At 31.9% G+C, this 55,985-nt stretch carries 47 protein-coding genes and 2 pseudogenes; 6 read left to right on the forward strand and 43 right to left on the reverse strand.

What is annotated here, in order from left to right; genetic code table 11:
• On the reverse strand, nucleotides 1-748 hold a 748-nt coding region (locus EPK97_RS21095), incomplete at its 3' end, for a hypothetical protein (protein ID WP_162038588.1).
• Between the two features lie 323 nt (nucleotides 749-1,071).
• Here EPK97_RS21095 and EPK97_RS21100 point away from each other — a divergent pair.
• The 3 genes from EPK97_RS21100 to EPK97_RS21110 are packed head-to-tail and all read left to right on the forward strand — an operon-like array spanning nucleotide 1,072 to nucleotide 1,927.
• The gene (locus tag EPK97_RS21100; RefSeq protein ID WP_162038589.1) at nucleotides 1,072-1,419 is read left to right on the forward strand and encodes a YolD-like family protein; all 348 of its coding nucleotides are present in this window, start codon (nucleotides 1,072-1,074) and stop codon (nucleotides 1,417-1,419) included.
• A gap of 4 nt (nucleotides 1,420-1,423) precedes the next feature.
• Nucleotides 1,424-1,669: a DUF1871 family protein gene (locus EPK97_RS21105; protein ID WP_162038590.1), complete on the forward strand. Its 246-nt coding sequence runs from the start codon at nucleotides 1,424-1,426 to the stop codon at nucleotides 1,667-1,669.
• A 15-nt stretch (nucleotides 1,670-1,684) separates the two neighbouring features.
• Complete coding sequence (locus EPK97_RS21110) at nucleotides 1,685-1,927, forward strand: hypothetical protein (protein ID WP_162038591.1); 243 nt, start codon at nucleotides 1,685-1,687, stop codon at nucleotides 1,925-1,927.
• A gap of 221 nt (nucleotides 1,928-2,148) precedes the next feature.
• Here the strand turns inward: EPK97_RS21110 and EPK97_RS21115 are convergent, their stop codons facing one another.
• The 5 genes from EPK97_RS21115 to EPK97_RS21135 form a co-directional block, all read right to left on the reverse strand.
• On the reverse strand, nucleotides 2,149-3,066 hold the full coding sequence (locus tag EPK97_RS21115) for a thermonuclease family protein (protein WP_162038592.1): 918 nt from the start codon (nucleotides 3,064-3,066) through the stop codon (nucleotides 2,149-2,151).
• Between the two features lie 9 nt (nucleotides 3,067-3,075).
• The gene (locus EPK97_RS21120; RefSeq protein WP_162038593.1) at nucleotides 3,076-3,450 is read right to left on the reverse strand and encodes a hypothetical protein; all 375 of its coding nucleotides are present in this window, start codon (nucleotides 3,448-3,450) and stop codon (nucleotides 3,076-3,078) included.
• Nucleotides 3,443-4,195, reverse strand: a complete 753-nt coding sequence (locus EPK97_RS21125; RefSeq protein WP_162038594.1) for a restriction endonuclease — start codon at nucleotides 4,193-4,195, stop codon at nucleotides 3,443-3,445. The genes EPK97_RS21120 and EPK97_RS21125 overlap by 8 nt, the downstream gene beginning before the upstream one ends.
• A 142-nt stretch (nucleotides 4,196-4,337) precedes the next feature.
• Nucleotides 4,338-5,696: an MrcB family domain-containing protein gene (locus EPK97_RS21130; protein ID WP_240903910.1), complete on the reverse strand. Its 1,359-nt coding sequence runs from the start codon at nucleotides 5,694-5,696 to the stop codon at nucleotides 4,338-4,340.
• Between the two features lie 237 nt (nucleotides 5,697-5,933).
• The gene (locus EPK97_RS21135; protein ID WP_162038596.1) at nucleotides 5,934-6,938 is read right to left on the reverse strand and encodes a helix-turn-helix domain-containing protein; all 1,005 of its coding nucleotides are present in this window, start codon (nucleotides 6,936-6,938) and stop codon (nucleotides 5,934-5,936) included.
• Nucleotides 6,939-7,345: 407 nt separating this feature from the next.
• On the opposite strand from EPK97_RS21135, the gene EPK97_RS21140 reads away from it, so the two are divergent.
• Entirely contained in the window at nucleotides 7,346-8,518 is a 1,173-nt protein-coding gene (locus tag EPK97_RS21140; RefSeq protein ID WP_162038597.1) for a tyrosine-type recombinase/integrase, read from the forward strand.
• 277 nt (nucleotides 8,519-8,795) lie between these two features.
• On the opposite strand, the gene EPK97_RS21145 is transcribed toward EPK97_RS21140, so the two are convergent.
• From EPK97_RS21145 to EPK97_RS21225, 18 genes and pseudogenes are all read right to left on the reverse strand, one after another.
• Nucleotides 8,796-9,398, reverse strand: coding sequence for a hypothetical protein (locus EPK97_RS21145; RefSeq protein ID WP_162038598.1), 603 nt, complete (start codon nucleotides 9,396-9,398; stop codon nucleotides 8,796-8,798).
• A 10-nt stretch (nucleotides 9,399-9,408) separates the two neighbouring features.
• Nucleotides 9,409-14,202: an RHS repeat-associated core domain-containing protein gene (locus EPK97_RS21150; protein WP_162038599.1), complete on the reverse strand. Its 4,794-nt coding sequence runs from the start codon at nucleotides 14,200-14,202 to the stop codon at nucleotides 9,409-9,411.
• 12 nt (nucleotides 14,203-14,214) lie between these two features.
• Complete coding sequence (locus EPK97_RS21155) at nucleotides 14,215-19,059, reverse strand: S8 family serine peptidase (protein WP_162038600.1); 4,845 nt, start codon at nucleotides 19,057-19,059, stop codon at nucleotides 14,215-14,217.
• Nucleotides 19,060-19,260: 201 nt separating this feature from the next.
• Nucleotides 19,261-21,630 carry a Kelch repeat-containing protein gene (locus EPK97_RS21160; RefSeq protein ID WP_162038601.1) on the reverse strand — a complete coding sequence of 790 codons (2,370 nt, stop codon included), beginning with the start codon at nucleotides 21,628-21,630 and terminating at the stop codon, nucleotides 19,261-19,263.
• A 44-nt stretch (nucleotides 21,631-21,674) separates the two neighbouring features.
• On the reverse strand, nucleotides 21,675-24,029 hold the full coding sequence (locus EPK97_RS21165) for a Kelch repeat-containing protein (protein ID WP_162038602.1): 2,355 nt from the start codon (nucleotides 24,027-24,029) through the stop codon (nucleotides 21,675-21,677).
• A gap of 47 nt (nucleotides 24,030-24,076) precedes the next feature.
• Nucleotides 24,077-26,263, reverse strand: a complete 2,187-nt coding sequence (locus EPK97_RS22475; protein ID WP_338075741.1) for a hypothetical protein — start codon at nucleotides 26,261-26,263, stop codon at nucleotides 24,077-24,079.
• Nucleotides 26,264-26,807: 544 nt separating this feature from the next.
• Nucleotides 26,808-29,963 (reverse strand): type I restriction endonuclease subunit R, encoded by a 3,156-nt coding sequence (locus EPK97_RS21175; RefSeq protein WP_162038603.1) that lies wholly within the window; start codon nucleotides 29,961-29,963, stop codon nucleotides 26,808-26,810.
• A 24-nt stretch (nucleotides 29,964-29,987) separates the two neighbouring features.
• Entirely contained in the window at nucleotides 29,988-31,253 is a 1,266-nt protein-coding gene (locus EPK97_RS22480) for a restriction endonuclease subunit S (protein ID WP_162038604.1), read from the reverse strand.
• The gene (locus tag EPK97_RS21185; protein WP_162038605.1) at nucleotides 31,243-32,835 is read right to left on the reverse strand and encodes a type I restriction-modification system subunit M; all 1,593 of its coding nucleotides are present in this window, start codon (nucleotides 32,833-32,835) and stop codon (nucleotides 31,243-31,245) included. Before EPK97_RS21185 ends, EPK97_RS22480 begins: the two co-directional genes overlap by 11 nt.
• Nucleotides 32,836-32,854: 19 nt before the next feature.
• Nucleotides 32,855-33,178, reverse strand: a pseudogene (locus EPK97_RS22065) (restriction endonuclease subunit S); the annotation flags it as partial.
• A 509-nt stretch (nucleotides 33,179-33,687) separates the two neighbouring features.
• The gene (locus tag EPK97_RS21190; protein WP_162038606.1) at nucleotides 33,688-34,452 is read right to left on the reverse strand and encodes a hypothetical protein; all 765 of its coding nucleotides are present in this window, start codon (nucleotides 34,450-34,452) and stop codon (nucleotides 33,688-33,690) included.
• Nucleotides 34,453-35,076: 624 nt separating this feature from the next.
• Nucleotides 35,077-35,346 carry a hypothetical protein gene (locus EPK97_RS21195; protein WP_162038607.1) on the reverse strand — a complete coding sequence of 90 codons (270 nt, stop codon included), beginning with the start codon at nucleotides 35,344-35,346 and terminating at the stop codon, nucleotides 35,077-35,079.
• On the reverse strand, nucleotides 35,346-35,552 hold the full coding sequence (locus EPK97_RS21200) for a hypothetical protein (protein WP_162038608.1): 207 nt from the start codon (nucleotides 35,550-35,552) through the stop codon (nucleotides 35,346-35,348). Before EPK97_RS21200 ends, EPK97_RS21195 begins: the two co-directional genes overlap by 1 nt.
• Before the next feature lie 1,108 nt (nucleotides 35,553-36,660).
• Nucleotides 36,661-37,152 carry a hypothetical protein gene (locus EPK97_RS21210; protein ID WP_162038609.1) on the reverse strand — a complete coding sequence of 164 codons (492 nt, stop codon included), beginning with the start codon at nucleotides 37,150-37,152 and terminating at the stop codon, nucleotides 36,661-36,663.
• A gap of 91 nt (nucleotides 37,153-37,243) precedes the next feature.
• A pseudogene (locus EPK97_RS21215) lies at nucleotides 37,244-37,315 on the reverse strand (helix-turn-helix domain-containing protein); the annotation flags it as partial.
• A gap of 478 nt (nucleotides 37,316-37,793) precedes the next feature.
• Complete coding sequence (locus EPK97_RS22070; protein WP_240903911.1) at nucleotides 37,794-38,081, reverse strand: JAB domain-containing protein; 288 nt, start codon at nucleotides 38,079-38,081, stop codon at nucleotides 37,794-37,796.
• Nucleotides 38,078-38,491: a Mov34/MPN/PAD-1 family protein gene (locus EPK97_RS22075; protein ID WP_240903912.1), complete on the reverse strand. Its 414-nt coding sequence runs from the start codon at nucleotides 38,489-38,491 to the stop codon at nucleotides 38,078-38,080. The genes EPK97_RS22070 and EPK97_RS22075 overlap by 4 nt, the downstream gene beginning before the upstream one ends.
• Nucleotides 38,492-39,224: 733 nt before the next feature.
• Nucleotides 39,225-40,109, reverse strand: coding sequence for a PIN domain-containing protein (locus EPK97_RS21225; RefSeq protein WP_162038610.1), 885 nt, complete (start codon nucleotides 40,107-40,109; stop codon nucleotides 39,225-39,227).
• Nucleotides 40,110-40,247: 138 nt separating this feature from the next.
• Between EPK97_RS21225 and EPK97_RS21230 the strand changes: the two genes are divergently transcribed.
• Complete coding sequence (locus EPK97_RS21230; protein WP_162038611.1) at nucleotides 40,248-40,421, forward strand: hypothetical protein; 174 nt, start codon at nucleotides 40,248-40,250, stop codon at nucleotides 40,419-40,421.
• A gap of 59 nt (nucleotides 40,422-40,480) precedes the next feature.
• Here the strand turns inward: EPK97_RS21230 and EPK97_RS21235 are convergent, their stop codons facing one another.
• The 12 genes from EPK97_RS21235 to EPK97_RS21290 form a co-directional block, all read right to left on the reverse strand.
• On the reverse strand, nucleotides 40,481-41,080 hold the full coding sequence (locus tag EPK97_RS21235; RefSeq protein WP_162038612.1) for a hypothetical protein: 600 nt from the start codon (nucleotides 41,078-41,080) through the stop codon (nucleotides 40,481-40,483).
• Between the two features lie 89 nt (nucleotides 41,081-41,169).
• Entirely contained in the window at nucleotides 41,170-41,406 is a 237-nt protein-coding gene (locus tag EPK97_RS21240; RefSeq protein WP_162038613.1) for a hypothetical protein, read from the reverse strand.
• Nucleotides 41,407-41,497: 91 nt separating this feature from the next.
• A complete protein-coding gene (locus EPK97_RS21245) occupies nucleotides 41,498-42,331 on the reverse strand; it encodes a hypothetical protein (RefSeq protein ID WP_162038614.1) in 834 nt (277 codons plus the stop codon).
• 136 nt (nucleotides 42,332-42,467) lie between these two features.
• Nucleotides 42,468-42,896, reverse strand: a complete 429-nt coding sequence (gene ssb, locus EPK97_RS21250; RefSeq protein WP_162038615.1) for a single-stranded DNA-binding protein — start codon at nucleotides 42,894-42,896, stop codon at nucleotides 42,468-42,470.
• A gap of 30 nt (nucleotides 42,897-42,926) precedes the next feature.
• Complete coding sequence (locus EPK97_RS21255; protein WP_240903913.1) at nucleotides 42,927-43,541, reverse strand: CHC2 zinc finger domain-containing protein; 615 nt, start codon at nucleotides 43,539-43,541, stop codon at nucleotides 42,927-42,929.
• A gap of 20 nt (nucleotides 43,542-43,561) precedes the next feature.
• Entirely contained in the window at nucleotides 43,562-44,557 is a 996-nt protein-coding gene (locus EPK97_RS21260; RefSeq protein WP_162038617.1) for a RecT family recombinase, read from the reverse strand.
• A gap of 601 nt (nucleotides 44,558-45,158) precedes the next feature.
• Nucleotides 45,159-45,614, reverse strand: coding sequence for a hypothetical protein (locus EPK97_RS21265; protein WP_162038618.1), 456 nt, complete (start codon nucleotides 45,612-45,614; stop codon nucleotides 45,159-45,161).
• Nucleotides 45,615-45,902: 288 nt separating this feature from the next.
• Entirely contained in the window at nucleotides 45,903-46,421 is a 519-nt protein-coding gene (locus EPK97_RS21270; protein WP_162038619.1) for a hypothetical protein, read from the reverse strand.
• A 143-nt stretch (nucleotides 46,422-46,564) separates the two neighbouring features.
• Nucleotides 46,565-47,029 (reverse strand): GNAT family N-acetyltransferase, encoded by a 465-nt coding sequence (locus EPK97_RS21275; protein WP_162038620.1) that lies wholly within the window; start codon nucleotides 47,027-47,029, stop codon nucleotides 46,565-46,567.
• Nucleotides 47,030-47,433: 404 nt separating this feature from the next.
• Nucleotides 47,434-47,688 carry a hypothetical protein gene (locus tag EPK97_RS21280; protein WP_162038621.1) on the reverse strand — a complete coding sequence of 85 codons (255 nt, stop codon included), beginning with the start codon at nucleotides 47,686-47,688 and terminating at the stop codon, nucleotides 47,434-47,436.
• A gap of 180 nt (nucleotides 47,689-47,868) precedes the next feature.
• Nucleotides 47,869-48,348 carry a hypothetical protein gene (locus tag EPK97_RS21285; protein ID WP_205690294.1) on the reverse strand — a complete coding sequence of 160 codons (480 nt, stop codon included), beginning with the start codon at nucleotides 48,346-48,348 and terminating at the stop codon, nucleotides 47,869-47,871.
• Between the two features lie 25 nt (nucleotides 48,349-48,373).
• On the reverse strand, nucleotides 48,374-48,913 hold the full coding sequence (locus tag EPK97_RS21290; protein ID WP_162038622.1) for a hypothetical protein: 540 nt from the start codon (nucleotides 48,911-48,913) through the stop codon (nucleotides 48,374-48,376).
• 183 nt (nucleotides 48,914-49,096) lie between these two features.
• Between EPK97_RS21290 and EPK97_RS21295 the strand changes: the two genes are divergently transcribed.
• A complete protein-coding gene (locus tag EPK97_RS21295; RefSeq protein WP_162038623.1) occupies nucleotides 49,097-49,582 on the forward strand; it encodes a hypothetical protein in 486 nt (161 codons plus the stop codon).
• Between the two features lie 141 nt (nucleotides 49,583-49,723).
• Here EPK97_RS21295 and EPK97_RS21300 read toward each other — a convergent pair whose 3' ends face one another.
• The 7 genes from EPK97_RS21300 to EPK97_RS21330 all read right to left on the reverse strand — a co-directional run.
• Nucleotides 49,724-50,179, reverse strand: coding sequence for a hypothetical protein (locus EPK97_RS21300; protein WP_162038624.1), 456 nt, complete (start codon nucleotides 50,177-50,179; stop codon nucleotides 49,724-49,726).
• Between the two features lie 421 nt (nucleotides 50,180-50,600).
• Nucleotides 50,601-51,074, reverse strand: coding sequence for a hypothetical protein (locus EPK97_RS21305; RefSeq protein ID WP_162038625.1), 474 nt, complete (start codon nucleotides 51,072-51,074; stop codon nucleotides 50,601-50,603).
• A 235-nt stretch (nucleotides 51,075-51,309) separates the two neighbouring features.
• Nucleotides 51,310-51,822 carry a protein kinase gene (locus tag EPK97_RS21310; RefSeq protein WP_162038626.1) on the reverse strand — a complete coding sequence of 171 codons (513 nt, stop codon included), beginning with the start codon at nucleotides 51,820-51,822 and terminating at the stop codon, nucleotides 51,310-51,312.
• Between the two features lie 181 nt (nucleotides 51,823-52,003).
• Complete coding sequence (locus EPK97_RS21315; protein ID WP_162038627.1) at nucleotides 52,004-52,642, reverse strand: RNA ligase family protein; 639 nt, start codon at nucleotides 52,640-52,642, stop codon at nucleotides 52,004-52,006.
• Nucleotides 52,643-52,644: 2 nt separating this feature from the next.
• Nucleotides 52,645-53,619 (reverse strand): AAA family ATPase, encoded by a 975-nt coding sequence (locus EPK97_RS21320; protein WP_240903914.1) that lies wholly within the window; start codon nucleotides 53,617-53,619, stop codon nucleotides 52,645-52,647.
• Nucleotides 53,620-54,456: 837 nt separating this feature from the next.
• Nucleotides 54,457-55,329, reverse strand: a complete 873-nt coding sequence (locus tag EPK97_RS21325) for a GNAT family N-acetyltransferase (RefSeq protein ID WP_162038629.1) — start codon at nucleotides 55,327-55,329, stop codon at nucleotides 54,457-54,459.
• A 412-nt stretch (nucleotides 55,330-55,741) separates the two neighbouring features.
• Nucleotides 55,742-55,985: zinc ribbon domain-containing protein (locus EPK97_RS21330; RefSeq protein WP_162038630.1), on the reverse strand; the 244-nt coding region annotated here is incomplete at its 5' end.

Below are 55,985 nucleotides of genomic sequence, written 5' to 3' on the forward strand. Positions count from 1 at the left end.
TCTTATACCAGTTGTAAGTTTGATTCGCATCCAACTCTGTCTTATACCATGTATAGCGTGTTTCCGTTATTGTTCCTTCAAAACCATTACTTAAATCAATCGGGATCGCTGTCTGTTTTGTTATCCCTGCCTCGGCAGACTTTAAACTCCAACTTGCTCCACTTGATCCTTCAATTTTTAAATAATAAGTCCCTATGTTAATTGGCGTAAAATCAAATGACGTGTTACTAGAATAGTCAGATCTATATTCATACTCTGTACTATTATCTGGATAAAAAGATAAGTAGTTTCCACCTACTTTATGTAAACTATAGGTTTGATTTGTATCCAATTCTGTAATATACCAAGTATAGCCAGCATCCGTTATCGTTCCATCGAAACCTTCATTTATATCTATTAGAATTGCCTTCTCTTTACTTGTACCGTCTGGTTCTTCTTCAGTAACTGGTTCTTCTTCAATTACAGGTTCATCTTGGATCAGTTCTCCATCTACTGATGTTTCTTCAGTTGCAGATTCTTCTACAGTTGTAGGCTCCTCTTCTATAACTGAAGGGTCTGCTGGTGTTTCTTCAGTTACTGGAGTCTCCTCAAGTTGTGCTTCTTCAATCACTGGAGTTCCCTCAGAAACTTGTGGCACTTCACTTTGAAGTGGTAAAAATTCCTCACTAGCATAAGTTGGAATAATCGAACTACTTAAAAAAATGAAAATAAAAATGATTAGTAGACTGTTGTTAAAAATATTTTTCACCTGATTTACCCCTTTTCTACCATTTAAATTGTAGTGCATTTACGGACGTCAAAACCCTCGACCTACAAACTTGCCGAGGGAGTTAACTTATTTATTCTATACTTAAAATACTATTGGAATATACTGGGGTTGTCTAGAAGTCATTTAGTACTATTTGTAATCTGGAAAGGAAATTTTCCTTAGATCATTAGACTCATAGAAATACAAATAATGGGTTAATATGTTTTTATTTGAATTATTTCTTGGAATAATAAGATTGATCTTGTATATTAACCTGTGCTTCTTATATAATAGGAACAAACGTTCCGTTAGGGGTGAATGAAATGAAACAACATGAAAATAAATTAACACCTGGATCAAATATGATGTGGGAAGCAAGTCGTATAATCCTACCTGAACATAAAGAACTTATGAATCATTATCAAAAAGAACGAAATAGAAAGACTAAACCAGAACTTGCAGAGGAAGAGGTCAATATCATATCTCAGAAATTATCTGAATCAATGTTGAATGAGTCTGAAATCATAGTTGAATTGTTTCGTGACTTTGGTGAAAATGCATATAAAACTGGATTCATCACTAAATTTGATACCCGATTAAAACAAGTAAGATTAGAGGATGAGGATGATTACGAGTGGGTCAAGTTTAGTGACATTTTAAGTGTGAGGTGAATGTATGAATACAAAAACTAAGTTAACTAAAGTTATAAACGATTGGGATCCTGCTAATCTTTTTCCAGGTGCTCCTGATGACGAATATGAACGCGAAATCTTATCAATTATGGAAATTTTAGATAGCGTGAATACTCCTACAAATCTCGCAAAAGAGTTACAACATATATTTAACAAGGCTTTTTCATGGAATTCTAGTGAAGTTCATTTCACTATTATTGCTAATAAAATTTGGTCAGAAATTAAGTAGTGAGAAGGTGATTCCGTGCTTACCGACCTTGAACTAAAGGTATTACGTATTCTGTATAACTTCACGCATTCAAAACTTAGAATGCCAACAATACCAGAACTTGAAATTAAAACAGGTAAAGAAGAGAAAATAGTCCGCTCAGTTTTGAACGGACTTGTAAAGGGGCGTTATATTGAATGTCCTGATGGTGACACAAAGAATATAAAGATTATATCTACTAGGGACTATGACTCGCCCTTTAAAAAATACCTAGGTTAATTCTGATAAAATTCATCATTGATATATTAGTACGCCATAAGTTAAAATAACTATATACTACATTTCCATGATTTTTTAAACCAAACCATCCTATCGATGAACTGCACCATCGGGATGGTTTTTCATCTATGATCTGATTACTAATTACCTACCCTCTCTTTTTCTAATTGTACTTAATCAAGATGGGGTGAAAATTTTTAACCCCCCATATGTATATATATTTAATTTATTTTTCCTTCTATATCAACTATGACATTATCTGCATTAATCAATTGAGCTGGATCCCCGTTGTTATTCCAAATATTTTGCTCTGTCCAATATAGATCAACGGACCATATACCTCTAGAAAAGTCTCCTGACCAAATAGTGATAGCTTCTCCGGCTTTAATGGTATACGAGTCAGGGAAATCAAAACGTTGATCTCCTTGAACACTTAACACACTCCATCCAGTCATATCCATGTCTGTGATATCATTATTCATAATTGTTATATACTCTTCCTCTAAATTTAGTTCTGTAATTTGAATAGGTGAATTGTTTTCCGTTGTTACTGGATCTATGCTTTCGTTTTCTGTAACTTCATTAAAGGTTACATCACCATCTAGCCAAGCTACCTTTACATAATCCTCTATAGACCATATCCCTATGCCTTCTTGCCTCGCTTCCTCTTGAGTCTCTTGAAACTGATCCACATATTTTACGTTAGGTGGATAAATGTAAGCCACTCTAGCGAGTCCTTTTTCTAAGAGCATTTCATTAAACATTCTCCCATCTACCCATAGATATGCTAGTAATCTATCGTATTTATCACGTTTAGAAACATCAATTTCAACTTGAACCTTTTTACCTTTTGGGAACGTGTCTTTTGCAAATTGTGAAGCTTCAGGTCCAAAAGGTTGGATAGGTTTGTTTGGATGAACAGTTTCTGGAGTGTCTACAAGTAGTAATCGAATCGTTTCTTCTTTACCTTCAAGCTTTACTTTTATGGTATCACCGTCAACTACGTTAGTTATTGTTGCATTAATTAACTGCTGCTGAATTTCAATATCATTTGTGTTTTCATTCTGTTGATTTTCTAAAGTGTATGTATTAGAACAACCAACAAGAAATATAAGTAATAAAATATATAAAATTCTCATGATGTTTTTTTACTCCTCTATTATAGTAAAATCATACGGATATATTTCTATAGCTTTCTTGTTTTCAAACAACGAAAAGAAATCTTGTCGAACGAGTTGGTTTAATGTTGAAATATAGTACGCTGAAATAAGATCTTGATGTTCATCCAATAACAGATAACTAGGGTAATGTAGTCCACTTGGATGTGTGATTACTCCCTTAGAAATATTTAATTCTTCTGACACATAAATCTCAAAATCTTCATTTCTTTCGTGTTCTTGAATGTATTTCTTCGCATCTGAATTCATTTCAAATACTATGATTTTATTTTCCAATGATATACCAGCTTGTTTTAAATCATTCTTTTTTTTATATTCTAATAGTGAAGATATTTTTTTACCCATTTTGTATTAGCTCCCTTTTGTTATAAATGGATACTATATTTCTACACTTAGGAAAGGTGCTGCAACCATAAAATTCTCCTTTAGGACCCTTTCTAATAACCATATTATGACCACATTTATTACATCTCTTATCTCCACGTTGCACCTGTTCCAATATTTCGGCAGGCTTTGGAATTGCATCTGGATTCATCTTCAAAATCATATCGATTAACTCTTGTCGTGTGAATAGACGTACTTGATTAGCTTTAGCTAGATTCATTGCTGCTTTTGTATAGAATCGATTTGAAATTACCCAGGCTTCAGTTGCTTGGTAATAATTCATTGAACTATGAACTTGTTGAATTGCTTCAATACCAATGTTTTTTGAGTATCTCTTAGCTTGTACTACAATTTTCCTATTATCTTTTTTTAAAACAAGATCAGCTCCGTAATCTCCTGAAGCACTTGTTACCTGCACAGAATATCCTTGCGATTTAAATAGGTGAGATAAATAATGTTCAAATTGATGGCCATCCATTTTGTCTATATCACTAATTCCAGATCTTTTTAAACTATCAACCTTTTGTTTATGCTTAACTACTAATATGAATATAATAATGACTACTGCAATTAGTGCTATAATTATTGAAGCTATCATTGATTTAGTGAAGTAGAAGGTTCCAAAAAATGAACTTACTGCTACAAATCCAAACAATGATTGTATTAATTCCTCTTGTTGTTTTGCTTTACTTTTTCTTCTGGCCATTTTTTCTCCTCTCTATAATTAGCTCTGTATTATAGTAGTCTGCTTAACTTAATTTTCTGTCCAGTTTAAGTGTATCCTACTATCTTTTTTTCGCACTCAACTCAATCCCATGACTTTAATCATGTGGAGTTTCAAATTTAGATTAATAAGCTTTTATTAAATCACTAAAGGCTATCTCAATCCCGACTGACTTTAGTCTATCTCGCCTTTCATAATATAATTTTCTAAGCATTTGTTCCTTTACTTCATCTATGCTATGGTGTATAGCTCTATGGCATGTAGGACACAAACTTAGCAAGTTAACAATACGATCCAAGTCATATTCAAAATTAGTTTGTAAATTCATTTGAACCAGATGATGTAACTCCATGAATGGCCTATTCGTTTTTTTCGAGATAAATGTAGTATGATTTTCATCATAAGTACATTTGTAATTTGCTAGATGTAATGCTTCTGCTGCTATATTTGCTTTTCGTGGCCATCGTTCTTTTTTCCTTTTATCAATCGTTGGATTAGGTCGTTTTCTCGGACCTTTCTCTTCTTCAAACACTTTTTTTTCCTTAGAAAGCTCATTTACTCTCTCTTGATACTCCATTTCCTGCTTACTATCATCCAAATATTGTCCATCATCTTGTAGAAGCAAATAATCATTAAACTGACTAATTGAACGATTTCCTATTAAATTTTCAATTTCATTGTATGCCATTAATAGTGATGTTAAATCACTAATAATTTCTTCAGAACTAGAAAAAGATTCTAAATCATAGTATCGTCCATAAATATGTCCGTTTTCATATCCTCTCCCTAAGTCTCCTTTACTCTTCAAATCAATTTTAGTTTCCATTAGATGACTAGGCGTTGTATTTAATTGACTTCGGATTAAAGAAGCAGTTTTACGAATTTTCTCTCGACCTAGTCTGGAACCATACTTTTCTTTAAAATATGTATAACCTTGATTTAAGCTTACATAGAACCCACTCATATCAGATTTAAACAAATACACAATATAGTAACCTTTAGTTGCTGTTGTAGTGATTGACTTTAAGAATACTGAAATCCAAGGAACTTCAGCCCACTGACCTTGCCCTACAGACCCAACTACAAAATACTTTTTATGTAATCCAGCTTCATTAATTAACGTATTAGTGGTTATATTACGTATGTAATTTCCAATTAAATGACCCTTAAAGCTTTGAAGTTTAGCATCTAAATAATTATTAAGGATATATTTTAAATTTTCACCTATTTGTGTATCTACTAGCTGATTGCTTTCAGGTTCTTCTATACCCTCTCTATTTATTAATTGATTTAGATTTACTGTTATACCAAAATAATCTTTTATTTTGACCAAAAAATCCATGTCGATTTTCTGATCCCCACTCTCTATTCTAGATAAACCTGTAAAAGAAACATTTAATTCATGGGATAGTTGTTGCAGACTCAACCCTTTAGACTCTCTCAAAGACCTAATATTTTCACCAATAAACTTATTATAATTCAAAGTAACCCACCCCTTTATTTTACTTATATTGGTCCACAGTTTATTTTCCATTCCAAAAATAATGGTATGAAAATAGACATGAGAGAATACCGTTGAATATTAAATATAAAATGCTTATATATAATCGTTTCATTAATTAATAAATAACTTAAAACTACAGCTTGATGAATCCGAAGTTGATTCACACAATTAAATTGGAGTGTTGCCAGAAAACTATAAAACTCCTATTTTACTTACTCATTGACTTTTTGTTAATTTCTCTCTTCTTACTACTGCTTCTTCTAAGCTTTTAATTACAAACTCTTCTATAGTTAAATTTTCTTTTTTTGCAAATTTCTTCACAACTTCTTTTAACTTAACTGGTCCATAAGCAAGAAATGAGGTTAGTTTACTGTTTAATACTATTCCATTTGGTCTATTAACAACTTCTCCATCAAAGATATTACAATTTATTAATTCTATTTCTTCTACATTTTCTCTTTGAATTAGTGGTAAAAGAACTGGCTTCACTTCAATGTTAATTTCATGTTCAGTTGAGTCTAATTTGATATTATTGGTTCCTGATTCTTTAATTATAATATCAATAACATCATATATCTTAGATTGAATCCGATCTGGTTTTGGAAATTTGAGTAATATAAATCCTTTTTTATTGTTTTTAACCTTTTCTAACTTAATTTGGGGTTCGAAACCTTGATTTTTTAATTCAGTGATTGCTATAGATTTTTCAAAAGTAGTCAATGCAAAACCATCCGGACCATCCATTTTCAATATTCGAGCCTTTTCCCCAGTAGTTTTATTTATAAATGGCTGGAATAAATAATATCCTCGTTTCTTATTTATAAATCGTATTCCTTTTTTATGGTTCTTAAACACATTAACAATTGACTCTAAGTCATTCTCTTTGAAAAAGTAAATGTCTTTATTTCTATATTTAAGCATTTCAGCTGATATTTCATTAGATCTAATTTTTGTGTTTAGAGTCGCTTCAGATACAAAGATGTTTTTTTGCTTAAGATATTCAAGTATATCTGTTGTTGTTAGGCCTGGTTTTTCAATCTCTTTTTTGAATTTTTCCACTTCAGTCCTGTTAAATAAATAGGTTCCATCAATCTTCCAAGTATTGTAATTCCATGGAACAAGTCTCTTTTTTCGAACATATCCGTGGATAGTTTGCATTTGCAAACCTAGATATTTAGCCACTTCTTTTGTTGTCATGTCTTGTTGACTTTCATTCTCCATACAAATTCATCCTTATCAAATCACAAATTTTTTTTGAAACTGATCTCCATTATCATCTCTAAAACCACAAGTAAGTTTTTATTTCAATTATCCAATTTCTGTATGTATACATTCTATTATATGTTTCCTTTTAGTGCAATGATTAATAATCATATAATTTGTTTTTATATATTTAAATTAAAAAACTATAATACAATATGTTATTATTAAATAGTTTAATAAAGATGTTTAATATTAATCATCCATTAATAAAATTATAATTTAAATATTTAATATGCCTAAAAATGGACTATTTTTATGCATTATACTATTTAGTATCTATAATTACTTATATAATAATATACCTCGATTATGGTATAGTTAATATATGGATGTAAACTATTTCTTAATTAGATAGGTGATATTGAATGAGTACTCAAAATCAAAATATCTCTAACCTTTTTTCAAACAACAAAAATAATCAACAACTAACACCAATACAAAAAATGAACCAATTGAAAGAAATTCTATTTAATTCTTCTTTTGTAACTGATCTACAGATACGAATGGACGATAATGAGAAATATCAAAGAAATGCTTTCGAGGGATTTACGGATGAGATGATGATTTATGCTTTTATACATAAACCTTCACATATTAAAGATGAGTACAACAAAAAAGAGAATACGAAAAAGGAATATATACGGGATCTCAATCAATTCTTTTTCCTACTATATAATAGTAGAGATTTTTTCAAAGAAGATGTTTTGAACTATACGGAGGGATCTTTACTACGCAATTTAGAGAAACGTCATATTCGCAGATACCAGGAGTGGTTGAAAAATAATGCAAAGCTGAAGAATGGAAAAATAGGTTATGGAATGGCTACGATGGCCAGAAAAGTAGTCATCATTAAGAGTTTCTTAAAGTGGTTGTTTGAAGTAGAGTATATTGAACATCCATTACATACAGCCTTTTTAAATAATGAGATTCGAACAAAAGACCGTCCGGTGCGTGATCTGACTTATGAACAAGTCAAAGCATTGATTGATTATTATGAATATCATCCGTTTAATCATGCCATTCTCACTCTACTTGCTACAACAGGGCTTAGAATCGATGAAATAACAAAGAGTTCCTGGTGCGATTTATATTATGATCCTCTACAAAACAACTACTATTTAAAAGTTATTGCAAAAGGTGATAAAGAAAGACATACGTTAATTAAAAAAGCAGTCTTTAAAAGACTTCAAAAATTAAGAATAAGAAAAAGATTATCTTCAGAGTTAGATCCAACTGACCAGACTCCTATCTTTACAACAAATCGTGGAAATGCTTATATTGCTTCTGATTTATCCAGGTATGTGAAAAATGTGATTAAACAGACAAAATTTGAGTTTTTGAAATATAAAGTAAAGGATGTTACTCCCCACTGGTTTCGTCATTACTTTGCTCAAGAAGCTCATGCTAGTGGAGCTCCACTTATATATATTCAAAATACACTTGATCATAAAAAGTCTGAGACGACTGAGATTTATTTAAAAGGCATAATGAAGAAAGAGAATGATGCAGCGCAATATGTTGATGAAAATAAATATTAAGTTAAACAAAAAGACAAGCTAATGTTATTGAAGGAATCCTTCCGTGAGCTAAATTAATACATAATATAATCTCTTCTTTACCATTTTTGATAAGTAGCATTCTGTCAGTTAAGTATGATGTCTCACTTAACTACCTTTAAAACCTACATATTACCAATTCTATATTTTGTGGAATAATTTGAAACATGAAGAAAACCACATGGATATGAAACCATGTGGTTTTCTATTAGACTTTTAGTAAGTTTGATATTAAAAGACTAAGGTAGTATTTTTTTTACTAACCTTCAACTTCAAAATCAATTATTCCACCTGTTTTAGGGTCTATTTTAGATCGGTACGTTTTGTCCTCTTCTAAGCTAGTTAAATTTACAGACCATATTTCTCTACTTATACTACTACCTTTATAATTACTTATAGTACCTATAAAGGCCACATCATAGTTTATTTTCATAGATTCATTTTCAAATAATTCCTTTGTCATTTCAACTGCTTCGTAAGAATCTATAATCCATTTATCAAAAGATATTTCACCAGGATATAATTTACTATCACTTGGAAGTTTTTGAAGTTGAATAATCTTTTGTTCTTCAGTATCAATTAAAACTTCAACTAAGTTGGGTGCTACACTTGATGAATCATCAGCATAAGTTATTCTAACCTCACCTCTATGATTATTATCTAAAAGCATAGAAATTTGTCCAATATGATAGTCTTGAGTTCCCCAGTATTCTTCTACATATGGTTCTATTTCCTCTATTAACTGCTTAGCAGTTTTCATATTATCAGAGAGATCTATATCTAATGTTTGAATAGATTTTTGGCAAGAACCGAGAAAAATTATGCATATTAATGCTAATAAAAAATATAAGATTTTTTTCACTTTTAACCACCTATTCTAATAATATTCTGATGGGATCAAGGTATTGAAATACTCTATGAGAGTATATAACCTGTTCATAAGGATCTACAGCATTATATCTTCCAACAACACGTCTCCAATCATTAAGTTCCATTTCAGCAGGATTTAAATTATATTCTGTTTCAGCATAATAAACTAACGTTACAGCAATTGATTCAATATTAAATTCATCATCAGCATATAGCTTTAGAGTTAACTCCGCATCTGTCAGTTCAGGTACCTGATGTTTATATGCTTCTGTAAAATCTGTATAATACCACGCATTCCTTGCAGTACTAGGAAAAATAGCACCTAAACCAACTGAGTGTGCATTTCCATTATATATAGTGTCTAGTATAACTGCTATATCAGGTGCAGATTTTGTTGCTTGCTCTTTTAGTATAATGGAAGCAATAATTTCTGGTGGTACATCGTATTTTGATCCGATGTTATTTATATGATCTTTATTTTCTTCAATTGCATCAAGTGCAATTTCAGTTTCTATTCGATATGCATTAAACTTAAAATATTGCTCAGATATAATACCTCTTAACTTTTCTCTTGCCTTCTCCTTTGCATCTTTTGTAAATAAATCAACTAACCAGTCAATAGGGTTATGTCCAGTAGGATCAATATATTTTAATGGATTATTGTATACATATGTATACAAATTCAAACTGAGAGGGTTATTAATTTCTCCTTCATATTTATCCTCTGTAATAAACCTTCCATCACTTGGATCATACCAACGTGCACGTAAATATTGTAGGTTTATTGTATCGTCCCAAAATTCTCCAGAATATTGAAAAGGATTATAAACCATTTCAAGAGACAAAACTGGATTACCCCAGATATCATACTCATATCGATTTAATCTCGTATTTCCAGTAATGTCTCTTAATTCTACCACATCCCCATGTCCATTTTGAAGATAATAATATTGATTTTGATATGCATCCTCTGTAGAAATTAATCCATTACCATGAATAAATCTTGCTTTTAATTCCACTTCACTTTCAATAACAGTCGCTTCCGCAATCATAATAGAACCATCATAATAAAATCGTGTGGTTTCCCCATCTTCAACGCGTTCATACAATAAGTTATCCCCGTTATATCTAAATTGAACGGTTTTTCCATCTACTACTGCTTGAATCAATCTATTTTGAGCATCATATGAATATTCAACATTCATATCATCATCATTCGACGTGCTAAAGCGTTCTTCTCTATTTCCACGCTCATCATATTCATAGGTTTCATCAAACTCATCTGAAGCAATAATTCGATTCAGTTCATCATAGTCATATTCATTTAATGATCCATTTCCTATTTTAGATGTAATATTACTGTTATTATCATATCCATATTCATATTGATTAATAGTGGTACCATCTTGTTTTTGATGAGTTAAGGTTTCTAAATTTAATCCATTATACGTATGAATACTTTCTATTCCATTACGTTGTTCTATCTTTTGCAATAACCCATTTGTGTAATACGAATAGCTTGCTTCTGCATTTTCCATTGTTTTCCCGACTGTTTTTAATCGATTATTCTCATCGTAATCATAATATAGATTTAGACCAAACGGATCTGTCATTTGAATTCGATTACCTAATTCATCATAGTAATATTGGATTTTTCGTCCGTCTGGATAAGTCATTTTATTTAAACGTCCATTATAAATATCATAATCATAAGAAGTTGTTCCTGTTCCATCAGTCATGGATAGACGTTTTCCAGAAAAATCATATGTAAATCCAATGATTTCGTCTACACTAGTTTTCTGGGTTAAAAAGTTTCGATTACTATATTCAAATGTGAATATCTCACCAATACGATCTACTCTCTCTATCATATTTCCATTAGCATCGTAGAAGTATCTATCTTCATTATTCTTGGGATCCACTCGTCTAACCAATCGTCCGAGTTCATCATATTGTTTCTGTAATTGATTGGAATCTGCATAGATGATTGTAGTTAGATTCCCCGCCATATCGTATTCATATTGTGTTTGTTCTAACTTAGCATTTATGACCTTAGTTAAACGATTTAATGAGTCATATTCATATTGTGTGTTATTTTCGTTACTATCATAAGATTCAATGACATTTCCTACATTATCATATTGATAGCTTGCTAATACTTTAACTCCACTCGTAAGCTCTTCTTCTTTTATTTTTCTACCCAACACATCAAATGTGGTGTGAAATACATTATTTTCTGGATCGGTATTTGTCACTGTATGTTGAATATCATCATATTGAACAGTTGAACGATATCCATCTGAGTGAATTGTTTCAATATTTCGATCCCAAGCATCATAAATAAATTCAGTTCGATTTCCTAGACCATCTTCTATCCAAATTTGATTCCCTAATTCATCATAACCATATTTTTCTTTAGATTTATATACACCGTGTTCAATGATGCCTATTTCTGTCATCCAACCTAATGGGTTAAATTTTGTAACGGTTTGGATTCCTTCTTCATCTGTTTTCACAATGGCATTGTCTATATCATCAAAGTCTATTTGAACATGGCTTCCATCTGGATGGATCGCTTTTATCACTCTACCCAGTGCATCATATTCATATGAGCTCATGTTTCCATTTCCATCCACATATTGCATTGTTTGTCCAGATGTTAAGTCATATGATGCTTCAGTAGAAATCGTAGATACTATCCCATCGATATCTGTGACGTCCATTGATTTCAAAGTTGGATATGCAAATTGAAATTCTTCACTGTATAGCGTTTGTGAAAGGATATCTTTTTCCCCATTTTTAATCCGTGTTTGAGTCACATTACCATATGAATCATAGTTTTCATAATTTTTTTGTTGCAGCAATTCTCCCATATTATCATTTTCATAGACTTGCATTTGCGTGATGCTACCCTGTTCATTATGTTCAAATACAGTAAAAAGGACTATTTCATTATTGATAGGTTGATAGATGTTTTTTAGTAACTTCGATTCATCTTCATAATTATAGGTCGTTGTTATACCAGATGAATTGGTAGAGCTAATTACATTTCCGTAATCATCATATTCAGTTGATGTGTTTACCATTTCTGATGTTGTGCTATCTACTAAATTTGTCATTTGACTACTTGTTTCAACTGGAAGCCATGATAACTGGCGCTCTTCATCGTAGGTATACGTCGTTGTTTCTTTTAAATCTCCTGCTTCTGTGATCACTTCTGTGTTGTAATAATCCGCAGGTGTGTTGGAATCAATGTAATCTTTCTTATAATGAAAAGTCGTTGATTTTAGACCAGTACTCAACGTGGTTGAGAATATGATATCTTGATCATACGAACTGCTAAGGTCCCCATCATAAGAGAAGTTTTGAATATTTTTACTTTCTTGTGTTCCATTCTCATAAAATATGGCTTCCTCTCTTGAACTCACTCGATAAGCTTCATTTACGGAACTATTAGAAAGATATCTCTTTACAAGACTACCATACTTATAAATGCTTTTAGATCCTGTTGGATGTGTCACTCCCGTGAGTAGAGCATACGGATTGCTTTTTGAAGGTGTTGTACTTGTTAAGCTATATTCTGCAGACTTTAAATCGTAATCATAAGTCGTTACTCTACCTAATGGATCGATGACTTGGCTTAAGAGTGTTACACTACCCTCATTTATTTTTTTATATGTTACTGTTTTTTCTCCATATTGGATCACCACTTGTGATGATGTATTGGTTATAGTAATCGTATTGCCAATCGCATCGGTAATTGTGCTCAGTACAGAATCGTTATACGTAAAATCAATGATGTTTAAATACGCATCTTGAATTTGAATCAGTTTACCACTACTATCAAAATATTGTTTTATACCAGAGATGGATTTCAGTACATAACGAGATGTAACTCCATCTACAGTGACAGAACTATCTGATTCAATTGTAAGATCACCAAATGGATACCCTTTTAACTGATACCCTGAAGAACTACTCCCAGTAATTTCATAACTTCCTCCACCTGCTAGTTTTAGATATTTTTTGTTATTAATCTCTTCAATGTAGGATAAATCCCAACTCCATCCCTTACCAATCGGAAATATTTCATCTTCATACGTACCCTGACCTGTTGAGGTAGATAGTTTATAAAACTGGGATGAACCACTGTTATATGTTCTAGATAGAGCGAAAGATAATCCATTTCTGCCAGGTAAAATGAAGTCTGTTTCTTGGATGGATAAACTACCAGATAAGGTAGATACCGTTTCATGTTTTAAATTAATAGAATAAGGAGCTTCATTCGTTTGTAAATTGACATTATTTAAGGTTTCTTCATCAGGTTCAACAGGAACGTCTTCTGCTAGAATAGAAACCTCATTTTTCTTTTTATCATCCTTATCTTTTTTATCTTCTTTGTTCTTTTTATCTTTCTCATCTTCTTGAATAGGAAGCTCATTACGAATGATACTTTGAGCATTTTTAGATGGGTTAATAAACTTAGGTTTCAGCTTTTTCATGCTCTGAAGATATGTTTTATCGTTTTTCTCTTGATATTTTAACGCTTCTTCAATGTCCTTTAGTGTATATCCTTTATTTAACTCACTTTGAATAAACTCTTGAGTCACATCAAAACGTTTTTCAAGATTCTTTTTATCCTCTTTTGCCGACTTTAAAGGCTTTTTCACCTCAATCGATTTTGCCTTATCATTCTTTGCATAAACGGTTGGAGATAAAGCTTGTATATTAAAACTAGTAACCAATAAAGTTAATATTAACGTTATAATAATAGATTTGAATAATTTCTTTTTCATCTAATTTCACCCCTAGTTTTGAATAGTAGTCTGTTTATTTGTTAGGTTTCCATTTTCATCATATTGGTACTGTGTTTCGATGTTTAACTCTAAAGGACTTACTGTAAAGGAATATGGTTCCTCTGAAAAACTACCATCTGCACTAAAAACTTTTATATAGTAAGTTTGTCCACTTTCTACTAAATAATAAAGTTCACTAGCTAATATTCCATTCAGTAAATTCATATTTATATCATAAACATACAGATTATATTTAGCATTTTCAGGTGATTGAAATGAAATAGTATCCACACCAGTTCCACTTGGAATGTACTTATAGAAATCCGAATCATTTTCTGAACTTATAGTAGAACTAAAAAAGCTATGATAAGCAATCGGATATGCTGTAGTTACATCATCGTTGGGTTCATAAGAAATAGGTAATAGAAGATCGTTGACATAACTCCATCCAGACCAATCTGTTCCATCATATACTTGAATCCCGAAATCCCATTCTCCCCCTGCCAATTGTGGAGTAGTGTGAGTTGTAAGGGGTGAAGATATCGTTTCAGAAAAATAGACCCATGTTTCCCAGTTATCTTGTGAACCGATTACTTGATATGCTAATTGTGTTTCCGTATCTATATCGCTATAATCCCATTGAAAAGTAATTATATTTTCTGTTAATTGTTGTCCATCACTATGAGAAGTAATGTTTAATGTAGGTAAATTATTTAATATTACATGTACACTATTAGAATTTGGACTTTCTCCAATATTACTTATTGATGTTACAACGTAATAATAACTGTTACCATTTACAACTGTTGTATCACTAAAATAAGGACTCAGTATATTATCAGCTATGGCTTCATAAGGTCCTTCTAGTGTAGATGATCGTTTAACATTATAACTCTCTGCGGTTTCTACAATATCCCATGTAAGGTCAACTTTTGAGTCACTAGCCAATGCCTGTAGATTCATAGGCTGGTTAATACCATAATGTTTTTCAATGATATAATCGGCTAAGTTTCTCATAACAGCATCCATATCTGAATTATCTATATACGTTCCAATTCCGTTATTATAATCTATTAATGATTGAATACTAGATTTATTCCCTTCATTTCCTATACCAATAAAATCGAAGTTTGCTGAATCCATTCCTTCCATCATAAAAGATGTATTCACATTATTATTTAGAATTAATCCATAGAAACTTCCTTCGACATTATTTAGATTCATTTCGTAATCAAGATACTTTAAATCTGGAGCACCTTTATAAATTGCATCATCGTCTTGCATACGGACACCCGTCGCCTCATTATACAGATTTGTTTTATTATTACACTCTTCAGCCTCTGAAAATACTATAGTTTCACAGCGTTTACCATCAATATAAGGACTGATACTTTCTACTGTTAAATCATCCTCTATATTTACATATGATATAACTTGGTCTACACTACCTCCACCGCTAGCAGCTATTTTTTTAGTATATCTAGCTTCGTTATTATTGCTATCTTGGGTATGTACTCTTACATTAAGACCATTTATCCTATAATAAGGCATCATATATTCAAGATGAGAACCTTCTTTATAATAAGAAACAAAAGGTTGATAGATTAAATTCCCTTCCGGAATTAATGTAAAACTAGCTCTACCACTAATACTTATACTACTTCGTTCACCTCCAATTGTGTAATAATAATTTATATCATCTGTCATCACATCAACTGAAAGGTTGTTTTGGATTGATTCTTTATAACTCATATCTTCTTGATCAAATATATATTCATATATATACTCATCACTTATAAAATTATCAGTTTCTTGATTCGTGAGTTCTCTAGAATCATAAGCTTCTGCTATAAAACCTATAGAATATAATCGTAGTTCATCTGGATTATCGTATACTATCATATCTCCCCATCTACTATACTGAGTTTGTGTGAATTTTATATACTTATTATCAGAACACTTATATCTATCATCTTCTAAGTTATCATTATTTGCATCACAAACTATTTCAGTATATAAGGGAACAATATTACCTTCACTGTCTATTGCATTAACTTCCATTGTTAATTTATTCGTGGATAAATTAAATCCAGTAACTTTTTCTGTCAAATCCATATGATCTAACATAATTGTGTTAATAGCAGGGATCGCCTTAAACCCTATAGAAACTCCATATGTTCCCTGATCTCCACTGGTAGTATAGTAATCATTCGTTACGGTAGTCGATGCACTAACTGGATTTTGCACAAACCCTCCTAAAGTGTCTACTGATAAACCCAATCTTATGTCTCTTTCTTGTAAAAGAGGAATTAATACTTCTTGTGCTTTTTCCAATATGAAATCTTCGCTATATCCTAAAGGTTCTGTCATTAAGATTAAATCAGTATCTATTACTCTGGTAACTTTAGTCCCATCCATAGCTGTAGTAAAAGTGATTGGTTCTGAAATATTGCCAGAGTAATCTTCTAAACCTTGTATGGAAAATTCAATTTCTCCAATTGGATCATCTTTGGTTACTGTGACTGAGGCAACTAGACTATGTCGAGTATATGATATATTGGTAGGTTTCCCCAAGATAGTGATATATGGATCCTTCACAATTCCCTCATTTAATCCAATAGTTAATTCTACCGTACTACCTTCACCTGCTAAGTCCCCTCCATCACTAGAAGAAATAGAAGAGAAAATGATTTCTGGAGCAGTATCAGGCGTATTATCCACCCCGTTTATTGAGGGAGTTTTTATGTCTGTCCAGCCATCAACTCCTAACTGACCATAATTATCACGTCCTACGGCCACTATACTTCCATCACTTTTTAAGCCTACTGTATAATAAATTCCTCCGGTCACTTCTACAATATCTGTCCAACCATCAACTCCTAATTGACCGTAATCATCACGTCCTACGGCCACTACACTTCCATCACTTCTCACACCTAGCGTATGATAATACCCTGTTGACACTTCAATTATATCTGTCCAACCATCAACTCCTAATTGACCGTAATCATCACGTCCTACGGCTACTACACTTCCATCGCTTTTTAAGCCTACCGTATGGAATCCTCTTGCTGACACTTCTACTATATCTGTCCAGCTTTCAATTTCTAATTGACCATCACTATTGTATCCTACTGCTACTACACTCCCATCATTTTTTAAACCTACCGTATGAGAATATCCTGCTGACACTTCTACGATATCTGTCCAGCTCTCAACCTCCAACTGTCCAACATTATTCCATCCAACAGCTACTACACTCCCATCACTTTTTATGCCTAAAGTATTATAAATTCCTGTTGACACCTCAACTATATCTGTCCAACCCTCGATCCCTAACTGACCTGAATTATCATCTCCAACAGCCACTACATTTCCATCCATTTTTAATCCTACTGTATGCTTTTGTCCTGCTGACACTTCCACGATGTTTCTCCAATCACCAACTCCTAATTGGCCAAAATCATTCCGTCCAACAGCTACTACACTACCATCGCTTTTTAAACCTACCGTATGATTCCACCCACTAATGTTGTTGTTTTTCATCTCATTATGAGTTAAAGTAACAGCAGAACTATTCATTTGATTCAAATTTAGTGTTTCTGTTTCTTCTAAATCATTTAATAAGTTTTCTTGTTCTTCTACATCATTCAATGGTTCTTCTTCAATAATTTCATCATCTATCTCATTGGATTCTTGTCTATCTTGGAAATCTTCTTGTATTGTTACTAATCCATGACCATATTCATTGGTATCACCTAAAGATACAGCTGATGTAAATAATTGATTCATAACATCTTCTGAAGTCAGCTTTTTATGATTAGCCCATACTACTGCTGCTACACCTGTTACATGCGGCACAGCCATAGATGTCCCAGACATTTCACCATATGTATCATCATTTAAAGTACTTAAAATAGATGTTCCAGGAGCCACTAAATCTAATTCGGAACCAGTACTAGAGTATTCTGCTCTTTCTAAATTTTCATCTACAGCACCAACTGATATACTTTCTGGGAATCCTGCTGGAAATATTAAGGTTTCTTCTCCTAATCCTAAGTTCCCCCCTGCTGCAATCACTAAAATACCTGCATCCGTAGCCTCCTGAATGGCTTCGTGAAGAGCTTGACTATAAATTTCTCCTCCAAAACTCATAGAGATAATATCCATCTTGTTATCCATGGCCCACTGAATACCTTCAATCACTTGTGCGTATGATCCATTACCTTCATTATCTAAAACTTTTACGGCATAAATATTTGATGCAGGAGCGATCCCTACAACTCCAAACTCATTGTTTAACGCTGCAATCGTTCCAGCTACATGCGTACCATGCCCGTTATCATCTTGATAAGCATCTGTATCTTCAACAAAAGAGATTCCACCTTTAATCTCTAAATCTGGATGTTCAGATATTCCAGTATCCAGGACAGCAATATTTATATTTTTGCCATCATCACCATTTTCAAGAGCAGTTTCAGCCCCAATGGATACTAATCCCCATGGCATAATTTGTTCACTATTATTAAGTTCTTTTTTGTTTACTTTATTGATTAATGTCATTTGGACTACCGCATTTTCTTCCACAAATAAAACTTCATCATCAAATACAATTTCTGCATATTCGGTTAAATTTAAGTCTGTGACAATTAAATTATTTTTCTTCGTTTTTATTTTCTTAATTTTCTTATCTTTTAACTTCTTCTCAATAAAATCTTCCTCTACAACGTCTTCATTTAATCCAACAATGTACGAGTGTGTAATTTCCTTTTGATTATTCTCGTTTGCAAATGTTAGAGAAGATGGAAATACTAATAAAAATATGCACAATATAACTACTGCTTTTTTTATAATCAAAATGATTCCTCCCAAAATTGATGTTTTTTTACTAATTCCTATCTGTAAGCTGATTAAATATACTCCTCTCTATTTAAACCTGTATTAACCATTCTATTTAAAGCATTTATCGATTTCGCCTTGTCATTCTCCGCATAATAATTGGAGAAAAGGCCTGTAGGTTAAACTAGTGACTAATAGGGTTAATATTAAGCTCCCCTCCTAGTTTTGAATGGTAGTTTGCTTATTGGTCAAATTCCCATTTTCATCATATTGGTATTGTGTTTCAATGTTTAACTCCAAAGGATTTACTGTAAAGGAATAGGGCTCCTCTGAAAAAATACCATCTCTACTAAATATTTTTATATAGTAGGCTTGTCCACCCTCAACAAGATAGTAGACTTTACCAGCTAAACTAGCACCTGTCCCAATTAAGTTTTGATTTCCATCAAAGATATGTACTTCGTAATGATTATCTATTGTGGATTGAAGTGTTAATTCATCAAGACCCGTTTGTGATGCTGTATATTGATAAAAATCCACATCTGAATCTGAAGAAATGGTTGTACTGTACGTACTAGAATAAGTAAAAGGAAACGCTGTAGTAAAGTCGTCGTTAGGCTCATAAGAACTAGGTAATTGTATATTACTTAAATAAATCCAGTCAGACCATTCTAATCCATCATTCACTCGTATACCAAAGTCCCATTCTCCATTCCCCAATGATGGAGTAGTATACGTTTTATCTAAAGAAGCTATCTCACTGCTATTATATGACCAGGTTTCCCAGTTATCTTGGGAACCAATGACTTGATATGCTAATTGTTCTTGATTATCTAAATCACTGTAGTTCCAAGCCAAACTTACACTGTTATTTGAAACTTGTTCATTATCACTATGAGAAGTAATCGTTAGTTCTGGTAAATTATTTATTTTTATATATCGAGGTTCTGAATATGGTGAAATCCCACTAGACTCATCCTCGATTCGTACTTTCCATCCATAAACATTCCCTCTTTCCAAAACATTTCCAGGGGCAGAATAAGAAGAGTTCTTTGTATTTATCCACTCTGAAGTATAAAACACTTCATTTGAAGGATTATCTATTTGTATTTGGAATGCATTCTGTGTATCCATTAGGTGCCAATTAAATGTTAAAGATGTACCCTCTACTAACTCTTCTTCATTTATAAAGCCTGGTGAAATAGTATTCGGCACATAATTAAGAACGGTTACTTCATTTGAATTTTCACCCTCACCTATTTGGTTAACAGCAGATATAATATAAAAATATGTAGTACCTATTTCTACATTTTGATCTACATATGAATTTTCTACTACATTGTCAGCAATGATTTCATAGGGTCCACCCTTGATATTTGATCTTTTAACCATATACTCATCGGCATTATTAACTTCTTCCCATGTCAATTGAATTTGTGCATTATTCATTTGTGCATTCACGTTTTGAGGAGTATGAGGTAAGATATCGATTTTTTCCACACTATCTTCAAAATCTCTCCCTCCGATTATATAGATGGATCCGTTTAAAGTATGACTCTGAGATATATATCTATCAAAAATTAAACTAGGCATTTCTATCCAAGTATTTGTTGCAGGGTTATACATTTCTACATCATTTAAATATGAACCTGAATTATAATCGATGCCTCCCATCACAAAAATTTTCCCGTTTATCGTTTGACTTTGGAAAGATGACCTTCTAAAATTCATAATACTTAACTCTGTCCAGGTATTCGTCAATGGATCATAAACTTCTACACTATTTAAAGAATCACTAGCTGAATGCTCATTTAAATACCCTCCCATTACATAAATTTTTCCATCTATCACTTCACTTTGAAACCATCCTCTGGTTTCATTCAAATCTCTAAGTGAAGTCCATGTATCAGTCCTTGGATTATATACTTCAAGTGTTGTAATGGGCTCAGCATTAGAATTATCATATCCTAAAACATAAATTTTCCCGTCGATCACGTGACTCGTATAAATTACGTTTAAATTCATATTACTCATTTCTGACCATATATTCGTTAATGGATCATACACTTCAGCGCTGTTCCCATCACTATCTCCACCTAATACATATATCTTCCCATCTATTACTTCAGTTTTAGAGCCCGTTCTTTCATCTTTCATATTACTAAGTTGTGTCCAGATATTACTTAAGGGATCATACACTTCAACCGAATTTGTTTTAGTAAAGTTTCTCAAATCAGCACTTATATGACCACCCATAACATAAATTTTCCTATCTATCACTTCACTTGTAAAGTTTGACCTAGACTGATTCATATTGCTTGATTCTATCCATGTATTTGTTAACGGATCATAGAATTCACTACTAGAATACCTTATTCCATCATCTAAATTATAACCGCCCATTACATAAATCTTCCCATCAACCATTTCACTTTGAAAACTAGTTCTTTTATGATTCATACTACTTACTTCTGTCCATACTTCTGTTTCATTTGCTTCAGTATATGTTTGTATGCTAGGTAATGGAATAATCGTAAAAAACATGATCAATATTAACCCAAATTGTATCCATTTTTTCTGCTTTTTCATCACTATATCCTTCTCCTTTTTTAAAGATAATTTTATTATTAAGGTTAATTTTTAATCGTTTTTTGCTTATTTGTTAAATTTCCATTGTCATCATATTGGTATTGTGTTTCAATATTTAACTCCAATGGATATACAGTAAATGAGTATGGTTCTTCTGAAAAACTACCATCTGAACTAATGACTTTTAAATAGTAAGTTTGTCCACTTTCTGTTAAAAAGTATTCCTCATTAAATGTGGTTAATTCTTCAACTAATTCCATATCACTGTTGTAAATATACAGTTCATAATTGACATCACTAGGTTCTATAAGTGAGACGTAATGAATCCCTGTTTGGTCTGATTCAAAAGAATAGAAATCCACATCCAAGGCAGAACTTATCATCGTACTATATGTACTTTGATAAGAGATTGGAAATGCTGTTGCTACATCGTCATTGGGTTCATAGGTCGTAGGTAAATGTATATTATTGATATATCTCCACTCTGACCATTCCATTCCATCAAATACTTTGATGGCAAAATCCCATTCTCCTCCTACTAAATAGGTAGTGGTATGAGTCATACTTGCTGATGAAATATCTCCTGAGTTATATGACCATGTTTCCCAGTTATCTTGTGAACCGATCACTTGATAACCCACTTGTTCTTGTGGATCTAAATCACTGTAATCCCAGGTAAACGCTACATTATTTTGATCCTCTTGTTGTTCATCAGTATGAGAAGTTATAGTTAGCTCTGGCAAACTGTTTATTTTAATCAATCTTTCTTCCGAATAAGGTGAAATCCCATCAAATTCATCCTGAGCACGAACCTTCCAAGAATACACCTGATTTCTCTGTAAGACTTCTTCAGGTATGGTATACCATACGTTTTCTGCCTGTATCCAATCCGAGTCATACACAATTTCGTCTAACTCATTCATAATTTGGACTTGAAAAGCACTTTGATGACGTAGTGTTTCCCAATTTAAATCTATAAGTGCACCTTCTACTAGCTCTTCACTATCAACATATCCTGGTGAAATAGAAATCGGTGCGGAATTAACCTGTGAAGAGACTTCATTGGTATGACCGCTTTCACCGCTTTCGGTTTTAGATGCAACGACATAATAATAAGTGATGCCGACCCCTACACTACTATCTGTAAATGAAGTTTCCTCGACATTGTCTGCTATAATTTCATAGGGACCCCCTAATGTTTCTGATCTCTTCACTACATATTCATCCGCGTTACCTACCATATTCCATGCAAGTTGTACTTTCAAATCTTCTGTAAAAGACATTAAATTTTTGGGAGTATTGGGTAATACAGTATATTTTTCAACACTTGTTAATGTTTTTTTATCAACATTGTACCCACCCATCACATAGATTGAACCATCTACAACTTGAGATTGATGTCCGTGCCTATCCACATTTAAACTCGGACCTTTTTGCCAAACATCCGTATCCGGATCAAATATTTTTACAGAATCAAGAAAACGGTGATCACTTCCACCAATAACATAAATATTATGATTCACGATTTCACTTTGGAAGTATTGTCTATTATCCGATTCCATACTAGAGGCCAGAACCCAAACTGGAGATGAATATGATAAATCCCAATATTCTACATTTTCTGATGTGAAATCACCATTTCCACCTATAACGTACAATTTATTATCTATTATTTCACTTTGAAAGTCATATTTTTTATGTTTTAGATCTCTTACGAAATCCCATTCATCTCTTGAAAAACTATACATTTCTACTTGATCTGTCCTATAACCACCAATCACAATTAATGTCCCATTCACAACTTCACTTTGGAATCGTTCTCTTGGATTATAAAGGCTTGCTTTATAATCCCAAACATTTATTAAAGAATCATATACTTCTACAGTCCCTAAAACATTTCCATCATCATCTACTCCACCCAATGCATAGATTTTCCCATCAATTACTTCTGTTTGAAACTTAGTTCTTGTATCATTCATACTTGTTAATTGAGTCCAAGTATTTGTTGATGGATCATACATTTCAACACTATCTAGTACATCCGTGCTATATACTCCTTGTCCACCCATCACATATATTTTCCCATCAATCACTTCACTATTAAAAGAATGTCTAGCAACATTCATATTTTCTATGTATGTCCAAGTATTTGTATCAGGATTATATACTTCTACTCTATTTGTTACTATATCTGAATGTTTGTTATACCCACCCATCACATATATTTTCCCATCAATCACTTCACTTTGGAATGATGATCTGGGATAATTCATACTATCTACTTCTATCCATCCATCTGTCTCGTTAGCATTCGTATTTATATTAGAATTTGGGAAAATAGTAAAACATATTATGAATATTAAGCTAAGATAAAGCCATTTTTTCTGTCTTTTTATCATTTTGTACTTCTCCTTATTAGTAAAATAAAAGTTTTATTCCGTTAACATTAATTTTCAATCGTTGTTTGTTTATTAACTAGATTTCCATTCTCATCATATTGATATTGTGTTTGGATGTTTATTTGCAGAGGGCTAACTGTAAAAGAATAGGCTTCCTCTGAAAAACTACCATCTGTACTGATAATTTTAATATAGTAGGTTTGATTACTTTCTACGAAGTAGTACACTTCTTCATTACCTGCAGTCATATAGTTCATATCGGCATCATAAATGTATACATCATAGTTTGTATTTTGTGGAACAATTAAAGAAACATAGTCAATCCCAGTTTTTTGTGGAATATATTTGTAAAAATCTACATCCACATCTGAATTAATTGTTGTACTATATGAACTTTGATAGATAATAGGGAATGCAGAATTAAAATCTTCATTTGGCTCATAAGTACCTGGTATTTGAAGATTGTTAAGATGTATTAATTCCGACCACTCCATACCATCGAATACTCTTATAGCAAAATCCCACTCTCCACCTGCTAGCATTGGAGTTGTATGAGTAGTAACCGATGATGTTATGACTCCCGAATTATATGACCATGTTTCCCAATTATCTTGTGAACCTAACACTTCGTAAGTTGTCTGTATTTGTGAATTCTCATCACTGTAATTCCAAGTGAAAATTTGACTATTTTCTAAGGCTTGTTGACCATCAATATGTGAAGTAATAGATAGTGTTGGTAAATTATTTAGTTTAATATATTTAACATCGGAATAAGGTGAAATCACACCAAATTCATCTTGAATACGTACTTTCCAAGAATAAACCTGATTTCTTTGTAATACCCCTTCAGGTACGGTATACGATACGTTTTCAGTTTGAATCCAATCCGAATCATACATAATTTCATCTAATTCATTCATAATTTGGACTTGAAAAGCACTTTGATGACGTAGTGTTTCCCAATTTAAATCTATGAATGAACCTCTTACTATCTGTTCACTATCCACATAGCCTGGTGAAATAGAAATTGGAGCTGAATTAAGCTGTGAAGAGACTTCATTGGAAGGATCACCTTCAACTCCTACACCGTTGACTGCACATATGACATAATAATACCTAGTTCCATCCATTGGATTTATATCTATAAAGCTTGTGGAGCTAGTTTCACCTACAATGTCATAAGGACCTCCTGGACTTGTAGAACGTTTAATTATGTAGCTTTCCGACCCAAAAACTTTATTCCATGAAATAGAGATTTGTGAATCATCAGATGAAGCTATTACATGAACTGGCTGGTTAGGTATTGGTACTGCAATATCTGTCCAATCCGATACGCCTGAGATTTGACCAAAACTATCACTACCTACACCCACCATACTTCCATCACCTTTTAGCGCTACTGAATGAAAAAACGTTCCTGCACTCACCTGTACGATATTTTCCCAACTCAATACGGTGGCTTGATCAATCTCACCTATTGCCACTACACTTCCATCGCTTTTTAGACCCAACGTATATCTTGGTCCAGCACTCACTTGTACGATATCTGTCCAATCCGATAAACCTGATATTTGACCATAATAATCACTACCTACGGCTACGACACTTCCATCACTTTTTAAGCCTACCGTATGTTGTCCTGCTGCACTCACTTGTACGATATCTGTCCAATCCGACACATTTTCACTATGAGCCTGACCTTCCCCTACATGCACTACACTTCCATCACTTTTTAATCCAGCTGTACGGTTATGATTTGCACTCACTTGTATGATATCTGTCCAATCCGATACATTTGTTTCACCATATCCATTTCTACCTACGGCTACCACACTTCCATCACTTTTTAGACCTACCGTATGATTGTGACCCGCACCCACTTGTACGATATCTGTCCAATCTGATACATTTGTTTGACCATCAGAATCAATACCTACAGCCACCACACTTCCATCGCTCTTTAGACCTACAGTATGATAACCCCCTGCACTCACTTCTATGATATCTGTCCAACTTAATACACCTGAAACTTGACCATAATTATCTCTACCTACAGCCATCACACTTCCATTACTTTTCAAACCTACGGTGTGATAGGTACCTGCGCCAATCAATGATTTTTTAACATCCTCATGAGTCAATGGAAAGTTAGTCACTTGAATTTCATTAGCTATTACTACTGTTGGGAATAATAATAAATAAATACTTAAAATTGCGATTGTTTTTCTCATCATTGTGTGATTCCTCCTAAGGTTTACATAATTTCATTGCCCTTCACTGTTTAAGCTAAATATTTACCCTCTTCTTTTTTAACAACATTTTCTATTGTATTTCAAATATTTAGAATTTCACAGAATTTAATTAACATATATAGGTGTAATAACCAAGGAAATAAAAGTAAATAGAATATTTAATAGTACCTATGGAAATCGAAATTTAGAGAAGAGGCATATTCACAGATACCGGGGATGGCTACGATGGCTAGAAAAGTAGTTATCATTAAGATGTAAGTTTAAAATAAAAATTGATCATTAACACCTCCCAAATCTATATTTTATGGTAAACAAAAAGAATCCATTTTGAAAAAAAGATTGATCCAAAATGGATTCTATATTTGAGGTGACTACTTAATTTTTATAAAAAAGTTTGATCATTTTCTACATGTTATGGACAACAAAGCTCTCTTTTGTAGAGTATCTATTACACACGCTTAAATTGTTGAAGAAAACGTAAATCATTTGCTAGAAATACCGTATATCATCAAATTTCAAAACGATTTTATCTCAACTCGTCATTCAAAGGTACAATGACTTCATCTAATGTCTTTCTCCACTGACGCTTCATTTCTGGTCCATATTTCAACGGTTTTGAATCTGGATGCACGGCTTTATACTTATCAAATTGCTTGCTGTTAATAATTCCCCCGATATTCGGAATAGGCTCTGTTCCAATCACATATTGAATAGCAGATGAATGCAGCTCCCGTTCTTCCACAAACCAAGTATTCGTAAATTCTTCAATCGCTTTATCATAGGAATCAGTGAAGAAACGTCGTTTCACTACAAGTATATCTTCCTCCGAATCTATTTCTTTGGTATCAAAAGCATTTAAAATCGTACGATATACTTCTTTAACAATTTCTGATTTTTTCAGTTTTTGGAGTGCTTTTTCGATCTCGTCACGGATGCTCTGATTATGGGCTGAGTATGTTCCTAATAGTCGATCAATATAGGTTGAGTCAATATCATAGATCTTAATAGCATTTTCTCCATAGAATTCAATGTCTGAAAAATCTGGTCCTGGTTCATCACTGCTCCCTTCATCAACTAGCGATCCCTTAACTGTATTGTACACGCCAATATATTCTTCTAAGGTCTTCACCTGGTCTTGAAGTACTTTTGACTTCTCCATTTCATCGTTGTATTCATCATACGTAATTAAAGCTTCGTAGGCATTATTCAACTCTTGGAAAGCTTTCACAAATTCAATCCTATTTTCAAGCGGAGAGTGCTCGTTAATTTCGGTTGGATTCGGCACTAATGTTTTCAATGTTTTGTGAGCCTTTTTGAAGCGCTTTTTCGATTTATCATAAGTTGGATAAACAAGGGGGGATTCCTCTTGTTCTTGAGAATATAACTTCGTCGCATCATTTACATTTTGTTCCATTGTTGACGGTTTTCGAAATGTCACAATCAATCCCTTTGCCTTTCCTGGATAAGTACGATTAGTTCTAGAAAAGGCTTGAATCAAATTGGCATAACTTAAATTTCGATCCACAAATAACGTTTGAATCGTTGGTGCATCAAATCCAGTCAATAAGCGATCTACGACAATAACAAGGTCAATTTGTTTCCCAATTTTTTTAAATTCTGCTTTTTTACAAGCTAAACGATTGTTGATGTCTCCATTATATCGTTCAATATCTTCTATCGACCAGGCAGTATGATAATAATCGTTATAGTCTTTGATAATTTCTTTCATTTCATCTTGAATTTGTTTCGAATCATCTTCGTTTTCTTGTATCGAATAGGTGATGGCAACCCGAGGGAAGTCTGAATCTTCAATCGTACGCCCTGTTCGTATCGGTTGTCCAACAAATTCTTTCGTCAACCATTCTGGATCCTTGGTCATTTTCTTGATTGCGTGATAATAGCGTTTCGCCATATCAATGGAACTTGTTGTTAAAATGGCAGACTTTTGTGGGCCGCCATTTTGGAAATCAAATTTGGTATAGGCGTTATCGGGTCGGAAAATTTTATGAATGACTTTTTGAATATGTTTATCACGTTCGAAAGTAGATGGTTCAAGATACGCTTCCTTTTCTATTCCATCCATTTGATCGATCATCTCATTAATTTCATCGTCACTAAAATGAGCATATTTTTCATTTTGACGCAGTTGTTTAAAAATACTATTTATTAATGATGTTGTTTCAATCGTATCTTCATGCTCTACTTGGAATCCTAAAACAGCCCCATCATCTAACGCATTCTTAATTGTATAAGTATGTAAGACTTCGCCATATTGATCATGAGTAGTCCGAGCTAATTGGCCTTTCGCTTGTTTTTTATTTACATCAAAGATCGGCGTACCTGTAAACCCAAACCATGTAGATTTTGGAAAGAACTTCTTAATCTCATCCATCCCTCCTGCACTTAACGCTCGATGGCATTCATCTACGACAAACACTATATGTTGTCCCAGTAGTTTTTTAAAGCGTTGGGTGCCTTTTTCTTCTTGTTTTTGGGCAAAGCGCAAGGCAGATTCTAATTTTTGACGAGTAGTAATAATCACTGTATTGGAATTTACATCAGACAGTAGAGTATTACTTAATTCTTTCGCACTTCCAGTACCAACAATCAAGCTATTAGATTTGGCATTACCTGAAGAAATTCCGGTATTAAACTCGGAAGCAAATTTGGTGAATTCTGTGGTAGTCTGATTGTCCAGGTCTTTTCGGTCAATGAGCATAATTGTGCGATCCACACCTGGTTTGCGAGCTAATAACTTCGTAGAAACAAAACTTGTCAACGTTTTTCCTGAACCCGTCGCATGCCAAACATATCCGGATTCATGTTTCATGGCAGATGTAAACAAGGCTTCAATGGCATGAATTTGATAAGGATGTAACACCATTAATACTTTTTCGTCTTGTTCCTCACTCACAATGGTATAATCGGATATCAAGCGATGTGCATCTGGAATATTTAAGACTTGCTTCACAAATTCATAGAGATTTTCTACTTTTCGATTGTCTTTTGTTCGCCAGCTAAAGACCAATTTCTTATGCATGTTTTTTGGCATCGCATTGGCAAAATAGCGAGTCGTTTGCTCGTTGGAAATGACAAATAATTGGAGTGTAGAAAAAATATTATTTCTAAATATCCCTTCTTCCGCGTATTTCTTAATTTGATTATACGCTTGAAATACACCGTCTTTGGCACTGACCTGTTTCAATTCAATCTGAACAATTGGTAATCCATTGATTAGAAGAGTCACGTCAAATCTGCGGTCACGACCATCAACGCTTGCCTTTTGTTTCGCAATCTGATGAACGACTTCATAAGTAGAGATACCGCCACCAATATCTTGGTTGGAATACAACACCAACGACATTGAACCCAGTGAAACATCTTCACGCTCAATTGTAATACGAGCAATTCCATTTTCCCCTTTGAGCCACCTAGCAGCATCAAAGGGTGTCTGTATTTTCGATAATAATTCTGTTTTAATCTTGTCAAATTCTTTATCAGTAATAGGATATTCTCCAACTTCTGATAAGTTATTTTGAGTGATTATTTTACGCAAGTTTTTCCATAGGTCTTCTTCTGATTTTAGATCGGGACGATAATTCCACTGATTATACCCTTCCCCTAACACATCAATCAGGCGGCGTTCCACTTCGGCTTCATCGTTATGCTTTATCTTTGTCATGTTTCTCCCCTTTTTTCTATTCAATTAGGCAAACAACTTTTGTAAGAAAGCTTTTTTCGTTTCTTTCAGTGCATCTAATTCACGTTGATGAAGAGTGATAGTTTCTTCCATTTTTTCAAAGAAGTTTCCGATTTTGATTTGTTCTTCTAATGATTTAGGGACTTGTACTTTTAACTGCGAGAGCGATTTTTGACTGACACCTTTAGCAGTACCTCCACTTGATAGTGATGATAATTCATTAAACACTTTAGGAGAACAAAGCAATACTCTAAGAAAGTTATTAGTTATTTTGTTCTCATCGACATCAAATGCTATGGTTCTTTGGCTAAGAATATATCCCTTATTATCAGGTACTTGAGCTACATTTCCCATGGGTGCTTCTGTCGTAAATAGTACCTGTCCTTGTTTTAATTCCCGTCCCCCCATCCATTTTTGATATAATTCTTCATCACCATAATGAGCATCAGCAGATGGATCTATGTACCCATTTTTTACATTCAAAGCAGATAGAGCCAAATAACCACTTTCACTCCATTCAAACCCGAGTTTTTTTGGAGTTCTACCTCTAAAATCTATAATATTTTTTATGTTATCAAAAAACTTACGCTCTTCCCATTCTCCCGTAAATCCTGGGAAACGAACTTCCGGCACGGACTCCCCTTCTTTTGGGAACATTTTTTGCAAGAACCCCAGTTTTGTTTGTATGAGGGTCGTTAGTTCTTGCTGATGAAGAAAGATAGTGTCATCTATTTTTTTGAAAAAGCTTCCTATTAGGGTTTGTTCTACTGGTTCAGGTAATATTATTGGAGTGTCTTTGGCTTGTTCAATAGTATAATGAGAGATTGTTCCAATATGTGTAATACTTGAAATATATTTACGTAATTGAGTCGTCACAAAATAAGAGTATAGAAAATATCCATCAATTTTATTTGCACTTTTAAGCCAGATCAAATCAGCATCTTTAAAATATAATGGTTCTGTATCTACTACGAGGTAAGGAATTCCTATAGTTCCTCCACCTGTTACTAATATATCTCCGGGTTGCACAAGACCAGATTTTTTAGAAAGCTCGTTGTATAAACTATATGAAATAAATGCTAGTGTATTTTTCTTTCCATAAAAGTTAGACACGACATCACTTGATCTGAAAAAACGAACACCAGATGTTGTCCACTCATTTTTGTGAACTCGAGCCGCAGAAGATATTTTAATTAGGTCTCCCAACTTACGATGCTTCCATTCTTCAGTAAATTCCACAAATCGAATTTCTGGTGTATGTTTATTTCTCACGATGAAACACCTCTAATGCTCCCTTAATCCATTCTACGTTTTCTTCATCAAATTGTAGTGAAGAAATCATGTCATATAGGCTAGATTCTAGTTCTGCTTTTTCTTTTCGGATGTCTTGAATTGTTGAGCCTATTGTAGCCATATCAACAGGTGCTTCTTCCTCAAAGGTATCTACGTAGCGAGGGATGTTCAAATTGAAATCATTCTCTTTGAGTTCCTCAAAGGAAGCGAGGTGGGCATATTTCTCCACATCTTCGCGCTTCTCATACGTTTCGGCAATCTTATCAATATTTTCTTTGGAAAGTTTATTTTGGTTCTTTCCTTTTATAAACTCATTACTTGCATCAATAAATAAAACATCACGAGTGATACGATTTTTCTTCAAGATTATGACTGTTGTTGGAATCGATGTCCCAAAGAATAAGTTTGCTGGCATGCCAATTATGGAATAAATACTGCCATCTTCTAATAATTTCTTACGAATCACACCTTCTGCAGCTCCACGGAACAGTACCCCGTGTGGCAAGACGATTGCCATTGTTCCCGTATCTTTCAAATGATAGAATCCATGTAAAAGAAAGGAAAAGTCTGCTTTTGATTTTGGCGCTAACTTCCCGTAACGATTGAAACGAGAATCATCTAAGAATGTGTCATCTGCGGACCATTTCGCAGAGTAAGGTGGATTCATAAGGACCGAATCAAAGGTATAAGGCTCATCTGTCGGCCAATCTTTGTTCAATGTATCCCCATTTCGTAAACGTATATCTTCTTTATCAACCCCATGCAAGATCAGATTCATCTTCGCTAGATTATAGGTTGTTGTATTTAGTTCTTGTCCATGGTACTTTACACTATCTGGATGGTTAATATAGTTTCGAATATTCAACATCAAGGAACCTGATCCCATGGTTGGGTCATATACGCTAAACAATTTTTTATCTTCTTGACCCATTGCGGCAATACGAGCCATCATGTCAGATACTTCATGAGGTGTATAGAATTCTCCAGCTTTCTTACCAGCTTCTGAAGCAAATTGACTAATCAAGAACTCATAGGCATCCCCAATGACATCGCCATTATGGCCTATTACATCGATATCGTCTAGTTTCTTCAGTACTTCTGAAATGGTTATGTTTCTTTGTTGATCATCTGATCCCAGTTTTTTTGAGTTCAAATCTATATCGTCAAACAATCCATTAAATTGGTCATATTTCGTAGACAAATCAATAAAGGCCTTGTTCAAGTCATTCAACTGAAACGTGTTTTGTTTCGCTTGACTGGTTAATACATTGAATAAATACGCTGATTCAATATGATACCCCAATGTATCTACTAACGTTTCAATCAAATCATGTTTTTCCTCTTCATCTGCTAATAAATTCAGATACAATTGAGTTTGTTTTTCTTGTGTGTTGTATTCTTCCAGCGATTCATCTGCTATTTCAACTACTTTTTCTAATAACTTATCAGATAAGTACTTATAAAAGATCAATCCTAATAAATAGTTTTTGTATTCTGATGCATCCATTTTGCTTCGCAAGTTGTCTGCGGCACTAAATAATTTTGAGTTTAATTCAGCCATATTGAGTTCCTCACTTTTTCTATGATTGTTCTAATTGCTTCAATACTTCTAAATAAAGTTGCTCTTCAAGTTCTGCTTGTTTCTTTTGCCAAAGCTAAGCGCTTTTTCAAAAAGAAATAAGCTTTTCCAATCGTCCGTTGTTTCTCAATACTTGGTAACTCGATTTCAACTCTTTTAAAATCGCTGAAGTTAATTTTGGCACAGTACTTCCTTGCATGGAAATTGCCATTTGCTTTTTCATTGAGTATGATTCATTCAACGCATAACATAAATAGCCGCTATCCAAATGATCATGTTCAATAATAAGTTTAGCAAAGTTTTGGTTTATAATCTTCCCTTGGTTTCTACTATTCGATAATAAAATTAGTTTCAATATTAGTGATAAAAGTAATCAAATCAAAAAAAGCACATTTAAAGTAGTTATTATTCGTTTTTTTCGTAGGCTCAATCGATTAATTTAATCAAGAACTTTCGGTCATTTCACTTTTTTCGGTACCCTACAAATAGAGGGTAGATTCGTTGACCACGGTAATACTTTATCCATTAAGATTTATTATTCATAGTTTTAAGGATGAAAATTATTTAGCTAATAAAATACTACTTGTTTCTCAAGGTGAATAAGATATATTCACTTAATATTCCTTTCCATTAAAACATATATAAGTGTTGATTTAAATTAAAGTTTGATCTAAAAATTCATGCAAACTAGTATTCTATGGCAAACAAAAAGAATCCATTTTGAAAAAAAGATTGATCAAAATGGATTCTAGAATCAAACTTTCCTTTAAAATTACAACGTATTATTCGTAGTGGAATTTCCTTTCCAATTATAATATCTCGATCATTGCTTCATTACTTTGAATTAGCTTCCATATATTTTATTAGTCTATTGTCTTTAGGATAATAAACGTAAAAGGGAAAATAATTTTTAGTTCTATTAGAGTGTGGATATTCTTTAAGGATATGCCTTTCATGATCTATTGTATAAACAAAATGGAGTTCAGCTAAAGTCTTTTCTATCTCATCATCAGAAATCTTTAATATTTGATAGACTTTAGGATTTATTTTATTAAAATAACGGAAAATAGATATATATGTATATAAAAGAGTCAAATAAATTATAAACCACGCTATGAAATATAAGAATATTTTTGCGTTAGAATTATCATAGAAATTTGTTGTTAGATATTCATTTTTTGTATTCATTCCTATTAATACAGTAAAAACTAAAACACTAATCCCATTAATCGCAAGTATTATATTGGTGATTTTCCTTAGTCTAAAATGCAGAGTTGAAAATATAGAAATTATAAAAACAACAACTAAAATCAAAATTGAAATCAAAATTGTAAATACCGTTATAGGAGTAATAATTTTATCTATAGTTTTAAAGATAGGACTATCAATATTGTAGTTAATAATGTGAATAAAACCAATTATTATACAGCTAATGAATAAAATATCTATAAAATTATCCCATACCCTCTTATTAATGGGTGTCAAGATTATTTCTGCTACAGTCTTATTGATTACAGATGTAATTGTTCTTATTAACACAAGTATAATACCTAATATTGGGAGATAAATACTTACTGCATCATTTATTAATTCATTCATTTCTTGTAATCCCTTTCCCTAATTTTTAATCACCTATGTTCATATTCTTTTACCTCTTTTTTCGTAATTACTTTCGACAAAAACTGATAATTTTCCTCTCATTCTACAAAACAAGCAGGAATCAAACGCCATTTCGTTGATGTTCCTCCTCATTAGTCTCGCATTATTATTTTAAGATACTTCAATCCTTTTTTTCCAAAGCTAAACCAATTTAAGTAAAATGTTGCTTACTACATGAAAAATATGTATATAAATTTCATAAAAATAGTCCTTTATTCATATAAATTTAGTTCAAAAAGTTTACCTTCATTACTTGGACTAAAATTTAAATTATTACATTAATGTAGATTTTATTAAGTCTCTGTTATAGAATAGGAAGTATCCACAGTCTTTTACTCCTTTTAAAGATTTCTGTGGTTTATAGTCTTGTGTTTACCTTTTGGTAAATATGTTTATGGGCAATGCTGTACTTGGGGAAGTACAGTAGAGGAGGAGAGGACTTGTTTGGGGGGGGCCCCAATCGCTAAAGTCCTTTCTTCCTTTTTTATTTATTAAATGAATACTTTGGTTATTTTTTCTAAAATATTAGGTTATAAGTTATACCTCCTTTATATTTTAATTCGTTTAATGACGAATGACATTTTCACTATCAATGATATCTAAAGACTTTATAAACCCTATCGCAATAAATTCTAAGAGTTCATAAATATCTCCATTATCTTTTTCAACTTTAAGAATTTGTTTTTCTACTAGTTTTTGATGTTTATAATCTAATCCTAAAATAATCAAAACAACAGTTTTAGCGTGTATATAACGCTCAAATCCATTAATCTTAATAACAAACAAACGATTATCTAAGGCTTTGCCATCAAAATATGTTTTTAAATTCGCCATCAGCATACATACCTTAATAAATATATTTCTTTTTTATTAAATGTAAAATCTTGCTTCTCTAAATCAGGAATATGTGAAGCCAGGACAGTTGTATTTTGATCTAAAGAAAATGTATCATCAGTTACATTTACAATCCTACCTTTGAAACATCCTATATTATTAATAGTGACAACTACTTCATTATTGAGTGTTAATATATCTGTCATAATATTCACCCTCCTTATATTCAACAGTAATATCTTGATGAAATTAAATGTGTAAAAAAAGACCGCAAAACTCTAAAAAGAGTTCATACGATCTTTTGACTAGCAAACGTTACTGGTTGCCTTATATACTTCAACTTTTTCGTCCAACGTCATATTTATTTAAAGGATAGGGATCACCCCTTGTCCTATAATAAAATACGACAAGGGACTCCCTCCCTTCTTAAATTTAAATGCAAAAAAAGTATGCTTCAATTAACAACACACTTTGTTTCTTTAGTTCAAGTCTCTGTTTAAATCAGCACCTGAAGTAAGTATAATTTTTTGTTTCTCTCATTTTATCAGCGAGTATCATCCTATTTTGATACATGAGAACGTCGCTTATTTCAAAACATTTCTATTTTGAACTTGACCCGTTATCAATTGATACTTGGGTTATCTATTTGAAAAATAGACTTCCTCTCTTTTTAGAAAAGAGATATTCACCACATCCTGCGCATAGGAGAAGAATGGAATGAACAATATAGTTAGATTATATATTTTTTTAGATAATATATCAATCTATTATTTATATTACCAAGCAATCAAATTTAACAATCTCCAGGTATATAAATGAATATTTTTTTCTACTAAAAAATGTCAAAATATGTAATTATATGAGTGTGTATGTCTAAATAAAAGGAGTTAGTGAATGATCTGGATTATACCATTGTTGTGGTTTATATTTACTGCTAGTTTTTCAATTGCTTCGATAGTGTTAAGCTTTCGTTTGAATGAATGGTCGGTTACATTCTTATTATCTTTGGTTGTTTTCACCAGCTTTGAACACTCCCACCACTTAACGCTTTGCATTTGAAGTGGGGGATTCCTAAGTACAGAAACCTAATGGTCTCTAATGGATTAGGCTATCCCCGTAGTTCCTACGGTTAAGAGACGAATGGTTTCGTTTCTAAGATTAAGTCCTGCGTTAATATCTCGATTTATATATGTAATTCCACTAATTAAATGAATATAGGATAGTAAAATAACACATTTTATTATCCTATATATATAAATTAAGATAAATGCTTCAACTAACGCATCCCTTTATTTTAATAACTATTGCTTTTTATCATATATTTTTATTGATTATATCCTCTGGACCAAACACTGCTAACCCATCACTCGGACAGGCAACTACTTCCCAACTTTCATTATTTTGTGATGAACAATATACACCGACTTGCCAACTCTCATATTGTTCGTGATGTCCCCATATGAAGAGAACTTCTCCCGTTTCAAATGTCATAGATAAATGAGGACTAACATTGCCTAAAGAAACATCAACTATCTTTTTCAATCTCAACTCACATAGTAATTTTGAAGCCTCAATCCAATCTAATTTAGGTAAGTCATCAAGTAATGGAGTTTTATTAGGCATTGATTTATATATGGAAAATTCACTTTCAATGTTTATATAAATCTGCCCATCAATTCGATTTGAATTTTTTTCGTTATCCGAAAGAAGGAGTTTCATGCCATAAAAATTAATCCCCTTTATCTTTGCACCGATACATAGAAAGGACAAAGCATTCTGACCAGCGATTCTGTCTTCCTTATCCAAGTAGTAACCCCCTTTGCTTTATTTGTTTAAAGAATACACCTGTTTTATATACGGTCACATTTGATAAACCCGCCTTCTTTGCAACCACATTCGTTTTATGGATTAGGATTTCTTGTTTCTTTGTAGGATAGATGCGAAATTTATAGGCTTTATTGACTAACATTTCCCCACCTCGCTTAGTTTCATTTTACAACAAAAAGGAAATGATTACAAACGTTTGTTCGAGTGTGCAGATGCATTCATCCCCCACTTAACTTTCACTCGTTTCACATTGTTTCACTTTGAAGTTGGGGATCATCTGCTAGGAACAGATAAATATCATAGGTAATATACTCTTCTATAACCTACATAAATCTTTTAGAACAACTAAACTACGTAACTATTATCTTGTTTTATTTATTTTATATATTGTTGTATTCTGTTTTTCAATTATGTTATTATTAGTACTTGCTTCAATATAAGTTATCATATTTTTACCACGACACATCAAACAGCTCAACATTGAGGAATGAAGAGTTGTTTTTTGATGTTTATTCTTAATTTGATTCTGCTTCACGTATATTATTCTTTCCTTAGTCCTCTGCCAGGTATGGCAATTAAAAACTATGCCATACCTGTTTTATCGCCTAGGTAGGCGTTTTTTAGATGTAATTTAATTCTTTTAGAGAATAAAAGATACCATCACCAATAATGATATGATCAAAAAAATTAATTCCAATCAGTTCTCCTGTATCTTTTAATCTTTTTGTTATTTCGATATCTTCAGGACTCGGTGTTGGATCACCAGAAGGATGATTATGAAAACAAATAATAGAAGCCGCTGACCTCTTAATTGCTTCAATAAATACTTCCCTAGGATGAACAAAAGCACTATTAAGACTACCCGAAGAAATTATTTTTTTTGAAATTACCTTATTTTTAACATTCAATAAAAGCACCCAAACACTTCTTTTTTTAAGTACCGTATCTCTTCCATAATCAGTTTTGAAACATCTTCTGGAGACTTAATAATGTTATTTTCTTTGTCTGGTGCTAAAGACTGAATCTTTTTAGCAATTCCAAATACAGAATACAACTTTATTGCTGTCGATTCATCAATACAAATGACCTTTATAAGTTCCTCTATTTGCATATCAAATAAATCTCTTAGTCCAATATTAGATATCTTTGAACATAATTGAGGAGAAGCATCTGATCCTAGAATTCCAACGAGTAAATCGAACAGATCAGCATTATCGTTCCCATAATAAGCTAAGTTTTCTTTTACTCTATCCATGTTGATTAAAGAATCTTTTTTTTGAATGTGTTCTTGAAATAACTCCATTTGCTTAATTTTCATCTCTTCCTTTCCACAGTCCTCTGCCAGGTATGGCAAGAAAACTATGCCATACCTGTTTTACGCCGAGGTAGAAAGGCGTATTTTAATTTTTAACACAAAAAAAGCCACTAACGTCTTATTTAAGTGGCTTTTAAGTGAAAAAGCTTTTTTATAGACAAAGGGTTAGGCATGAAAAACCGAAGTATTAACATGCCTTTTTTGTCTATAAAAATAAAAGTACCTACATTTATCGCAGATACACTTTTTCTTTTCAATCTCTGTTAAATCAGAATTGAACAAAATAGTATTTTTTTAGTTTCTCTAATTTTATCAGCGAAGCACTTCCTACAAATACTATGAGAAACATCGCTTAACTTACATTGTTTCCAATGAAGTTTGACCATTTATCAAATGATAGTTAGGTTATCTATTTACATTAAATAGATTTCAACTCTTAAGTATTAAGAGGTATTTGTTAGATCCTGTATGTAGGAGGAAAAGGATGGTAACAAATAATACTTTTATTATAGTTTGTTTCTCATAATATATCAATTGGTAATTAGTTACATATATATTTCTATTTATAATTTAGCAGGGAACAAAACTTTTACTACTACATTTGTTCCAAGTACCTTCTAAACATCTCAACTATAATATTCTCCTGCTTTTTTCATAACTCTAATTATCAAAAACCAACTCATTGTTATTGCAAATCATGCCTTCTTTCCCTCACCTTTTATAATATTTACTAAAACTAATCAAAGAAAACTCCTGTATCATACATATTATGGCACTTTGGGCATCGAACAAATAGACTATTATTTATATAAGTGCCTCTACTAATATCTAAAGTATCACCACAGCAGCTAACTACAGCTGGAATACCGAAATAACCATAACCCCATTCTGGATTACCTTTGTCAATAATACGTTCAATATTCCTTTTAGTCTTAAGTGTAATATCAATCCCAAACTCTTCAAGTTTTTCACCAATATTTATACTGTAGTTAACTTTTACTTGTTTCTTTTTTGCAATCTGTTCTAAGTCATCATGTAATTTATTATGGTTTTTATTTTCACTAAAATCGTGTTTATTATTAGTTATAAAATCAAATTCTGGTTTATGGGTCCCAATTTTATATTCTAAACACGTCAAAAAGTTCAGAGCATCTCCAATGCTATTTTTATTATTTTTAAATGGCATAGTGTTTTTAAGCGCCATTTCAACTGCTTGTTTTTTAACATCATCGATTATAGGAAGTTTAATTGATTGTGGAGAATGAATAACTTTTTCAATGCGTTTAATACGATTTTCTATTGCTACTGAAGTTTTATTCCTGTTTGTTTCAGATAATTCATTAATAACTTTATTTAAGGTATCATACTGATCTGTTTCTAAAAAAGGTTTTAACTTTCTAAGATTTTTTGTTTGATTCGCAATGATACCTGGTAGAGCTTCCCTTATCTTAGGTTGTTTATTCCCTTCCCATTCATCTATCACTATATCTGGTATCAATAGATTTATTTTTCTTTTTTCTATAAGATACTCTAATTTACTTAAGATCTCATCTTCATCTTTATATATGCCATTTGCTAAATTAATAAAAATATCAGTGTCAATAAAAGTATCTCTTACCATACATACTATCTCCTTATCAATCTATTCTCTCTTAATTAAGTTAATTTTCCCTATTTATTTAAGATGCATTGTATAAATTTATATTTTTATAGTAATATTGACCATTATATAACTTATTTTAAAAGGAGTATATGTATGTTGATTAAAAAAACAAAAAATAAAGTAGTTAAATTTCCAAGGGAAAGAGTAATTGATCCGGAAGAAAGTTGGAAATCTTATGAAGAAAGCAATGAAAGATTGAGGAACAAAACTAAAGAATTAAAGAAAAAAGCAGATGAATTAAGGAATAAAAGTAAAAAGACTTTGGATTAATTATCCAAAGTCTTTTAATATATTTTTGCAAAATTTCTTACTCATTGTGAGATTAGATATTAATGATGATAATCAGAAACAACAACTCCATACCTATCAATATCTTCCATATAGAAGAAACTCATAGTTTGAAATTCACTACTTACCTCTTCTACATGACTTGATGAGTAGGTTGAGTATTGATTTCCAGTAATTTCACTTTGACCAAAGAAAGGTATTTCCAACCCATTTAATTGGTCTTTTCTCAAAGTATGTGCTTTAAACCTTCCATCCTCTGAATGAATATTTGTAGATTGATTTGCAATTAATTGTTTTAAACAAATCCAATCTTCAAACGAGATTGTAGCAAATTCAATTTGAAATAATGTTTCATCATTATTTTTCTTAAATGACATTAAAGCTCCATTGGAAGGTTTTCGTATTAACGAAAAGCCTGTGCATACCTGTTTTTCATGTAGAATTAGAGACTCAATCATTTGCTTAGTAATTGGATTATTAATTTTGTAATTGTAGGATTCACCAATTTCATCTTGTAAATTTAAGAGATCAATAGAAAAACTATTTTCACAATTGGATGAACAAACCCACTCAAATCTAAACATTTCCTCTGTTTGAATTCTCTTTTCTTCAACTTCTTTTTTACATACGATACATCCCATATTTTTCTCCTTCACAAATTCCGGCCAAGGTGGCACGGATTATTTGTGCCACCTCTATTTTGTTGCCGAGTGGAAGGCAAATTTTGAACTTACTTAGTATACTGATAAAAAATATAATCATTTTCTTTTTTAGTTCTTTCGGTAACCACTTTCGCTTTCTCTTCTACACGATAATCAACATACAATCCTCCAATTATTCCGCAATATATTAACAAAACAAATGCTTCATTAATTGAAAGTAAACCCTTCTTTACGAATGTCATTGCAACGAACTCTATTATCATGTGAATCGCTACCAAAGTAATGATTAATCCTTTAATTTTCATATTTTACCCATCATCTATGTATAGGGAGAGCCCCTTATACAATCGTGAGGGGCTCCCTCCTTTATATTTTGTTATTGTTAAATAAAATAAATTAGATAGCAGATTGTGATATTTTCACTCTATCCTGTTGGTTTTGAAGTCTGATTACGTTCTTATTGTTAAGCATTTGAAGTGATCTTTCTTCAGACTTCAATTGAGTGACTACAAATACAACTTCCCTATCTACTTCTTTTTTAAACTTTGATACTTCCTTTTTAGAAAGTACATCTTTTTTAATTAGTTGGTCTATTCCGTCGCTAGTAACCTTTGCGTGTTCAATCAGAAAATCTATTCCATATTCTTTGGAGATAGCATTTAGATCATACTGTGCTGGTTTATTCGCATAATTTACAGACCCATAACTACAGACCATTTTTTCTTTCTTTAATTCTTCACATAAAAACATTTGTCTTTTTGCACCTTTCTCCAGAGATTCATAATGTTTAAATTCTATGTTAGTCTGTTCCCAAAAAAAAGCTAATTGTTCCAGTAAGTATGAAGAGTAATCTAAAGGTTGTAATTCTGGTTTAGCTGATTTTTTGGGGTACATTTTAATATATCTTTCGCTGGGTTTTTCAAAAGGTGATATTTCTTTTATGATTTCATCTTTTTTAACTATATTGGCATAATCAGCGGTTAAGAAACCAAGATTGGCTAGGTATTCATTGAGACCAACATAATCTACTTCATATTTTTTCTTTATTTGATAACAAGCAGATACATTATCATTTAAAACCAACCTCTTACAATCTTTTGGAAAACTATTTATTATCTCTTTTCTAATAAGATCCATCCGATATTTGGCTTTCATCTTTTCAGCATAGATACCTTTTTCAAATAGATCTTCCATAATTTTAGCTGCACCAACAATTTTCTTTTCTGACATTTTTATCTCTCCTAAATACTCCCCACCTAGTACCAAGGGAGTTGATTAATAATCCCTGACTAGGATGGGCATTTTTTAGGTTTAATTAATTACAATATTTTTTAACATCTACTCATTAAATTCTATGAATATTTCTCTAAAAAGGTAGATCATCATCTGATATATCAATAGGTTTAGAATCGTCACTAAATGGATCTTGGGAAGCCCCAGGATGAGAATTCCCGTTTGTTTCATTACGCTTGTTACTAGAATTAGATTCTAGGAATCGAACGTTATCAGCAACAATTTCTGTGACATATACTCGCCTACCCTCATTATTTTCATAATTTCGAACTTGTATCCTACCTTCAAAGGCTGTTAATCTACCCTTTTCAAGGTATTCGGCACATGTTTCAGCTAGTTTTCTCCAAGTTACAATATTGATAAAGTCTGCTTCTTTTTTACCTTCACTATTTGTAAAAGTACGATCCACAGCCAAAGTAAATTGGGTTACAGCTACACCAGAAGGTGTATATCTTAGTTCAGGGCTCTTTGTTAACCTACCGATTAAAATTGATCTATTCATTTTTTAGTCCTCCAATATTTTTTTATTTTTTTAGCCTATTGCTTCTACCATAAGCTCTGTTTTTTTAATCATGCTCTGATTAAAGATAGTCACTCCAAGTAGCTTTTCTCTTTTTTTGATTTCTTTAATAGCTTCATTCACTGAATTTCCCCTTATACCAAATCGAAGGGTCATTTCAGCATCTTTTTTTTCATAATCAAGAAACTCAAGCCAATGTCTCCACACTTTACTTCTAAAATAAAGGTATTCTTCATTCCCAAATTTCCGAATAAAATCCCAATTCGGTTTCCCTTTCATATTACAAAGGTCTGGAATAACCTCAGACATTGCTTTAAATTGAAAAGAAGTTAATCTCTCAGCTGGATGAAGATATCTACTAGCTTTATATGATTTTTTATTTTGACTTTTAAGCTCTTCAAAAATTTCTTGTTCACTTTTATTTTCAAGCTTAGCTTTAAACTTGATTACACCACCGCCTTCACCACATCCGAAACATTTAAAAATGTTTTTTTCAGGATGAATATAAAGTGAGGGTGATTTCTCACTATGGAACAGACATAAGGCTTTATATTGGTTTCTAGCCTTTCTTAATAAAAGTCCATTCTCTTCAGCAATCTCTTTTATATCCGGTAAAAAATTACTCATATTCACCAACCTCCAAATCATTATGATGCTGCAAGTTCAATATCATCAATTACAAAACAATTTTCATTAGTTGAAGTCTTTATGTGAACTCTGCTTTCCTCTCTAAGATCTAATTGATCAATTTTATCCATCTTATCTCCTAAAGCGTAAAAATCTCCTTTTTTATTTGTTCTATCATCACATAGAGTTAACAAATAATAAGGTGTACCATTTTTTGAACTACCAGCTTTTATATCTTTAAGTTGATAAGACATCTTAGGTACGCCATCAGGATTAGTTTGATATGATTCTGATTCTTGATCTGCAGGTTCAGTTTTACTGTCTTCAGATATTTCTTCCTGCGAAGGATTTGGTTTGGATGATGCAGTAATTTTTTTATTGGCATGATTTTTTGAAGTTGAGTTTGATTTTGGTTGATTAAATGGAATGTTGTTATGATCTACGTCTCCAGGTTTTTCTACATCCATTTCTTCAAATGTGTAAACCCCTGTTAACGGAAACATAATTCTTAAAGCTGCAACTTCTGCTACCTTTTTTATCATGGCACTGGGCATCTCTTTCCATATCGGTTTGTATTTGTTGGCTTCATAATACTCTTTAAAAGGTGCAAATTCGGTTTTAGGCAAAAGTCCTTTTCGCTTGACTATTGCCCAACCTCCTATCACTTCACCTCTTGTAGATCCAAGTACATGTCTTACATTACCGTTTTCAAATGATAATTTGTCTCCTTCACAATACACACCACTATCAATTCCCTCATAGTGTGGATCATTTTGGGCTGTTTTTAAATAACCATCACGTGTAGTTATAAAAGAGTAATTATATTTACTATTTTTATCACTCCACTTTTTAGTTAATATGAACTCTCCAGAAAGTGGATTCATATTGAGTTCTTCACACTTGTATAAATACATGATCATTTCTTCTTTCGTGCAGTCATTCGGTAAACTAATCATTTTGATAGCTATACGTTGTTCTTTGTTATAGCGATCTGTAATTTTAGTTTTTTCTTTCATTTTTTTCGTCCTCCTAATTTTTTTTGAATAAAAAAAGACCGCAAAACTCTAAAAAGAGTTCATACGATCTTTTGACTAGCAAACACTGCTGGTTGCTTATTTACATTCAATTTTTTTCGTCCAGTATCACATCTATTATAAGGATAGGGATCACCCCCCTTGTCCTAATAAATGAGACAAGGGACTCCCTCCCTTCTTAAATTTAAATACAAAAAAAAGTATGCTTCAATTTTGAACACACTTTATTTCTTTTTTTCAGATCTCTGTCTATCAGAATCTGATAAGTATGATTTTTTTGTTCCTCTTATTTTATCGGCCCAGCACCATCCTATTTGATGCTTGAGAAACTTGGCTTAGTTCAAAATATTACTACTTGAACCGTACCCGTTATCAATTGATACTTGGGTTATCTATTTGAAAAATAGATTTCTTTTTTTAAAAAAGAGATATTCACTACATCTTGCGTATAGGAAAAGAATGGAATGAATAATATAGTTAAATTATATATTTTTTTGAATAATATATCAATCTATTATTTTAATTATCCACCACTTAGAACGGTGGTTTTTTTGTAGTATACATTTTTTCATTTAAAACTACACTACAAACAATAATAATTTATTGTTATATTACTACATGCACTCTTTGGATCATATCCTGAACTCACACTTCCCCATTTATATTTATAATTCACATAGTTATCAGTAGTAACTTCTCCTCTTCCAAGCCATTTTTCAAGTAGTCTATCATGGCATTCTTTATTCTTTAATTCCTTTTTTATTGCCCAATCTGACCAAGTTAATTCCTCATCCCTCTGATCATCAAGATAATATAAATTTGTTAATATAAGTTTGTTATCAAAAAAATATATGGTAATTATAAAACTGTGTTTATCTATTTGTACGTTTTTAATTGTATATTTTATATGGTCATTCTCAGAGTCAACTAAATCATTTACACTATTAAATAATTCTGTGTTTTTAAATTCATTAAAAGTTAATTTACTGTTTATTATTCCTAGTGAGGTTATAATACCCCCGTCATCTTCTTGTATCATATACTCCCCCATATTTTCTTCAGCTTAATTTAATATACATCATCGGGATGCTATATAAACTAAACTGTACACGTTAGTTTATATACAATTATTTACTAATATTCTTGCATATATTTTATCATAAATATCCTTAAATTTTGAGAATGAGTTGTTCTACAATCTGGCCCCATTCATAAAGAAAGACGCTTCTCTTATTAGAGAATAGCGCCATATTGTTGAAGATCAAATTGAGTACATATCAAATCAATCCTGTGAACTAAAGCAGCTTCATTTAGCCTTGAACAGAAATTATTTGTTAACACTTAATACAAGTGTAGCAAATGCAAAAGAAGAATTATCAATTTTACATCTAATCAATAAACCATGTATCAACTTTCCTTCTATCCCAAAATCACGATACTTTTCTAAATCATGATTTTCTTGGAATGAAAATTCTGTGTTTCCATCTTCTGAGGAACTTATGTTCAGCGGGTTTATATCATAATTAGAAATAATATTACCCCTTTCATCCATGATATAATCATAAAATTCATATTCATCTGTTTCAAAGTTTAAAGCTTCGATTTGAATTTTGTCTCCATAAGCAATTGATGGCAAATCTATAAATCTTTTACCGACCATAAAATCCTTTAGTCTCTTTTCTATATCTTCCTGGTTCTCTTTATAAAAACCCCCATAATAAATTGGTTTTAATTCCTCTGTAGCAGATGAAATTCTTATTTCTGGTTCTTCCGTACTTGTTTGACAAGATGAAAGAAGTGCTATAACTAATACTGAAATCATTATTTTTATAATCCATTTTGACACTTTATTTACCTCTTTCCCTATCAATATATATTTAAATTATCAATTTTCAAAATACCTTGCAATCTCCTCCATTTATAATTAGTGAAAAGCGCCAGATTGTTGAAGGTTCGATCCTAAATAATGATTCAGTGAAATAACAATAATCAACATACATATTTCATTTTAACAAATTCAAAATTACTTCCATTTGTATCTTGAATAAATGTTTTTATTTCTTCAAATCCAATTTTCTTATACACATTTACTGCTCTTTGATTAAAGGTTGCCACTGATAGTGTTATTTTTTCTGGTTTATATTTTGAATTAACGTATTGGATTCCTTCTTTTAAAAATTCATATCCTTTTCCTCTACCAGTTAATTCTGGTTTCATTCCTAACCCTATATCAATAGTATTATCATCTAGTTTATTAAAACAAAAAAATCCAATAATTTCATTTTCTTGGATAACAACAAAATATGAGTCACCTCGTTTTTTAGGGTCAAGAAACTCTTCTAAATCTTCTTTATCTGCTTCCATATTATAAAAAGAATATTTGCCCTCATAGTGCCAACTAAACGCAATTTCTTCTGCTTGTTTTTGTGTCATTTTTTTAAATATTAAATCCATAATCCTCACCTTTATTTTTTTGTAAATATACTTCCTTTCTATTCAACAATAGCTTACATTTAAGAATCATTATTTCAAATGTTGAGATTTATTACAACTTTATCTCTCTTTATTCAAGATTGGCGCCAGTTAGCTACAAATGTTGGATTTGAATAATGTTTGATCAAAAATCTCACGCAAACCCACATTCTATGGCAAATAAAAGAATCCATTTTGAAAGAAAGATTGATCAAAATGGATTCTAAAATGGATATTTACTACTTGGTTTTTATAAAAAAGATTGATCATTTTCTATTCTTGTTATTCCATATTCGCGCCATTTTGTTGAATAAGGAAAAGCCGGAGATCACCTCACAAATCTTCAGCTAATGTACTTGTTTGTTAACAAAAAGTAATACCTACATTTAATGAATTATTTCCATTTTATCTGGAAATGTACCTTCTCTATAACATTGGGAGATTCGTAATCCAGCACGATTGAATACCCATTGGGAAAGACCATCAGAAACATTAGATATACTCGTCAATTCTTGTATCATTTTGGTATTCTTGTTTAATTCTATTCTTCCAGGATTTTCATCTTTATGCTCGATACAAAATTTATAGATTACAACTTCCTCATTTTCAAATTCCTTGTATAAATAAACTGGATACGCCATATAAAACCAACTCCTCTTAAAGCTCTATTAACATTAAAAGTGTTTAAGACATGTATCCCATTTTACCATATATATAGTTTTCTTATTGAACTAAACTTACTTGATTTCCTAATAATTCTTAAGTATCTTTTCAGTGTACAAATCTTCTTGGATTTCCATAGAAATCTCCAAATTTTCATATTAATTAATTCTAGTTACGTATACATTGAAAGGTTCATTTATTGTTTCATTTTCCTCTAGTTCGCCATCGTTTTCAATTTCTATTATTGATATACCATTGTGATATGGATAATTCAAAAATTCAGTTATTATTGTTTCTATTTTTTCAACTACCTTGTATTTTCCACCAAAAGGTAGTTTAGGGTGAAGATCAGAGATTAAATTAAATAGGAGTCTTCCAGATTGCCACTCAAACCACGCATAAAAAATCATACCGTGCTTACTATTGGCATTCAAAATTTGATTTTTTCTATTTTTCAGCAATCTATCAAAGAAATTTTTTAAATCATCAACCGTAAACTCCTGCACTAATTCTTGTGTCATTGAAAAAGACCAATTGTTTTGTGATATTTCTTCATCTAAGTCATCAATTGTGTTACCAATGAAGATATTATCTTCAATTATTTCTTCCAATTCCTTTAGAAACTCTTCTTTTCCCATAGTATCCTCCAAAATGTTATAAACCCTATTTCTCTTCTTCATTTCTGTTATCATTAAATTTATATTCATCAGTTATTTTAAGTTTCCCATCTTGAAAGTATGATATTAATCTATTTGCTTCATTCTTGATATACGACTTATTGTTCTCTAAACTTTCTCTTTTTTTATAAAAATCTATATCATTCATAGGAATATTATCTATTTGAGTAATATAAGTAACTGACAGATATTCTAAAAATGTATATCCATTACAATAGTCATAGTATATTTCTTCTAATATCTCGATAGCGTCTCCTTTTTCAGTTACTAGATTGTTTAAAAGAGTTAAAATTCTATCATGTTCTAATTCATCAAAAATAAAATGTAATTTAATAAGTTTCCTTAGCTCATTAATTACATACTTATTTCTATAATTTAAATCTAAGAAACTATAGTAAAAATTTTGCCCAAAGACAATTTCAATTTCTTGCGTAGTATAGAGCCACTTTTCAAATTCTAAAACACTGATATGACCTTTATATACTTTATAAAATTGTTTTTGAATGTCTAATCTAATGTTGATCATATTTCTTTTCAACTCTCAATATTTATAATTTTCTTGATTAAGGCTACATAATATAATAAGGGTATTGATATAATAAAACAATCATTTATTGGATTAAAAGTACTTATCCATTTCTCCCCTTTATTTACCATTTAAATAAATGTTGAGATATTATATGATTCAATAAGTAAAGGAGGAGAGAGATTGAAAAAAATAATAATTAAAGGCTTAATAATTATTTCCATAATCCTTACAACAATTGGTCTAATAGATTATAATTATACTTCATATTCAGAAATTTCAGATGATTATTATGCTTACTCTGTGCCTATAAATGACGAAATAGAATTATTGGAATTATACGAAAGTCTAAATGGTGAAATGAATCATGATAACAATGCCTTTTATAACTCTTTTACTCAACAAATCATTCCAAAATATAAAGATTACATAACATTAGTTGAAGCATTAGACTCACCAAAAACAGAAGAAGTTCGTAAGGCACATGAAATATATATTAATGCAATCAACGCTCGATATTCTGCATTCATCTTGCTTCAACAAGCACTTGAAGATCAAAATTCAGAACTCAAAAATCAAGCAAATGAAAAATTGATAGAAGCAGAAGATTTAATGAATAACTATAATGAAGCAATGCGTTCACTGGCCGCTTACTATGGTCCTGGTTGAACTTAAGGTGTAGATAGACCGTTTCGAAGATATCGGTCTATTTTATTATTTCTAACTTCCAATAAAATAGAAATTTTATCTTAGAATTGATTTTCCGTTTATTGTATATTCTCAGTGGTTTGTTTGACAGAACCTCTTTATTTACTCTTCTTGTGTTATTACATTGATAGTTTCATCATCTATTGTATAAAAATCACTACCCAATGCCTGAACTAAAATGTGATCGAGAAGTACCTGGTTACCAAATTCCCATTTTAAAGAAAACCCATCACTTCCATCTAGATCATAACCAATGAGTTGTCGTTCACTCCATGTTTCTGTCCCTGTTGGAACTAACCAAAATAGTACTGTATCTACATTTTTAGTGTTAGCATAAATAGTCATTTCATGAACGTTTTTGGGAACAACATACCATCCCTCTTTCTCCTGCAAATCAGTATATACCTTTAGTAGTTCAGCATCGATATCTATTTGTTTGGTTTTGTCAGTCAGTTCATTATTTGATGTGTTAGATGGTAAGCCTTCAACATTAACAGATTCTTGGACGCATGAAGTTAAAATTAGTGTGGAAATTATTACAAATAACGTTCTTTTCATTTTCCTGTTTCCTCCTGCTGTTATATTTTTTCAATTTTACTTTTTTTTACTATGTGATTAATGAAATAAAAGGGATTGGATTTTATTGTCCATAAAATTTGAAAAATGTTATATAACGATCTTAATTATACTAAAGATTGTATAATTAAAAGTTCACTTTTATTGATTGGTGAATTAAAACATATTTTTCAGTTATCCCACTGGCCCGAACGTTCTACCCCGGCTACTTTAAGAATAATACCCTATTAAAAATAGATCAATCAGAAATGACTGGATGATCTCATAATACGATCTGGCCCAAGTCATAACGAAGACGCTTCTCTTAGAGAAAAGCGCCATATTGTGGAATAACAAACAAATTCCTATCTACTGGAAATGCTGCTGTTCCAATAGTTAACTTATAATTAAACAGCTTTAAACTTTATAATTTAACTTCAATTGCAAACACATAACTGGAGCCACCTAACGAAACTTTATCATTTTTTGAAGATATCCAATTTGCATATAGATCATAGAAATATATTCCCTCTTCTTCTGGAGCCATAAAAGAATAATTCTCCATTTCTATATCAATAGGTTTTTGGTCCTGAATAATCCATAAAACCAAATCATCTGGTTGACGAACATTCTTAAATTCTATTCTAAATTCTGTATTTGGGGAAACAATAGTCTTTGGTTCTTCTTTTAACATTTCCTCTGCTCCAATATAATCAGCACATCCAAGAGTCCCCCAACAATATGAACTTTGATATACAAGAAGTTCTACCTCATCATAATAAATAATAGGTTGGGGAATAGTATCACTAATAAATTCCTCATCTTGCTGAGAACACCCAAGTAATATGGCCATTAATGATAGAAGTAACACAATCAAAAAGTTTGTCTTGTTTCTCACCACTTCTCACCTCATAAGTAATTTTTTCGAGTTAATGAGACTGAGTTACCCTAAATAACCTTTCCCATATCATCTGAAGCTATCCTAGTAAACTCTTAAAAACCACTTTTCAAGAAGTGTTGAAGACCTCTTAAGCTTCTATTAGCTGGTATTGCAGAACAATGAAAACTCGTAAAACTTCCACACTTTCAGTGATTAGCTAGAGTATTATATTTTTATAATTTATTCTTTATTATCATCTAATCCAATCTTTTTGAATTACTTTAAAGTACAATTCCTTAAATTCTTTAAAATACTTACTGTACTTATCTAATTCTTCTAAATAAAAATCAACAACTTCAGTTAAATTAAATCGAATACCATCTTTGGCTAAGTCATAATCATCATCCATACTGTATAAATCATAATAATTCTTTTCCAGAGACAATCCAGTATGTACTAAAAGTCTGGTAGTGCATTTTATTGAATCTTCAATCTTTATCTGATCTAACTTTATTTTTTCATTACATACTGAAAGAACTGATCTAACAGCATATTCCTCATCTATTACATGACTTAGTTCAAATAACTTCCCCTCAATATCATCTATCTTTGATTTGGACATTAACGATACTTCTATTATTTCATAGGGTATATTTTCATTTGCTTCAATCACCATATCACACAATTTAATTATTTCTTCTTTACTCCACAGACCACAACCACTTCCTAATCTATATATACCAGTTAATAATTGTATATTATTCAACGTTATCCACCTTCAATCAATTCTACTTTTACATTTATCTTTTTTATCTTGAATTTTATTAGTGAAAAGCGCCCATATCGTATTATGAAATCAGCCAGTCATTTCTGGTTGACCTATTTCTAATAGGTATTATTCTTAAGGCAGCCGGGGTTTCAAAGGAAAAATTCATAACGATAATTCATCAATAATGATCCTTCCTTAGATTCATCGTGATCTGCTTACTCAACCAATGATCATCTGTTTGTACGTGGTTTTTACGAACAAATTTGGCAATCGACAATTTGAAATCATCATAGTGGAACGCGTCTTTTAACCGAACGACATAGCCTTCTTGTTCTCCTCCAAATTTGGATATCTGAGTGTATAAAGATTGTATTATTTTCTCATCAAAAACACCTTCATATAAGATTGGCGCATGTTGAATATTTAACTTTTGACACCAAAGCATAGTTTCACTCCATGATAGGCAAACGTTTTGATCACTAAATATAGAAAACGCATAAAAATAATCAGTTAATCTAGTGTAATGGATAGAATGCATAGCAAAAACATTTTCACCGCATATGCGCCATCCTTCAGGAATTTGAAAACCGATTGAAGCGTGCATTTGTTTTAACCAGTGTCTTGAATCATGATCTTTTGAATCTATGCTTCTTGCATGCATATAATCTGTATACAGCGTTGTATTTTCACCATCCAATTTTTCGGTAACGACTACTTCGTTACCTCTAAAGTGATCCGTATTTTTTAATACTTTATCATCTTCAGTCTTTGACCTTGACCAAGGAAGGTGTGTTGTTCTAGGGTATTTATATCTCATTATTATTTCAACCCTTTCGCTCTTTCATCTGCTTCTTTAAAAATATACATTTTGGTTTGAAATTCCCCACCGTGATCATGATAGATCTCTCTTGCGCCTACATCCTTGCCATGCAATATTTTCATATGGTTTTGGATTATATTTGCTACATTTAAAATTAAGGGTTTTTCAAAACCAAGTTCGGTCAAAAAATGAACTGCCATGTGCGTCGATACATATTCATGACCGTAGTAGGATGAATATCCTTTTCCTCCTTTAAATACTTTACAGAATGGCTTTCCTGCATCGTGAAAAAGAGCTGCTATTTCCATATCTAATTTATCTACTCCAATGTAGTTTTGGCGGATAAAACGCAAAACTTCGAATGTGTGCAGTTCAAGTGAAAATGCATGATATGGGTTATTTTGGTCATACCCAATCATATCGCAAAAATAAGGAATAGATTGTAGATTAGCAAATAGATCTTCGCAATTTAAGTCGCTGTTCATAATGGATAAAAATTGTTCCTTGTTTATACTATATGGAACGGATTCATGTTTAAAATGAATTTCGTCCCAACCTTCTTTAGTTACTGGAAAATGAAGATTTTTTTGATATTTTTTTAAAACAGATTCGTCTATTTTTCTTTTTCTTCTTTCATTCCATTTTTTCGATACCGAAAAAGGTGTCGTAAAATAATAGCATTCTTTCTTAACGTCAGGAAAGCGTTCCAACGCTTTTTCTCTTTTTTCCCGATCAACATTTGTCGCATCGATAATAACCGATTGGCCTGATGCTAGCGCATCCTTTGCTCTTGCATACAATATGCCATATATAATCGTCGTGTTTTTTTGTTTTGTTGCATCACCAAAACGTTCTCTTCGTATTTCATCCGTAGACAATATTGTGGCTCGTTCTTTTTTTGATAATATTTTGGCAAATTCGCTTTTTCCCGATCCTGGAATTCCAATCAAATAAATCAACTTATTTTGTTTCAATGTTTTCACCACCATCTGTAACGCTCTTTTGGAAATCGCTTGTCAAAATTTCTTTTTTTCTTCCTATAGCTCATCCATATAAATTTATTTAATTCCTTAGTAATATAAGGTAATTACTTCGTCTATTCTTGAATAAATCACCGTATGGTGTTTAAATTCTCCATTATAACGTTTTTTTCGATGTTCTTACATTTTGGACACCTCTTTCATTATCAATTATTATCTCTTTAACAGCTATGGCTGTCCACTCCATTTATTTTCAACTCTTTAAATGATTTATCTCCTGTCTGAGATTTTCCACAATATGGCCCAAATCATAAAGAAGACGCATCTCTAATTAGAGAAATGCGCCATATAGTTGAATAACGTTATCATTTTTAACATCCTTAAAATTTCTTACTTGAAGAAGAGTTTATGATTTAATGTTTAATCAAATAACTCTAATGCTTCTTCTAAGTGATAATCATCTTCATTATTTTTTAAATGATCTGATATTATTTTCTTACATTCTTTCTTAATCTCTACTGGTAAATCCTTCGAAATTTTTTCTAACAACAGAAATGACTCATTACTTATCTCAATACTGTTGTTCAGAAGTAATTTGGTTATCTCTATAGCATGAGCAGAATAATCTAAGCTCCTTAATGCATAGAGAAGTGTACCACCACCCTCTTATTTCTTTTTCAACATTTGCGCCATATTGCTTAAAAGATAATCAGTGTTCATCAAGTGAAGGATTTACCATTTTTCAAGTTCCAGAAAAGTGTTCGATTACTGTAGAACACTGTTTTTCTTACTATACTGAGGCCCTATATCGAAATAAAGATGCTATTTGTCTCAGCCAAATATTTGAGCAGCAATACCGAATAATGTGTTATTACGAGGTGGCATATTTTCAGAGTGAAGAACCATTATGGGTGGCTCGCTAACTTTGTTAAACCCTCTTTGCTCTAGGAACAACATAAATTCCTCATTACCTGATGGCACATCAATTCGTAATTTCCCATGATGATTAAAAGCTAGCCTATCTAGTATTAAAGCAGCTGTTTCAGTATCTGGAGCTACTATAGGTCCTAGTATTAAATTAATTGGACCTCTTATAGATATTCCATAGCCAATAATATTTCCATTATAATCTTTAACTACTAAACATTGTTCGGATTGATTTATCCTATTAAGAAGAAAATTGCTTCTTTTATCTCCAAAGGAAGCTTTATCTAAATCTACAATTTTGTTAATGTCAATATTATTGAAATCTTCAATGGTTACACCGTCTTTAATTAATACCTTAGAACTTTTAGTATAGTTATCACAAAGATACTTATGAACACAATCTACAGTTCTAAAACCCATTTTTTCATATAAAGGTTTCCCTTCTTCTGTTGCAATTAACATAATTGATTTGTTAATTGCAGCAAAATCAATACATTTTTGAGTGGCTTCTTTTCCTAAACCTAATCCCCTAAATTCTTTGTTAACAATAACCATACCAATAGAAGCTAAATTAGTATCATAAGAGATAATAGCAGCACTAGAAACGACTTTTCCCTCAGCGTTTTTATGTCCAAATATTATACCAGATGACAAAACTGTTTCAATCTCATATTTATCATAATCCCAACCAACTGATATAGATAACTCAATTAAACTCTTGACATCATGTGTATTTAATTGAACTAATTCTAATTTTTTTTTATCGTATGTAGCCATAACAATCACCCATTGAATGTTTTTTTAATCTCCTTATAAAAATAATACAATATTTTTATGTTGTAATGTGTTAACTTTCCAGTTTGCCTCAAGTACACTGCTTTTACAAGTCCACTAACTTTCACATAAATTTCTAAATGTCTTGTTCAACAATATAGCCCAATTGTAGAATATAAGAGTTAAAATAACTCATGAATCACTTTCTAATTCATGAGTTTTGATCAATCTTTTTTACATGTGATCAAACTATATTTCAAACCTATACCTCCCTATGTATATAAGATGTATTGTATAAATTTATCTTTTTATAGTAATAATGGCCATTATATAACTTATTGAACACTCCCCCAATTAACGCTTACGTTTGAAGTGGGGGATTCCTAAGTACAGAAACCTAATGGCCTCTAATGGATTAGGCTATCCCCGTAGTTCCTACGGTTAAGAGACGAATGGCTTCGTTTCTTAGATTAAGTCCTGCGTTAATATCTCGATCATGATGAGTATGGCAAGATGGGCATTCCCATTCTCGAAAATTAAGATTCTTAACGTCTTTGTTTTTGTATCCGCAATGAGAACAAAGTTGGCTTGAAGCGAATGTTTTAGATACAACAATCACATCTTTGCCATACCATTTCGCTTTATATTCAAGCATCGCA

It is taken from the genome of Chengkuizengella sediminis, assembly GCF_010078385.1.
GTDB classification, from domain to species: domain Bacteria; phylum Bacillota; class Bacilli; order Paenibacillales; family KCTC-33759; genus Chengkuizengella; species Chengkuizengella sediminis.

Bases quoted from the DNA above. Each gene is read 5' to 3' on its own strand.
- EPK97_RS21235 (WP_162038612.1), bottom strand. From the start codon at position 41,080: ATGGGATGTATCGTATGTAAAAAAGAAGTTGAAGAAAAGAGAATTCAA.
- EPK97_RS21240 (WP_162038613.1), bottom strand. From the start codon at position 41,406: ATGAAAATTAAAGGATTAATCATTACTTTGGTAGCGATTCACATGATA.
- EPK97_RS21120 (WP_162038593.1), bottom strand. From the start codon at position 3,450: ATGGGTAAAAAAATATCTTCACTATTAGAATATAAAAAAAAGAATGAT.
- EPK97_RS21160 (WP_162038601.1), bottom strand. From the start codon at position 21,630: ATGAAAAAGCAGAAAAAATGGATACAATTTGGGTTAATATTGATCATG.
- EPK97_RS21165 (WP_162038602.1), bottom strand. From the start codon at position 24,029: ATGATAAAAAGACAGAAAAAATGGCTTTATCTTAGCTTAATATTCATA.
- EPK97_RS21135 (WP_162038596.1), bottom strand. From the start codon at position 6,938: ATGGAGAATGAAAGTCAACAAGACATGACAACAAAAGAAGTGGCTAAA.
- EPK97_RS21185 (WP_162038605.1), bottom strand. From the start codon at position 32,835: ATGGCTGAATTAAACTCAAAATTATTTAGTGCCGCAGACAACTTGCGA.
- EPK97_RS21300 (WP_162038624.1), bottom strand. From the start codon at position 50,179: ATGAAAAGAACGTTATTTGTAATAATTTCCACACTAATTTTAACTTCA.
- EPK97_RS21140 (WP_162038597.1), top strand. From the start codon at position 7,346: ATGAGTACTCAAAATCAAAATATCTCTAACCTTTTTTCAAACAACAAA.
- EPK97_RS21100 (WP_162038589.1), top strand. From the start codon at position 1,072: ATGAAACAACATGAAAATAAATTAACACCTGGATCAAATATGATGTGG.
- EPK97_RS21195 (WP_162038607.1), bottom strand. From the start codon at position 35,346: ATGGCGAATTTAAAAACATATTTTGATGGCAAAGCCTTAGATAATCGT.
- EPK97_RS21280 (WP_162038621.1), bottom strand. From the start codon at position 47,688: ATGGCGTATCCAGTTTATTTATACAAGGAATTTGAAAATGAGGAAGTT.
- EPK97_RS21290 (WP_162038622.1), bottom strand. From the start codon at position 48,913: ATGATCAACATTAGATTAGACATTCAAAAACAATTTTATAAAGTATAT.
- EPK97_RS21175 (WP_162038603.1), bottom strand. From the start codon at position 29,963: ATGACAAAGATAAAGCATAACGATGAAGCCGAAGTGGAACGCCGCCTG.
- EPK97_RS21150 (WP_162038599.1), bottom strand. From the start codon at position 14,202: ATGAAAAAGAAATTATTCAAATCTATTATTATAACGTTAATATTAACT.
- EPK97_RS21260 (WP_162038617.1), bottom strand. From the start codon at position 44,557: ATGAAAGAAAAAACTAAAATTACAGATCGCTATAACAAAGAACAACGT.
- EPK97_RS21285 (WP_205690294.1), bottom strand. From the start codon at position 48,348: ATGGGAAAAGAAGAGTTTCTAAAGGAATTGGAAGAAATAATTGAAGAT.
- EPK97_RS21200 (WP_162038608.1), bottom strand. From the start codon at position 35,552: ATGACAGATATATTAACACTCAATAATGAAGTAGTTGTCACTATTAAT.
- EPK97_RS21245 (WP_162038614.1), bottom strand. From the start codon at position 42,331: ATGTCAGAAAAGAAAATTGTTGGTGCAGCTAAAATTATGGAAGATCTA.
- EPK97_RS22475 (WP_338075741.1), bottom strand. From the start codon at position 26,263: ATGATGAGAAAAACAATCGCAATTTTAAGTATTTATTTATTATTATTC.
- EPK97_RS21265 (WP_162038618.1), bottom strand. From the start codon at position 45,614: ATGATACAAGAAGATGACGGGGGTATTATAACCTCACTAGGAATAATA.
- EPK97_RS21325 (WP_162038629.1), bottom strand. From the start codon at position 55,329: ATGGCTACATACGATAAAAAAAAATTAGAATTAGTTCAATTAAATACA.
- EPK97_RS21275 (WP_162038620.1), bottom strand. From the start codon at position 47,029: ATGGATTTAATATTTAAAAAAATGACACAAAAACAAGCAGAAGAAATT.
- EPK97_RS21115 (WP_162038592.1), bottom strand. From the start codon at position 3,066: ATGAGAATTTTATATATTTTATTACTTATATTTCTTGTTGGTTGTTCT.
- EPK97_RS22075 (WP_240903912.1), bottom strand. From the start codon at position 38,491: ATGAAAATTAAGCAAATGGAGTTATTTCAAGAACACATTCAAAAAAAA.
- ssb (WP_162038615.1), bottom strand. From the start codon at position 42,896: ATGAATAGATCAATTTTAATCGGTAGGTTAACAAAGAGCCCTGAACTA.
- EPK97_RS21255 (WP_240903913.1), bottom strand. From the start codon at position 43,541: ATGAGTAATTTTTTACCGGATATAAAAGAGATTGCTGAAGAGAATGGA.
- EPK97_RS21225 (WP_162038610.1), bottom strand. From the start codon at position 40,109: ATGGTAAGAGATACTTTTATTGACACTGATATTTTTATTAATTTAGCA.
- EPK97_RS21190 (WP_162038606.1), bottom strand. From the start codon at position 34,452: ATGAATGAATTAATAAATGATGCAGTAAGTATTTATCTCCCAATATTA.
- EPK97_RS21315 (WP_162038627.1), bottom strand. From the start codon at position 52,642: ATGAGATATAAATACCCTAGAACAACACACCTTCCTTGGTCAAGGTCA.
- EPK97_RS21105 (WP_162038590.1), top strand. From the start codon at position 1,424: ATGAATACAAAAACTAAGTTAACTAAAGTTATAAACGATTGGGATCCT.
- EPK97_RS21125 (WP_162038594.1), bottom strand. From the start codon at position 4,195: ATGGCCAGAAGAAAAAGTAAAGCAAAACAACAAGAGGAATTAATACAA.